Source organism: Paracoccus sp. DMF, from assembly GCF_004407025.1.
In the GTDB taxonomy this organism is placed as follows: domain Bacteria; phylum Pseudomonadota; class Alphaproteobacteria; order Rhodobacterales; family Rhodobacteraceae; genus Paracoccus; species Paracoccus aminovorans_B.
The window spans coordinates 1-54021 of the sequence record NZ_SOKV02000019.1 but is presented as its reverse complement, the minus strand read 5'-3'; the positions used below and the strand labels follow the sequence as shown (position 1 = coordinate 54021).

Here is a 54021-nt window from a genome sequence, read left to right as displayed (position 1 = left end):
CCCGCTGCCCGCGGGCACGATGGACGAGCCCGAATATCCCTCGGACGTGGGGCTGCCCGAAACCCTGCCAGGCAATCCGGCGGGCAGCGTGACGCTCTATGCCCCGACGGCACAGCCCTGAGATGCGCGCCCTGCTGCTGGCGCTGCTGCTCTTGCCCGGGCTGGCGCTGGCACAGGATCCCCCTGCCCCGCGTCCCATGGCTGAAGAGCGCCCCGCCCCGCGTCCCACAGCGGAGCCCGTCGAAAAGCCCGAACCAGCCGAGCCTGCGTCCGAGGCGCCAAGGCCGCAGGAGAAACAAGCCGAACCCGAGGAACCCGCCGGACCGCCGATCCATACCACGCTGCGGGAAAGCGACTTCGACCATTCCGCCTGCCTGCTGGAGCTGACCCTGCTCGGCGCCGACTATGCGCCGCAAGCGCCGCTCACCGACCCGGACCAGCCCGATTGCGGCATCGACCGGCCGATCCTGCTGCATGCGCCCCTGCCCGGCATCGAGATCCCGGGCGGCGCGCCGATGCGCTGCGACACGGCGCGGCAACTCGCGCATTGGCTGCGGGATTTCGTGCGCCCGGCCTCGGCGCTGCTGCCGGGCCAGCCGCGGCTGGTGGCGCTGGAGCCGGGCTCGACCTATCAATGCCGGGCGACGGTCGGCAATGACGGCACCGGCCTGTCCGAGCACGCCTTCGGCAATGCCTTCGACATCGCCGCCTTCCGCTTCGACGACGGCAGCCGCATCGCCGTCGAGCCGCGTGCGGACAAGGGCGATCTGGCCGAGGCCTTCCAGCGCGCCGTGCGCGGCGCGGCCTGCCTTTATTTCACCACCGTGCTGGGGCCGGGCGCCAATGCGGCGCATGACAACCACCTGCATCTGGACATCAAGGCGCGGCGCGGCGGCTGGCGGCTGTGCCAGTGATCAGCGCCGCACCCGGTCCAGCTCCAGATAATCCGGGTTGAACCGCGCCAGGCGCACCAGCCCCTGCCAATCCAGGATCTCGACCTCGCTGCCCTGCCAGCGGATCAACCCGCCCGCGCGCAGGTCGCGCACCGCGCGGTTCACATGGATCGGCGTATAGCCCAGGATATCCGCCAGCTCCTTTTGCAGCAGCGGCAGGGTGAAGCGATAGCCTTGGGCCGCGCCGACGCTGGCCAGCCGGGTATAAAGCTCGCACAGCAGATGCGCCAGATGCGCGCTGGAGCGCAGCGAGGCCGCCGCGACCAGCCATTGCCGGTGGATCGAGGCGTCGATCGCCGTCGACATCCACAGAAGCCGGGTCAGGTGCGGGAAGTTCGCAGTGATCTCGCGCAGCTCGTCATGGTCGACGAACTCGACCTCGGCCTCGCCCACGGCGACCACGTCATGCTCCAGCCCCGCCAGCACGAAGCCGTGCAGATCGACGAAATCGCCGGGGACATGCAGGGCGGTGATCGCCCGCTCGGCCGGGCGCCCGACGATGGAATGCTGGCGCGCCGACATGCCGCGCAGCATCATGCAGCTGCGGCGGGCCAGCCGGCCGCGCGGCACGATGACCTCGCCGGGGCGAAAGGCGACATGGCAGGTACGCACCGCGCGCAGGCGGTCGATGTCGCCGGCGCACAGCAGATCCCGTCGTTGCAGATAGCGGACGAAATACTCGGTGATGGCCATGATGCTCCTCGGGAAGACCGCGGGAGATTGTCAACTCTGCCCGGGGCTTGCAATGACCCGGGAAGCCGGATTAACTTTCATCAATCTTGCCATAAATCCGCAGGATTCCTAGACTTAATGGCGATCAGGCCGCCCGCGCGGGCGCGGCGCCCAAGGCCTCGGCCAGAAGCGCGAAACTTTGCCGGGCATGCGGGCTTTGCCGGGTAAAGAACTGGTCCAGCGCCGGGTAAAGCCGCACCGCCTCGTCCAGTCGCGCGTCCGAACCCTGCGAATACAGCCCGGCGCGAATCATCAGCTCGGATTCGGCATAGGTGCCCAGCAGCGCCCGCGCCCGCGCGATCAGCAGGTTTTCCGGCGCACTGGCCGCCTGCGGCAGCGAGCGCGAGACCGAGCGCAGCACATCGACCGCCGGATAGCGCCCGCGCTCGGCAATGGCGCGGTCCAGCACGACATGGCCGTCGAGCGTGCCGCGCAGGATGTCGGCGACCGGCTCCTCCATGTCCGAACCGGCGACCAGCACGCTGAAGATCGCCGTGATGTCGCCCGCCCCCTGCGGCCCCGGCCCCGAGCGTTCCGCCAGCGCCATGATCAGCTGCGAGACCGAGGGCGGAAAGCCGCGGTAGCTGGGGCTTTCGCCGGCCGCGAGCGCAATCTCGCGATGCGCCTCGGCAAAGCGGGTGATCGAATCGGCCAGGAACAGCACGTGCCTGCCCTGGTCGCGGAAATGCTCGGCCACCGTCATCGCCGCCCAGGCGCAGCGCCGGCGCATTAACGGCGACTGGTCCGAGGTCGCGGCCACCACGACGGAACGCGCCATGCCCTCCTCGCCCAGGGTTTCCTCGACGAATTCGCGCAGCTCGCGGCCGCGCTCGCCCACCAGCGCGATCACCACGACATCGGCCGAAACCCCCTTGGCGAGCGCCGAAAGCAGCGTCGATTTCCCGACGCCCGAGCCCGCGAACAGACCCATGCGTTGCCCGCGCACCAAGGGCAGGAGGGTGTCGAAGACCGCAAGCCCAGTGTCCAGCCGCGCGCCCAGCCGGTTGCGCGAGGCGGCCGGGGGCGGGGCCGGTCGAAAGCCGCGCTCCTCGCCCCCGGCCAGGATGGGGCGGCCGTCCAGCGGCTGGCCGAAGGGGTCGATGATTCGCCCGATCCAGGAATTCGCCGGCGCCAGCGCGGGCGCAAAGACCAACTCGACCCGGGCGCCGATCGACAGCCCGTCCATCGGCCCCTCGGGCAGGATCGCCGCCTGGTCGCTATGTAGCGCCACGATCTCTCCGCTGAGGTTGCCGCCGGAACGCCTTGAAAACACGACGCGATCTCCAAGTGACGCATGGCTGTTCAGCCCGGCCGCCAAGATCACCCCGCCCTGGATGGCGCTGACCTGGCCGTAATGCCGCGTCATGCCCAGCCCGCGCATCCGCGCCGCGATGGCCTGCATTTTATCCATTCCGAGCTCCGCTTTTTTCGCGCAGGGCCTGCGCCTCGAAAGGGTTTCTAAACCTATTGGGGTTAAGACCGAGTTTATCGGAACAGAGGAGATGCCTCGATGTTTGACCGGATCGAAACCCTGCGGATGGCCGGCGCGCTGACCGCACATGCGGCGGAACGGCAGAAGCTGATCGCCCGGAACGTGGCCAATGCGGACACGCCCGGCTTTCGCTCGCGCGATCTGGCCGGATTCGCCGAAACCTATCGCTCGCAGCCCGCGGCCGAGATGCGCGCCTCGCGTCCCGGCCATGTCACCGGGGTCAGCTGGGGCAGCGGCGCCGAGCGCGCGCTGGACGCCGGCGGCGAGCCGGCGCCGAACGGCAACACCGTCTCGATCGAGGACGAGATGTTCCGCAGCGCCGCGGCCAAGCGGGAATTCGACATCTCGCTGGCGGTGACGAAATCCTCGCTGTCGCTCTTGCGCACCAGCATCGGCCGGCGCGGCTAGGGGGACGAGCGATGACCGAACCGCTTTCCGCCGTCGAACTGGCCGTCTCGGGCATGAAATCGCAATCCGTGCGGCTGCGCCACATCTCGGAAAACATCGCCAATGCCGACACGCCCGGCTATCGCCGCAAGACGGTGGCCTTCCAGGAGCAGATGGATTTCGGCCGTCCGACCGGCGCCGTGGCCCCGGGTCCGACGCGGCTGGACCGGCGCGACCTGCCCGAGATCTATGATCCCGCGCATCCGATGGCCGATGACGACGGCTATTACGCCGGCTCGAACGTCGACCTGGTGGTCGAGATCGCCGATTCCAAAGAGGCCAGCCGCAGCTACGAGGCCAACCTCCGTGTCTTTGAACAATCCCGTCAGATGGGCAGCTCGCTGCTGGATCTGATCCGCCGTTAAGGGGTATCGCCATGATTTCTTCGATAATTGCCGCCACTGCCTATGACCGCGCCCGCAATGCCGTGACCCCGGCCGAAGGCCTGCCGCAGGGCGTGACCAATGCCGCCGCGGATTTCGCCAAGGTCATGGACCAGGTGGACATTGCCGCCACCGGCAGCATGGCCGGCAAGACCGACACGCATGAGCTGGTGCAAAGCATCGCCCAGGCCGAGATCGCGCTCGAGACCGTGGTCGCCATCCGCGATAAGGTGGTCGAGGCCTATCAGGAAATCCTGCGGATGCCGGTTTGAGGTCGGGCGATGGACGAGAACCTGATTTTCGACCTGACCCGGCAGGCGCTGTGGATCGCGGTGCGCATGTCGGCGCCGCTGCTGATCGTGGCGCTGGTCGCCGGGGTGGTGATCGGCCTGTTCCAGGCGCTGACCTCGATCCAGGAGATGACGCTGACCTTCGTGCCGAAGATCGGGCTGATGCTGGTGGTGTTCTGGGTCAGCATGAGCTTCATGACGGCAACCCTGGCGAGCTTCTTCACCGACCAGTTGCTGCCGCAGATCGCGGGGTCCTAGGCCATGGACAACGCGATCTATGCCGCCCTGACCCGCCAGTCCGGCCTGATGCGCGAGATGCGCAGCGTGGCCAACAATATCGCCAATGCCAATACCACCGGCTTCCGGCGCGAGGGCGTGGTGTTTTCGGAATACATGGTGCCGCTGGACCGGCGGGGCGAGACGCTGGCCATGGCCAATGGCCGCGGCCGCATGGTCGACCTGCGCCCGGGCGGCATGACCCAGACCAACGGCCAATACGACCTGGCGCTGGAGGGCGACGGCTTCCTGATGGTGCAGACGCCGCAGGGCAACCGCCTGACCCGCGCCGGCGCCTTCATGACCAATGCCGAGGGCGAGCTGGTGAACGGCGACGGCTACCAGCTGCTGGACGACGGCCAGGCGCCGATCGTGATCCCGGCCGGGGTGCGCAGCGTCGGCATCGGCACGGACGGCACCGTCTCGGCCGACGGCAACCCGGTCGGCCGCGTCGGCATCTTCGCCAGCCCCGATCCCGCGAAGCTGCAGCACGAGGCCGGCACGCTCTTCGACCCCGGCGGCACCGTCGAGCCGCTCGAGGAAGCCAGGCTGCGTCAGGGCTTCCTGGAGGATTCCAACGTCGACCCGGTGCTGGAGCTGTCGCGCATGATCGAGGTCCAGCGCGCCTATGAGCTGGGCCAGAGCTTCCTCGACCAGGAAGACCAGCGCATCCGCCTGACCATCACCTCGCTGACCCGCTGAAAGGACAGACCATGAGAGCACTTCAGATCGCGGCAACCGGGATGAGCGCGCAGCAGATGCGCGTCGAGGTCATCTCGAACAACCTCGCGAACATGTCGACGACCGGCTACAACCCGCGCCGGGCGGAATTCGCCGACCTGCAATACCAGCAGGTCACCCGGCCCGGCACCCTGACCGCCACCAATGGCGCCATGGTCCCGGCCGGCGTGCAGCTGGGCCTGGGCGTGCGCCCGGCCAGCGTCACGGTGATGCTGGGCCAAGGCCCGCTGAGCCAGACCAATGGCGACCTCGATGTCGCCGTGGACGGCACCGGCTATCTCGAGGTGACGCTGCCCTCGGGGATTTCGGCCTATACCCGCGACGGCAGCCTGAAACGCTCGGCCGAGGGCCAGGTGGTGACCTCGGAAGGCTATCCGCTGGTCCCCGACATCACCATCCCCGAGGATGCGCGCAGCATCTCGATCAATACCAACGGCGAGGTCTTCGCCTATTTCGACGACCGCGTCGAACCCGAGAACCTGGGCCAGATCACGCTGGCAAGCTTCATCAACGAAAAGGGCCTCGAGGCCAGCGGCTCGAACCTGTTCCTGGAAACCGTCGCCTCGGGTCCGCCGCGTATCGCCACGCCGGGGCAAGAGGGGCTTGGCACGCTGCGCGGCGGCTTCCTGGAGGAAAGCGCCGTGGATCCGGTGCGCGAGATCGCCGAGCTGATCAAGGCGCAGCGCGGCTACGAGCTGAACTCCAAGGTCATCACCGCCGCCGACCAGATGCTGGGCACCACGGTGCAGGTGCGGTGATGCGCTATCTTGCCCTGCTGCTTCTGGCCCTGCCGCAGCCCTGCCTTGCCGACGCGCTGCTCGCGACCCGCACCCTGCCCGTCGGCACGGTGATCTCGGCCGAGGATGTCACGCTGTCGGCCGAGGCCGAGGGCATCGCGCCGGATGTCTCGCAGGTGGTGGGCCTGCAATTGCGGGCGATGGTCTATCAGGGCCGCAGGATCGACCCTTCGCAACTGTCCGCCCCGACCCTGGTCGACCGCAACCAGCTCGTCACCCTTGCCTATGAGCGCTCTGCCCTGCGGATCGAGGCCGAGGGCCGCGCCCTGTCCGCCGGCAGCGCCGGGCAGGTCATCCGCGTCATGAACAGCGCATCGCGCGTCACCGTTTCCGGGCGCGTCGCCCCGGACGGCACCGTGATCGTCATGCAAAACTGAAGGATCCAGCCATGACCACCTCCATGCCATCGCGCCCCGTCCTGTTGCTTGGCGCGGCCAGCATCGCCCTTTCGCTGACCGGCTGCGGCCGGGTCGCGCAGGTCGGCCAAGTGCCGGACATGACCCAGCCCGAAAGCAGCGTCGAATTCCAAGCCATGACCTCGCAAGGCTATGGCGCGCAGGAGCTGCCCGATCGCATGGACAGCACAGCCTCGCTGTGGACGACCGCGCAGAACTCGCTGGTGGCGGACCGGCGCGCCGCCAATCGCGGCGACATCCTGACCGTGGTGATCGAGATCGACGACCGGGCCGAGATCCAGAACAGCTCGGGCCGCAGCCGCAGTTCGGCCGACAAGGTCAGCATTCCCGGCATGGCCGGTCTGCCGCAACGCATCGACAAGATCCTGCCCGAGGGCGCCAGCATGGACGAGCTTGCCGAGGCCAAGGCCTCGTCCAGCTACAAGGGCAGCGGCAATATCTCGCGCCGGGACAAGATGACCCTGCGCGTCGCCGCCACGGTCGTCGAGCGCCTGCCGAACGGTGTCCTGCGCATCCAGGGCACGCAAGAGGTGCGGGTGAACTACGAGATCCGCGAGCTGACGGTCAGCGGCTTCGTGCGCCCCTCGGACATCGGCCGGCGCAACGAGATCTCGTATGACCGGATCGCCGGGGCGCGCATCTCTTATGGCGGGCGCGGCCAGATCAGCGACGTGCAGCAGCCGCGCTATGGCCAGCAGATCGCCGACATCGTGCTTCCCTATTGAGGCTGCCGCTCGTGAAGAAGATCGTTCTTTTGCTTGTTCCCCTGCTGGCTTTCATCGCCGGCGCCTTCGGCGGCGACATGCTGCAGGCCGGCAAGAAACCCGACAGCGCCCAGGCCGCCGGCGACGCGAGCCATGAAACCGCCGAGCCGGCCAAGGCCGAACCCGAGCCCGCCGCAGAGGGCCATGAGGCGCCCGCGGCCGATGCGGGCCATGGCGACGCCGGTCACGGCGAGGCTGCCGAGGGCGAAGGCCAGCTCGACTGGTTCAAATTCCCCAGCCAGTTCTTCGTCCCGATCCTGCGCAACGGCACGCCGACGGCGATCATGGTCCTGACGCTGACGGTCGAGATGCCCTCCTCGGCGCGCCCGCGCATCGAGGCGCAGGAACACCGCCTGCGCGATGCGCTGCTGAATGCCTTGCTGATCGAGGCCAATACCGGCGGCTTCGACGGCAACTTCACCGCCGATCCGGCCCAGCAGCGGCTGCGCAGCGCGCTTCTGGCGGCAGCCCAGGCGGCGGCCGGCAGCGACGTGCAGCGCATCCTGATCGAGGATATCGGCCGGCAAGAGCAATAGCCGGAAGTCGCAAGCCTGTTCACCCAGGGCTTCCCGCGGCACGCCGCCGCCATCACAGGCTGCCTGGCCCTTGGCCGACAGGCGGCAGGTCTTGCACCGACAGTCTAGCGCCGGCCGTCCATGCGGGTGAAATCCATCACGCTGCCCTCGCCCGGGCGCAGTTGCGACCAGTCGTCGATCTGGAAATCCACCACCAGCGTCGCGGCGGTCGGATAGCGGCGAAAGTCCGGGTCCAGCGGCGCCCGCGCCGGCAAGGTGGCGGCGAATTCGGCGATGCCGGGGTTGTGGCCGATCATCATCACCGTCGGCGCCGAAGCCGTGCGCAGGATCGCCAGCATCTTCTCGGGCGTCGCCTGATAAAGCCCCGGCTCGTAGCGGATATGCGGCCGCACCTCCAGCGGCGCCAGCGCGATGCGGGACCAGGTTTCGCGCGTGCGCTCGGCGGTCGAACACAGCACCTCCTCGGGCTCGTAGCCGCGGCTCGCCAGCCAGTCGCCCAGCTCGCGGGCCGAGCGGCAGCCGCGGTCGTTCAGCGGCCGGTCGTGGTCCGGCTGCGCCGGATCATCCCAGGAGGATTTCGCGTGCCGGGTCAGGATCAGGCGACAGTGTCCGAGAGGGGTCATCGAATTGCCTTTTCGGCCATGCGGTTAAGTTTACGCAACGAACCCCGAGCCTGCCACAGCTGCCGGCGCGCCGGCAAGCACTCTCTTGGCCCGCCCGCGCCTAGAGTTCGCTGTCGCCCTGGCGCAGCCCGCGCGGCTTGACCCGCGGTTCGGTCGAGCGGATCAGCGAGCCGGCGCCATGTTCGGTGAAGAGCTCCAGAAGCGAGGCATTGGCCACCCGCCCGTCCAGGATCACCACGGCGCGCACCCCCTCGTCGAGCGCCTTCAGCGCCGTCTCGGTCTTGGGGATCATGCCGCCGGCGATGGTGCCGTCGGCGATCATGGCGCGGACCTGGTCGGGGTGGATCTGGGTCAGAACCTCGCCCGAGGCGTCCTTGACGCCCGAGACATCGGTCAGAAGCAGCAGCCGGTCGGCCTTCAGCGCGCCGGCGATGGCACCGGCGGCGGTGTCGCCATTGACGTTGAAGGTCTCGTTATCCTCCATCCCGGTCGCCACCGGGGCAATGACCGGGATCAGCCCGGCATTGTAGAGGTCGCGGATGATCTGCACGTTCATCTCGACCGGGCGGCCGACGAAGCCCAGCTCGGGGTCGTCGGGCTCGCAGACCATCAGGTCGTCGTCCTTGCCGGAAATGCCGACTGCGCGGCCGCCGGCGTCGTTGATCGCCTGCACGATGCGCTTGTTCACCAGGCCCGACAGCACCATCTCGACCACCTCTACCGTCTCGCGGGTGGTGACGCGCTTGCCGCGCACGAAATGGCTTTCGATGCCCAGCTTCTTCAGCAATTCGTTGATCATCGGGCCGCCGCCGTGACAGACGACCGGATGGATGCCGACCTGCTTCATCAGCACCATGTCGCGGGCGAATTCGGCCATGGCCTCATCGTCGCCCATGGCATTGCCGCCGAATTTCACCACCACCACCGCGCCGGAATAGCGCTGCATATAGGGCAGCGCTTCCGAAAGGGTGCGGGCGGTGGCAATCCAGTCACGGTTCATGTTCTGCGTTCTCATCCAAAGGCCCCTGTTCGTCGGGCGCAGCCTAGGGCGCCGGCGCCGCCCCGTCCAGACCGCCTAGTCCAGGCCGGCGATGATGCTGCGCAGCGTGGCGATGCCCTGCCCCTTGTCCGAGCTTGTGATCACAAGTTCGGGATAGGCGGCGGGATGCTTCTGCAACGCCTCCTGCACCTGGGCGACGGTGGCCTGCATGGCCTGCGGACCGATCTTGTCGCCCTTGGTCAGCACCACCTGGAAGGGCACGGCCGAGCGGTCGAGCAGCTTCATGATCTCGTGATCGACATCCTTCACGCCATGGCGCGAATCGATCAGCGCGAAGGCGCGGCGCAGGGTCGGCCGCCCCGAGAGATAGGCTTTCAGCAGCGCCTGCCATTTCGCCACCACGGCGACCGGCGCCTTGGCGAAACCATAGCCCGGCAGGTCGACCAGATAGGTCTGCTCGCCCAGGGTGAAGTAGTTGATTTCCTGCGTGCGGCCCGGGGTATTCGAGGCGCGAGCGAGCCCGTTCCGCCCGGTCAGGGCGTTGATCAGGCTGGACTTTCCGACATTCGAGCGGCCGGCGAAGCAGACCTCGGGCCGGTCCGCGGGCGGCAATCCGTCCATGGCGACGACGCCCTTGAGGAAATCCACCGGGCCGGCGAACAGCTTGCGGGCGGCCTCGGCGATCTCGGGATCGGGCTCGGGGGCGATGGGAAAGGCGACCTTCATGCGCGCACCTCATTGCCCAGGACGATCTCGCCGCCGGTGACCACCTCGGCATAGATGCCGAAATCGGAATGGCCGAATTGCGCGGCCAGCGCCTCGGGCATGTCCAGGTCGATCTGGCCGGTGGCGGTGTCGGCGCTGGTCGCGGCGCAGCGGCCGATGGTCTCGGTCACCCGCAACTCCAGGCCGCCGATGGTCAGGATATGGCCGATCAGCTCGCGTTCGGCATAGGGCGCCCAGCCGTCCAGCCACAGGTTCGCGCGCCAGCGTTCGACGCCCAGCGGCTGGCCCAGCCGCGATTCCAGATCGGCCAGGCTCGACAGCGACAGGATCGAGATCCAGGGCTGGCTGACATCGGTCCAGCCGGTCGGGCCCTGCACCAGCCGGGTCGGCGCCGGCTTGTCCGCGGGCCAGAGCGGGCGGACCCAGTCCACCAGCCGCGGCCCCTCGGTTTCCGGGTCGAAGGCCAGGTCGGGCAGGTCGGGATGGCGCAGGCGGATCGGTCCGCCCGGCGCGCCCTCGCCCCAGCCGCCCTGCACCGCCTGCAAGCCGGCGGCGGCCGCGCCGCGCAGGAAGCAGGATTTCGGCAGCCAGCGCTCGGGGCGCGCGCCCGCGCCGGCGTGGCGTTCGCCGCCCTCGGTCAGCAGCGCCCAAAGCCGATCGCCCGGCAGGCGCCGCGCCGCATCCAGACGGGTGCGGGCGATGTCCTCGCCGCCGATCGACTTGATCGGGTGGCGCCGGATCCGGGCGATGCGGGCGATCATTTGCCGCCCTTTTCCTTGGGCTTGGCCTCGGCCTTGCCGCGCGCGGGCAGGCTGGAGCGGATGTTGCCGAACAGGTCGGGCCGGTGGCCGTGCATCGACATGATCGTGTACTGCTGGATGATGGTGATGGTGTTGTTGGTGATCCAGTACAGCACCAGCCCCGAGGCGAAGCCGCCCAGCATGAACATGAAGATCCAGGGCATCCAGGCGAAGATCATCTTCTGCGCCGGATCGGCCGGGGCCGGGTTCAGCCGCTGCTGCATCCACATCGAGATGCCCAGCACGATGGCCAGCGCCGGCAGGGTGAAGCTGTGCAGGAAGCTGCCCTGGCCCGGCGTCGCCCAGGACAGCAGGCCGAACAGGTTCCACAGGCTGGACGGATCGGGCGCCGACAGGTCGCGGATCCAGCCGATCCAGGGCGCGTGCCGCAGTTCGATGGTGACGAAGATCACCTTGTAGAGCGAAAAGAAGATCGGGATCTGCAGCAGCACCGGCAAACAGCCCGCGGCGGGGTTCACCTTTTCGCGCTTGTAGAGCTCCATCACCTCTTTCTGGTATTTCATCCGGTCGTCGCCGGTGCGCTCCTTCAGCGCCTCCATCTGCGGCTGCAATTCCTTCATCTTCGCCATCGAGATGTAGGATTTGCGCGCCAGCGGGAAGACCAGCAGCTTCAGGATGAAGGTCAGGCCGATGATCGACCAGCCCATGTTGCCGATGAAGCCATGCAGCCAGTGCAGCAGGCGGAAGATCGGCTTGGTCAGGAAGTAGAACCAGCCCCAGTCGATGGAATCGACGAAACGGTCGATGCCGGGGTTCTGCTGGTAGCCGTTGATCGTCTCCCAGACCTTGGCGCCGGCGAAGAGATAGCTGGACGAGGTGCCGGTCGCGCCCGGGGCCACGGTCTGCATCGGCATCCGGGTCTCGGTCTGGTAGATGTCAGCGCCGGGGGCGTATTTCACCACGGCGGTGAAGGCGTTGCCCGGCGCCGGCGCCAGCGTGGTCATCCAGTATTTGTCGGTGAAGCCGACCCAGCCGTTCTCCTGGACCTCGATCAGCTGCGCCGGGCCTTCGCCGGCCACGGGGGCCAGGTCGGGCAGGTTTTTGTATTTCTCCTCGAGCAGCTTGCCGTCGGTCATGCCGACGACGCCCTCGTGCAGGACGAAGAAGTTCTGGGTGTCCGGCTTGCCGTGGCGCGCAAGAATGCCATAGGGCGCGGCGGCGAAGGGCGCGGTCCCGGTGTTCTCGACCGATTGGGTGACGGTGAACAGGAACTTGTCGTCAAGCTCATAGACCCGGCGGAAGATCTGGCCGGCGCCATTGTCCCAAGCCAGCGTGACCGGCTGGCCCGGCGCCAGGGTGGTGCCGGATTCGACCTGCCACAGCGTCGCCGGTCCGGGCACCAGGGCGGGGTCGGTGCCGGGGCCGGGCATCCAGCCATAGACCGCGTAATAGGGCTTCTGCACCGCCGGTTGCAGGTCGCCGCCGGGGGCGACCGGGCTGCCCCCGGCCTTCAGCGCGGGCATGGTCGTGGGCGACAGCAGCCGGACGAAGGGCGAATTCGGATCCAGCGTCTCATGATAGCCGGTCAGCTCCAGATCGTCGATCCGGCCCCCGGCCAGCGAGATCGAGCCGGCGAGCGAGGGGGATTCGATCTTGAGCCGCTGGGCCTGGGCCGAGGGATCGCTGCTGGCCGCGTCGGCGGTCGCGAGCGCCGGGGCGGCGCCTTGGGTGCTGCCGGCCGGGGCGGCCGGGGCGCCGGGCTGCGCCGCGCCATCCTGGGCCGCGCCGCCCTGGGCCGAGCTTTGCGCCGGCTCCTGCGCCGGGGGCGCGGGCTCGGGGGCGAAAAAGATCGACCAGACGAGCATGACGAGGGCCGAAAGCACCATCGCCAGGATGAGGTTGCGATTGTTGTCTTGCATTCCGGACCAGCCCTTCGTCTTGACCCCAGCCAGAGGGTTCGGGCCGCTTCAACAGAAGCGACCGGCAAAGGTCAAGGGAATTTGCCCGAAACCGCCGGAACGCGGCCCTCGGGCAGAGGCCGCGGGCGGCGCCCGGGCGCAGGCAACAGGGTCGGCCCTGGCCTGGATCGCTTGCGTTGATCGAGCAACGCAGAAGATGGAGCGGCTGGTGGACAAGGCGGCGAGAGCCTTTGCCGCCGGATGCTCCGGGGCGTGGCCTGCGCAAGAAGGATGCACCGGAACGCAGCCCATGGGCAGAACCAGCGGTCGGCACCTGGCCGCATCGCGACAGGGGTCAACTCCGGCCTGGATCGCGTGCATCGGATCGCGACGCCGGATCAGCCGAGCGAGCGCGGCGGCTCGGGAGACGCCTTGGCAGCCATGGCCGCGGAGAGCGCGCTTGTCGACGGCTGGTCCGCAGCGGCCATGCGCAGAAGGGATGCAAGCGAGCATGTCTTTTGGTCAACGAGCACCCTTCATCGAGGCGCGGGGACCTTTCTGCTGCATCCCCTCAAGCAGCGAGATCTGCGCGTCCCGGCTGATCCCCCAGCATGTTCCGAGCGAAAGAGCCGCCCTTGCGCCGGCGGCCGCAGGCGACGCTCGAATCGGCCCGAACGGCCAGACTTCGGGCGGCGCGAGAGGCAAAGCGTTCCGGCTGGCGTGCCGATACCTGAGCTGATCGGAGCATCGCGCCCCGACGAAAAGAGGCTCTCAGCCCCTGCGGCGCAGGTCGTAGGCCAGCGGCAGCGAGCGGCCGTGCTCCAGCAGGAAAGCATCGACCTCGGCCGCCGGCATCGGCGGTGCCACCGCCGGTCCCTGCACGGCGGCAAAGCCGATCTGGGCCAGGAAGGCGTTCTCATCCTGCGTCGCCACCCCGTCGGCCAGGGTCGCCAGCCGCAGATGCTCGGCCAGGGCCAGGATGGCCAGGATCATGCGCTGCTGGTCGGCGCGGCGGTCGCAATCGGCGACGAATTCGCGGCCGATGCGGACGCGGCCGACACCGAAGCGGCGCAGGTCGCCAAGGCCGGCGCTGCCGGTGCCGAAATCCCCCAGCGCCAGCGCGCAGCCCGCCGCTGCCAGCCGGTGCAGACAGGCCGTCACCGGCACCCGGCCGCCGCTGCGGCCGATCGGCTCGCAAAGCTCGATCTCCAGCCGGCCGGGCAGCAGGTCGTGGCGGTCCAGCTCCCACAGGATCGAGTCGGCCAGCAGGGGATCGGCCAGCATCCGGTCCGAAAACGGCAGCGTCAGCCGCGGCACTGCCGCGCCCATGCGGTCCCAGCCCTTCAGGCAATCCAGCGCCTGGCGCAGGACATGGGTCGCGACATGGCTCAGCGTCTCGTCGTCGAGCCGGGGCTCGATCTCGTCGAGGTCGCGGCTTTCCGCATTGTCCATGCGCAGCCGCGTCAGCACGCGCAGCCCCAGCATCGCACCGGTATCGCAGCAGATCTGCGGCTGGAACAGCAGGCCGATGCGGTCCAGCGTCAGCGCCGGCGCGGCGGCCGGCACGGGCTCGGCGCCCGGAACCGGCATCTCGACGAACCGCAGCTGGCCGGCCGGCGACAGCGGGTCGCAGCCCTGCAAGGCCGCGCGGCCATGGGCGTAAAGCGCAGCCGGATCGGCCGCGCCGGTCTCGTCGCCGACGATGACCGCGTTCACCACCGGGCAGATGCGCAGGTCGGGCAGTTCGATCCCCCGGCCGCAGATCGCCTGCAACCGGGCCAGAAGCCCGGGCACGGCCTGCTGGCGACCGATGGCGAACAGGCCCAGCACCTCGGCCGAGCCGGGGCTGCGCAGCTGCGGCAGCAGCCGCATCTCGGCCACCAGCCGGCGGGTCAGCTGGTCCAGCAGCAGCTCCATGACCTGCGGGCCAAGGCCGCCGCGCAGCGTATCGACATTTTCGAGCCGCAGCACCAGGGCCAGCCGCGTCCGATGCGGTGCCCCGCCATCGCCCTTGACCAGCCGTGCCAGACGCGCCGCCGCCGCCCCGATTCCGTAAGCCATTCCCCAGTCCCGAATCTTGTTCTCCAGGGACCAGTCTAGGCCGCGAAGTTTTTCGTTCGGTTAATGTTCGCGCAGCCGCGGCACGTCTTTTTCATTAAAATCCGTCATATCCGGGCTGAGCGCGGTGAAATCGAACAGCGCCGGATCCGGCAGATGCGAGGGGCGCACGTTCATCAGCGCCCGGAACATCACCTGCCGGCGGCCCGGGCTGCGCGTCTCCCATTCGTCCAGCAGCTTCTTCACCTGCATGCGCTGCAAGCCCTCCTGGCTGCCGCAAAGGTCGCAGGGGATCACCGGATAGTGCATCGCCCGGGCAAAGCGGTCGCAATCGGCCTCGGCCACGAAGGCCAGCGGGCGCAGCACGTTCAGGTCGCCCTCTTCGTTCAGCAGCTTCGGCGGCATCGAGGCCAGCCGTCCGCCGTGGAACAGGTTCATGAAGAAGGTTTCCAGGATATCGTCGCGGTGATGGCCCAGCACCACGGCCTGGCAGCCCTCTTCCCGCGCAATCCGATACAGATTGCCGCGCCGCAGCCGCGAGCAGAGGGCGCAATAGGTCCGGCCTGCCGGCACCTTTTCCTTCACGATGGAATAGGTGTCCTGGTATTCGATGCGATGCGCGACCTGCCGGTCGGTCAGGAATTCGGGCAGCACCGTCGCCGGAAAGCCGGGCTGGCCCTGGTCGAGGTTGCAGGCCAGCAGCTCGACCGGCAAGAGCCCGCGCCATTTCAGCTCGTGCAGCACCGCGAGCAGCGTGTAGCTGTCCTTGCCGCCCGAGAGGCAGACCAGCCAGCGGTCGCCGGGGCGGATCATGTCATAGGTCTCGATGGCGGCGCGGGTCTCGCGCACCAGGCGCTTTCTCAGCTTGCGGAACTCGGTCGAGGACGGGGCGCCGCGAAACAGCGGGTGGATGTCCTCGGGGCCGTCGAAGGCCTCGGTCTCGTCGGAGAGCTGGTCCCGCATGATGTCCTCGTCGCGCCTTGGCGCCTTGAATAGCATGAAACCGCCGCGGGGTCAGTCCCGCGGTTGCGCCTTTGCCCCCGGCACCGGGTCGAAGCCGTGCCCGCCCCAGGGATGGCAGCGGCAGATGCGCCGCGCGGCCAGGAAGCCGCCCTTGATGCCGCCGTGCAGCTCCATCGCCTCGAGCGCATAGGCCGAGCAGGTCGGCTGGAAGCGGCAGCCATGCCCGACCCAGGGGCTAGCGACCAGGCGATAGCCGCGCACCGGCAGCGCCAGCAGCCGGGCCAGCGGGGTCATTTGCCGTGCACCCGCACCAGCGCGGATGCCAGGTCGGCGCGCAGCTCGGCGAAATCGCGGCTGACGGTGGCGCCCGGGCGGCCGACCAGCACGTAATCCCAGCCGGGGCGCGCCGCGGCCGGCATGACCTCGCGCGCCAGCGCCCGCAGCCGGCGCTTGGCGCGGTTGCGGGTCACGGCATTGCCGATCTTCTTGGAACAGGTGAAGCCGACGCGGACGCCCTGCCCCGCCTCGTCCGCCTCGCGGTGGCGGGCCTGCAGCAGGAAGCCCGGCATGCCCTGGCGGCGGGCCGAGGCCGCGCGCAGGAAATCCGCCCGCTTGCGCAGCACCTCGAGCGCGAAAACGCCAGAAGCCGCCCTGTCCGGGATCGCATCGGCGACGGTCCGGCCAGCGGCGGCGACTTCGTGGGTGCTGTCCATCAGGGAAAGCCCGCGCCGTGGCGCGCGTCAGGGCTTACGCGCTGAGCGACTTGCGGCCCTTGGCGCGGCGGGCGTTCAGCACGCGGCGGCCGCCTTTGGTCGCCATGCGCGCGCGGAAGCCGTGGCGACGGGCGCGAACCAGGTTCGACGGCTGGTAGGTGCGTTTCGACATCTTTCAACTCCGGGTCAGGGCGTGTCAGGGTATGGGCAGCCGGCCCACGCAAGACGCGCCGGTCATTCGAGGCCCGCTGGATAGTCCCCCCCGCCCGCCAAGTCAACCACAATAGCGGCATTTCCGGCGGGCTCCCGCCGCAGGCACCGGCCGATGGAACCCGGGCAATGTCACGCATGTTTGAACTGCACGGCCTTTGCCATTATGTGAAGCAGCGAGCGCCGAGACGAGGGGAAACGCGAAACCTGCCATGGCCCTGAACACGCTTTCCGGCCGATTCGCCCTGCTGACGGGCATTTTCGTGCTGCTGGCCGAATTGCTGATCCTGCTGCCCTCGCTTGCGAACTACCGGCTGGATTTCCTGGAATCGCGCCTGGAGCGGGCGCAGATCGCCAGCCTCGCGCTGCTGGCGACCGACGAATCGCTGGCCTCGGAGCTGGAATCGGAACTGCTGGAGAACGCCGGCGTCTTCAACGTGGTGCTGCGCCGGAACGACGTGCGCCAGCTGGTGCTGTCCTCGCCGATCCCGGGGCCGATCTCGGCCACCTACGACCTGCGCGAACAGCCGTTCTGGAGCTCGGCGCGCGATGCGCTGGCCCAGCTTTTCGATCCGCAGAACAAGGTGATCCGCATCATCGGCGCCCCGGTCAACCAGGCCGGCCAGCTGATCGAGATCACCATGGACACGGCCCGGCTGCGCACCGAGATGATCGACTACGGGCTGCGGCTGCTGGCGATCTCGGCCGCCTTCTCGATCCTGACGGCGCTGCTTCTGAACATCGCGGCGCAAAGGCTGCTGCTGGTGCCGATCCGGCGCGTCATCAGCCACATGACCGCCTATGCCGGCGCGCCCGAGGACGCCCGCGCCATCATCACCCCCACCGCGCGCTTGGCCGAGCTGAACGAGGCCGAGACGGCGCTGGCCGCCATGCAGCGCACCGTGACCTCGGCCCTGAAGCAGAAGGACCGGCTGGCGCAGCTGGGCCAGGCGGTGGCCCGCATCAGCCACGACCTGCGCAATATCCTGACCACGGCGCAGATCTTTGCCGACCGGCTGGAGACCAGCGCCGACCCCGCCGTGCGCCGCGCCGCGCCCAAGCTGGTCAACTCGATCAGCCGCGCGGTGAACCTGTGCGAGACCACGCTGGCCTTCGGCAAGGCCGAGGAGCCGGCGCCGTCGCTGTCGCGCTTCAACCTTTCCGCGCTGGTGACCGAGGTGACCGAGGGCGAGGCGCTGGCCGCCGACCGGCTGGACGGGGCCGAGCCCATCGAGTTCCTGACCGACGTGCCCCCCGGCCTGTCGGTCAGGGCCGACCGCGACCAGCTGTTCCGGGTGCTGTCGAACCTGGTGCGCAACGCCCGCCAGGCCATCGAGGCCACGCGCCAGCCCGGCACCATCGAGATCGGCGCCGGCGAGGACGAGCAGGAATGGTGGATCCGCATCGGCGACACCGGCCCCGGCCTGCCGAAGAAGGCGCGCGACTTCCTGTTCCAGCCCTTCTCGGGCGGCTCGCGCAAGGGCGGCACCGGGCTGGGCCTGGCCATCGCCGCCGACCTGGTGCGCAACCACGGCGGCCGGCTGGAGCTTCTGCGCAGCGACGAGGACGGCACCCAGTTCATCCTGCACCTGCCGCGCGAGCTGGCGATCCCGGTGTCGCGGGCCGAAATCGCCTGAAACCACGGGCATTCGCGGGGGTGCGGAAAAAGATTTCCGAAAAGGCGATTTTGGCCTTGCACCCCCCCGGAGCTATCTCTAGATAACCGCCTCACAGCGGACCCGTAGCTCAGCTGGATAGAGCACCAGACTACGAATCTGGGGGTCGGGCGTTCGAATCGCTCCGGGTCCGCCATTGAATCAATCACTTACAAGAAAGCGCCGGCGCGATTTAGAAGCCGTGTAGAGATTGTGTAGAGCCAGCCCCCTTTTGGCTGGCCCTTTGGCATTCCGGTTTCAGCCCGAAAGAATCGCGGGGACTACGTCACCGGCCAGCGGCTCACGTGACAAGAACACCTGTTTGAAGCCTGTGGCGTCCCCGCCCGTGCGGGTCATGGCAACCGATACCTCGGGTGTGGGATCGCCGGGAAAGGCCGAATAGCGCCGCACCATGAACGTGTCCCCGAGGTCGGGTAGCGCCAGCGGGTTGAGGCTCACCGGATCGGGCAGGATGGACAGCTTGAAGTCGCCCGAGTACACCCGTAGCCCCCGCCCATTCGTCGTGCTGGCCGAAGTCATAGACGGCATGAGCATGGCAGAGCTTGGCCCACTCATAGGAGCCATTCGGGCCGACGAGACGCGCCGACAGGCCGGGTTCATCTTGGCCGCGCGTTGCAAGTCCTGGAATAGGTGTTTCGGGTTCATCACTCGCCCCCCGCAGCAATGGGCTTGGACGCCCCCTCGGGCAGGCTCACATTGTCTCAGCCCACCAGCGCCATGGCTGTGGCGAGGGGAACACCCGACTGCACCAGAGAGCCGACAGCACGGGCACGGCCCGCCGCGCGTCAGCCGACATGAGGTCCTGTAGCCCCAGCCGTGACACGCCGATCTTGCGCGACAGTTCGGGCGTGATCATGCGGGCGAGGGGATCAAGGGTCGTGAGAGCAAAGGCGCGCATCTGTTCCCGGATCGCGCCCGCATTGCCGGATGCCGTCAGCATACCGGGCGCGATGCCACAAGCGGCAAGCACCCGGTCATGCAATGCGCTTGCCGTCGCGTCCAGCCCCGCCTTGCCCAGATCGGGAGTCAGATCAATCCTGCGCCACTCTGTACGGCTATCGCCAGTATGGTGGCCGTGACTTTCCTTGGACGGGATCGCCGCCAAAGAAACCGTGCGCAGGCCGGTTAGGGTATGGGTTACCTGTTCCTCTGGCATAGTAGAGGGGAAGGGCAGGATCGCTTTCCCGACAAAGCCCAGATTTCCCGAAACCGTGGATTCGATATCCGCCAGCAGCGAAGCCGAGAGGCCAAGAAACGAGAGAGGCCCACGCCCCTGCCATGGGGTTTCTGGCGATGCCCCGATTTGAAGGCTTAGAACCTCATCGCCCAGAGCCTTGAGGGTATCGGTCCCGGTCGGGCGCGGCAGCGTCAGGTTCCAGCGGTCGTGCTCCACCATGTCCCAGAACGCCGCGCGGCGCAGTTCGATAGATGAACCGGACAGGCCGATATGCCAGACGGATTGGCCGCGAAAGAACAGGTCCCAGCCCCACGGCCCCGAGGATATCCGGGGTCAGCTCGGGCACCAGCTTGGCGAATGAACGGACCAGAGGCCAGCCGCCGCGCCAATGGTGGCCGAGAGACTGGCAGAGCCATCCGAGGTCGCGGCCCGCCGCTTGACTTCAATGCAGACATTGATCACGCCTGCCGCGTGGTTCGCGTTTCGGCTCGCTGGAACAGATAGCGCAGGGGGTTTTTTTTATTTGCGAATCTCATTTGCCAACAGAGCGCCCGCGCCAGAGCCATAGAAAATGCCCATAAGCAGCTCACGGCTTAGCGTGGTATCTCCTCGAGTTTTCTAGCGAAATTTGCACCATTGGGGAAGCTGGATCAGTTGATATAGCGCCAGATTGGCAACCGCCTGGACAACATGCGAGGGCAGCGGATCAACGGGGTGTGGTCGGGCTTTGGGTCAGGCGATAGAGATTGCCCGGATAGAGCATCAGCAAGCCTGCGCGATATTCGATGCTCCGCGCCTGCCAGCCCCACGTTTCATCGCTCCATACCTCGGAAAGGGTCGCAGCCGGGTACGGATAGCGCGGCCAGCGCCATTCGGTGATTTCGTCCACCTCTATCAGCACCTCGCCCGCCGTGATGCCGCAATAGCAACTGCCGGTGAACGTCTCGGCTTGCTCATAGGCCGCAGCGATGTAGGAACCGGCCAGCGCCTCGGTACGCCCGCCTCAAGCGCAATCTCGGACGCGGAAGGGGCGGCGGGAACGGGGCCGGTTTGAAAATCCTCCTCAATGCTCTTGATGCTCATGCAGAATGATCCTGTTCCGGGGGCGGGTTTCGGGATTGCGAAGGGATCGCAATTCAGCTTGGCTTTCCCAATATGCGGGCAGCGTCACCAACGAGAGTTCGTAAAGAACAAGCTGGAATAGCTGGCGGATCATCACCGAAGGGTTGCCCGGCTCGGGGATCAGCTTTTCAGCCCCCGGCACCACGTCCTTGGGTGGCACTCGAAAGCCGGGCGACACGCCCTTGATCAGGCCAGCGCCCAGCATGATCAACAGATCGGTGATTTGGGTTGCCCGCTCGGCACCGGGGGGAATCTGGGCAATGAATTCCAGAAAATCCTCGGTATCGTTAAACTCAAGCATACCGGCCTGTTTCGAGGCAGGCGGCTTGTCGTACGAATGGCCGACAAGAAGGTGAACGTCGCGGTGAGGCGCATTGATCGAGAACGAGAACGCCCCCGGTTCGATGCTTTCCTTGCGCACGGTGCCCGTGTCTTGAAGGGTCGCCAGCGCCTTATAGGGGGGAAGCGCCCGACGATGGTCGGACGCTTGTCTTGTGAACGGACTTCCAGCCCCGATACGGGCCAGATCGGGGCTATGTTCATGGCCTTAAACCCGATCAGTGATGCCAAGAGACAGGAGAGGGGGGAACGGGGAATGAGGCCGAGCCACGGGATCGCGTTTGGAGCGGGCGTTTTCGCGGCGCTGTCAGCACAACAGATGTCAACCGAACTGGCGTGGGGCGCTATCGCAATGGCAGGACTGGCCGTCTGGACAGCCGTGTGGGACGCATGACCCTGCCCCGCTGTCAGACAAGAACAGGGAGAGGGTGATGGGAAAGCCTTGGACACCAGACATGCTGGCGGACTGCTGGGGCTGCTCGGGAGAAACCGTACGTCAGCTTATTCGTAGCGGGCAGTTGCCAGCCTTCCGGGTCGGAAGGATGCTGCGGGTGAAACATGAAACCGTCGAGGCGTATGAATGCGGGACCATCAGATCGGAAGGCTCAAAGGACGATACGTCGTCACATGGAACGACGAACGAGGCTCCCGCCGACGTTATATCGCCGCGCGCCGCGAGGCCGGGCGCAAGGATGCAACGATCCGCACAGAGATGGGCTGCCTGCGCACCTGCCTATCGTGGGCAGCGAAATCCACGCTGATCCGGCCGCGCCGCGCATCGTCATGCCGCAGACCCCCCCCCGCGCGAGCGATACTTGACGCGGGCCGAGGCTGGCAAATTGGTCGCCGCTCCTGGCGATCCTCACATCAGGCTGGCGATGCTGCTGATGCTGGGCACGGCAGGCAGGATCGGCGCTCTGCTGGAACTGACATGGGATCGGGTGGACCTCGACCGGCGCATTATCAAGCTGGCGACGAATGACATTGGCCCGCGCAAGGGCCGCGCGACCGTGCCGGTCAACGACGACCTGATGGCGGCCCTGGCCGTCGCCAAAGACGCAGGCGTCTCGGACTATGTGATCGAATGGGGAGGACGGCGGGTCGGGTCGATAAAGGCCGAGTTCAACGCTGCCGTGAAGCGCGCCAAGACCGACCACTGCACGCCGCACGATCTGCGCCGCACGGCTGGACGCTTCATGGCCGATGGCGGGGTGCCGATTGAGGAAATTGCGCAGTTTCTCGGCCACTCGAATCCCAACGTGACCGCTCGACCTACAGCAAGTTCAGTCCTGAGTATCTGCGCAAGGCAGCAAACGCGCTGAACCTCGGTGGCGCGAATCCGGTTCAGCTTGCCAAGAAGCAAACCCCATGAGACAATCCAACATGCTGATTTTTATGGTGACCCCGGCAGGATTTGAACCTGCAACCTGCCCCTTAGGAGGGGGCTGCTCTATCCAGTTGAGCCACGGGGCCGCCGCCGCCTCTTTTGCCCGCAGATCTCGGAAATGGCAAGGTTGCCGTCATGCGCCGGACGCGATAACGGTAACATGATTGCGTTCCGGTAGTTGTCATGAACACGAAAAGACCCCGCCGTCCCTTGACCCTGCGCGACGTTTCGGAAGCCTCGGGCGTGTCCGAGATGACCGTCAGCCGCGTGCTGCGCAACCGCGGCGACGTCTCGGCCGCGACGCGCGAGAAGGTGCTGACCGCCGCCCGCACCCTGGGCTATGTCCCGAACAAGATCGCCGGCGGGCTGGCCAGCCAGCGGGTGAACCTGGTCGCGGTCATCATCCCCTCGCTGTCGAACATGGTGTTCCCCGACGTCCTGGGCGGGATCTCGGCCGAGCTCGACGATACCGGGCTGCAGCCGGTGGTGGGGGTGACGAACTACAGCCCCTCGCGCGAGGATACGGTGCTTTACGACATGCTGAGCTGGCGGCCCTCGGGGGTGATCCTGGCCGGGCTCGAGCATAGCAAGGCGGCGCGGGCGATGCTGGACAATGCCGGCCTGCCGGTGGTTGAGATCATGGACGTGGACGGCGATCCTATCGACACCGCGGTCGGCATCAGCCATCGCCGCGCCGGGGCCGAGATGGCCGAGGAGATCCTCGCCGCCGGCTATCGCCGCATCGGCTTCATCGGCACGCATATGCCCGAGGATCACCGCGCCCGCAAACGCCTGGCCGGCTTCGAGGCCCGGCTGGCCGAGGAGGGCCTGCAGCTGGCGGCGCGGGAATATTACCAGGGCGGCTCGTCACTGCACAAGGGCCGCGAGCTGACCGAGCGCATCCTGGCGCGGGAACCCGACCTGGATTTCCTGTATTTCTCCAATGACATGATCGGGGCCGGCGGGCTTCTGTGGTGCATGGAGAAGGGCTATGACATCCCGGGAAAGCTGGGGCTTGCGGGCTTCAACGGCGTCGAGCTGCTGGACGGGCTGCCGATGCGGCTGACCACCACCGACGCCCGGCGCATCGACATCGGCCGGCGCGCGGCGCGCATCGTCGCGGGCAAGGAGCCGGCGCCCGAGAGCGGCATCGTCGCCCTGGCGCCGACGATCATGCCGGGCGAGACCATCCGCAAACGCTGAGGCTGCTGCCCGCGCGCGGCGTTGCCGGAGTATTTGAAAAACGGTGAAACCGGCGCCGGTTTGGGCGCCCGCGCGATGTGCTGCGCCCTCACCGTTTCCAAAATACTCATGCGACAGCGACGGTTGCACTGCCGCATGGGTATTTGAGGAGCAAAGAAGCCGGGGCCGCGAAACGTCTTCGCTTCGTCTCAGTCGAAGCTGGGGAAGAACAGCTCGCCTGGGGACAGGGTAAAGATCTCGGCCCCGCTGGCGGTGACGCCGATGGAATGCTCGAACTGGGCCGAGAGCGACTTGTCGCGGGTGACCGCGGTCCAGTCGTCGGCCAGGATCTTGGTCTCGGGGCGGCCCAGGTTCACCATGGGCTCGATGGTGAAGAACATGCCCTCTTCCAGCACCGGGCCCTTGCCGGGGCGGCCGAAGTGCAAAACGTTCGGCGGCGCGTGGAAGGTGCGGCCCAGGCCGTGGCCGCAGAAGTCGCGCACCACCGACATGCGGTTCGCCTCGACATAGCTCTGGATCGCCCAGCCGATGTCGCCGAAGGTGGCGCCGGGGCGGACCGCCTCGATGCCCTTCATCAGGCTGTCATGGGTGACCTGGATCAGGCGCTTGGCCTTTACGCTGGGTTTGCCCGCCACATACATGCGCGAGCTGTCGCCATACCAGCCGTCCAGGATCACCGTCACGTCGATGTTGAGGATGTCGCCGTCGGCCAGGATCTTGTCGCCGGGGATGCCATGGCAGACGACATGGTTCACGCTGATGCAGCTGGCGTGCTGGTAGCCGCGATAGCCGATGGTGGCGCTGATCGTGCCAAGCTCGGTCACGCGGTTGCGGATGAAATCGTCCAGCGCCCCGGTGGTGGTGCCGGGTTGGACCAGCGGGCCGACCTCGTCGAGGATCTGCGCCGCGATCCGGCCCGCCGCGCGCATGCCGGCAAAGTCCTGCGGGTCGTGGATGCGGATCCCCTCGCGGGTCTGGCGTGCGTCGTTCATGGCGTCCTCGTGTTCCTGTCCCCCACAGATAGTCCCATGGCGCCACTTGTTCCAGCCCCGTGCGCGGACCTATACATTGGCCGACAGCCGAAAACGCGAGGAGCGCGAGATGCAATCCGACAATCCCACCGCCGCCATCCTGGTCATCGGGGACGAGATCCTGTCCGGCCGCACGCGCGAGGGCAATGCCCATTACCTGTCGCAGGTGCTGAACAGCATCGGCCTCGACCTGCGCGAGGTGCGCATCGTCGGCGACGACCACGACCAGATCGTGGCCTCGATCCGGGCGCTGGACAAGTCCTTGGGCGGGGCCTGGGACATGCTCTTCACCAGTGGCGGCATCGGGCCGACGCATGACGACATCACCGCCGATGCCGTGGCCGACGCTTTTGACGTCGGCATCGAGATCAACGAGGAGGCGCGCCGCGTCATGGTCGAGCGCTGGGAGGCGCGCGGCGTCGAGGTCACCGGCAACCGGCTGCGCATGGCCCGCATCCCGCTGGGCGCGGCGCTGATCCCCAACGCCCATTCCGCCGCGCCCGGCTTCCACATCGGCAATACCTATGTCATGGCCGGCGTGCCCGAGGTGTTCCGCGCCATGGTCGAGGCGATCGTTGACAAGCTGCCGACCGGCCGGCCCTCGGTCAGCGAGGCGCTGGAGGTGCTGCGGCCGGAATCCGACGTGGCCGACGGGCTGCGCGAGGTGGCCGAGTCCTTTCCGGACCTGTCGCTGGGATCGTATCCGTTCCAGCGCGGCCAGCGCTACGGCACCAGCCTGGTGATCCGGGGGCTGGACGGCAAGCGCGTCACAGATGCCATGACCGCGCTGCGCGAAAGGCTCGCGCTGTGATCGCCGATGCCGAGATCGCCCGCGTCTTCGAGACGAGCTGGCCCGCCGCCGAATATGCCGAGGCCGGCGGCTTTCGCGTCGGGCGCGGCCAGGGTGGCGGCGGCCGGGTCAGCTCGGCCCGGGCGCTGGGGCCGGATTGGGACGCGCCCGCCATCGCCGAAATCGCCGATCTCCAGCGCGGCTGGGGCGAGCGGCCGCTGTTTCGCGTCACCGACGGCGACGCGGCGCTGGAGCAGGCGCTGGCGGCCGAGGGCTTTCGCCACGGCAACCCCACCGCGGTCATGGCCGCCGATTGCGCCGTGCTGGCCCAGGCGGCGCGGCCGCGGCTGAGTTCCTTCGACATCTGGCCGCCGCTGGCAATCCAGTCCGACATCTGGGCCGGCGGCGCCATCCCGGAAAGCCGGCAGGCGGCGATGCGGCGCGTTACCCTGCCTCATACCGCGCTGCTGGGCCGGGTGCAGGACCGCGCCGCCGGCGCCGCCTTCGTGGCAGTGGATGGGCCGGTCGGCATGATCCATGCCATCGAGGTGGTGCCGGCGCTGCGCCGCCAGGGCGTCGCGGGCTGGCTGATCGGGCGGGCGGCGGAATGGGCGCAGGCGCAGGGCGCGACCCGGCTGGCCTTGGCGGTCAGCCGCGCGAATACCGCAGCCTGCGCGCTTTACGATCGGCTGGGTTTCGCCGAACTCGGCGGCTATGGCTATTGGAGCCGGGACTGAAGCCTCAGCCCGCCACCGCGGCGGCGAGCCGGCGCAGCTCCTTCTTGACCAGTTCCAGCTCGGCCCGCATCAGGGTCAGCTCGGCGCGCAGGTCGTCGTCCAGCAATTCGCCGGCGATCAGCGTCAGGCTGCCCAGGCGTTGCGCGCCAGGCTGCGGGGCTTCGCCCTCGGCGCCGTGGTCCTCGACCAGCAGAAAGCTCTGCACCCCGTCCGACAGCCGCTCGGGCGGAATGGCGGCGGCGATGCGCCAGCCGCCGCCCGGCTCCTCGGTGGCATGGGCCTCGGCCAGGCGGTTGCCCATATGCACCAGCACCAGCCGTCCGGGGGCCGCGTCGCGGCGCAGCACGCCCTGCCAGATGCCGCTGCGCAGGCCCAGGGATTCGAAATCGCTCATCTTGCTTCCTTGCATCACAGCTCTGCCCGCAGGTGGCGCGACAGGAACAGCTCGCGGATCTGGACCGCGTTCATGCGCGGCTGCTCGAAGATCAGGTCGAGCCAGATCTTTTCCAGCCGCTTCTCGTTCATCTGGGTATAGGCCAGGTCGAATTCGGTCACCTGCTGGCTGGGCTGGCCGGGCTGGAAGCCCTGCAGCGCCAGGGTCATCTCGTCGATGTTCGGGCCATGGCCGATGTTGAGCCGCGCATAGACATTGATCGCGCGCTCGGCCAGGATGCCGGTTTCCAGCCGCAGCACATGGCTGCGGGTCAGGCCGGAAAGCGCGCTGGTCGGCAGGTTGATCGACAGCGACAGGAAGCTGCCGGAAAAGCCGAAGACCTCGAGCCTTATGCCGAAGGGCGACAGGTCGGTCGCGGCGGCATTGCCGACCTGCTCCAGGATCAGCGCCCGCTCGGCGCAATCGTGCCACAGCGCCGCGCCTTCGCCCAGCATGCCGCCCGGCTCGGGGCCGGCGACGCCGCGGGGCGAGATCTGCCCGGCCATGAAGGCGGGACGCCAGCGCCAGTCGGTGCCGCCCGGCAGGTGCAGCGCATCCAGCGCCGCGCGCGAGCGCGCCGCACGCCGGTCGGCGCGGATCAGGAAACGGTCGAGGCTGGCGCGCAGGCCAAGCGCCTCGTCGCGCAGGTTGCGCAGCCGGCTCGGGCCCAGGCCCTCGGCCTGGTCGGCCAGCGCCGTCCATTGCCGCAGGGCACCCTCGCGGGTTTTCCGTTCGATCCACTTGCGAGGACGCATCGCCATGCCGTGTCGCTGTCCCTGTTGCCCGCCTGCGCCCCTTGGCGCCGCAGGAACTGGATAGGGCCGGACCGCGGCGGGGGCAAGGCCGGCTGCGGACGAAACACGCAGCGGTTGCGGATCAGCCCGCCACCGCGTCCAGCCGCGCCGCCATGACCAGGTCGTTCATGGTCACCCCGCCCGCCGAATGGGTCGAGAAGCTGACGCGGGCAAAGCCCCAGCCGAAGGCGATGTCGGGGTGGTGATTGGCCGCCTCGGCCTGCCAGGCGGCCAGGTTGGCAAGCTGCGCCGCCGCCTTGAACGACTTGAAGCGCCATTCGCGGCGAATCGAGCGCCCGTCCTCGGCCAGCACCCAGCCGGGCAGGCCGGCCAGCGCCGCGCGCAGCTCTGGCTCAGGCAGCGCCGGGGCGCCGTCGACGATCTTTCCCTCGGCCAGTCCGGTCATGGCATCCTCCTCACAGGATCGGCGCGGCCAGCGCCAGCAGGTTGTTGCGCAGCCGCCGACGCAGCGACCAGGCGCGGATCTCGGCCAGCGTGATCGGCGTGGCGCGGGCGATATAGCTTTCCTGGCGCTCGTCCAGCACCCCGGTCACCTCGGGGCCGATCAGCAGCATGTTCATCTCATAGTTCAGCTGGAAGCTGCGGCGGTCCATGTTGGCGCTGCCGATCATCGCCATCTCGCCGTCGGCGGTGATGATCTTGGCATGCAGAAGCCCGCCCCGGAACAGCATCAGCTTCACCCCGGCCGACACCAGGCCGTAATAGAACCCCTCGGAGGTGGCCTGCACCACCAGCGAGTCGTTGATCGCCGGCACGATCATGGTCACGTCCACCCCGCGCCGCGCCGCCGTGCGGATCGCCGAATCAAGCGAGGCATCGGGCACGTAATAGGGCGTGGTGATGACCAGCCGCTCGCGCGCGGCATAGATCATCGTCGCCATGCAATCCGACAGCGAGCCCTGGCGGTCGTCCGGCCCGGTCGCCACCACCTGCCCGATCACGCCCGGCGCCATCACCGGCGGCACCATGCGCAGCATGTCGCCCAGGTCCTCGCCGGTGTAGCTCATCCAGTCCTGCAGGAAGACCGCCTGCATCTGGCGCACCACCGGCCCCTCGATGCGCAGGAACACGTCGATCCAGGGCGCGAATCGCGGCTTGATGGCAAAGGCCCTGTCCGAGCAGTTGCGGCTGCCGGTAAAGCCCAGCAGGTGGTCGATGACCACGATCTTGCGGTGGTTGCGCAGGTCCATGCGCTGGAACAGCGCGCCAAGCAGCGGCAGGCCCATGGGCAGCGCCTCGACGCATTCGCAGCCAGCGGCCCGCATCGCCGCCCAGGCCTCGGACCGGCCGAAGGCGCGCGAGCCGAAGGCGTCGATCACCGCGCGCACCTTGACGCCGCGCCCGGCAGCGCGGATCGCCGCCTCGGCCACCGAACGGCCGGCGGCATCGTCGAGCCAGATATAGAACAGCATGTGCAGATGCTCGCGCGCGCCGTCGATGGCCGCGACCAGATCGGCGATGGCGCTGTCGTCCTCGGCCAGCAGCGTGGCGCGGTTGCCGGCGACGGCGCCGAAGCCGGTGGTGGCGCGATTCGCCGCGATCACCGGCGCGGCGAATTTCGGCGGCTGGCGCACCGCCTCGGGGCTGGGCTGCCACAGGCCCGACAGGCGCGAGCGCACGCTGGCCATGGTCTCGACCTCGGCGCCGCGCAGGCGGATCTCGCCGAACAGGATATAGGCGATGATGCCGACCAGGGGCACCAGCTCGATCACCAGGATCCAGCTGAGGCGCACCGTCGGCTCCAGCCGGGGGCGCAGAAGCACCCGCACCGACACCGCCAGCGCGACTGCGTAATGAAGAAACACGGCGATCTGCGTCCACATGCGGCGCATGAAACCCCGGCCCGCGCGGAATTGCAATTCCGCCCGGTTTTGCCTAAGTCAGCCCCAGACCGCAGCACCAAGGGGGCCGCCGATGAACTGGATCACCAATTATGTGCGTCCGCGCATCAATTCGCTGTTCTCGCGCCGCGAAGTGCCCGAGAACCTTTGGACCAAGTGCCCGGAATGCGGCACCATGCTGTTTCACCGCGAACTGGCCGACAACCTGAACGTCTGCACCAATTGCGACCACCACCTGGCGATCAGCCCGCGCGCGCGCTTCGCCGCGCTGTTCGACGGCGGCGTCTTCGTCGAGGTCAAGGTCCCCGAGCCCATCGCCGACCCGCTGCAATTCCGCGACCAGAAGAAATACCCCGAGCGCCTGAAGGCCGCGCAGAAAGCCACCGGCGAGAAAGAGGCGATGCTGGTCGCCGAGGGCGAGATGGGCCGCACCCCGATCGTCGCCGCCGCGCAGGACTTTTCCTTCATGGGCGGCTCGATGGGCATGTATGTCGGCAATGCCATCATCGCCGCCGCCGAACGCGCGGTGAAGCTCAAGCGGCCGCTGGTGCTGTTCTCGGCCGCCGGCGGGGCGCGCATGCAGGAAGGCATCCTGTCGCTGATGCAGATGCCGCGCACCACCGTCGCGGTCGAGATGCTGAAAGAGGCCAGGCTGCCCTATGTCGTGGTGCTGACCCATCCCACGACCGGCGGCGTCACCGCCAGCTATGCCATGCTGGGCGACATCCAGATCGCCGAGCCGAACGCGCTGATCTGCTTCGCCGGCCCGCGCGTGATCGAGCAGACCATCCGCGAAAAGCTGCCCGAGGGCTTCCAGCGCGCCGAATACCTGCTGGAACACGGCATGCTGGACCGGGTGACGCACCGCAAGAAGCTGCGCGAGGAGCTCATCTCGATCCTGCGCATGCTGGGCGGCCTGCCGGCGCCGGTGGTGGGCGACCTGCCCGCCCCGGGCCATATCGCGACCGCGCATGCCGAAAGGCCCGCCCCCGCCGCGACCCCGGCCTGAGCGCGGCGCCATGACCGATTCGAACGCCATTCTCGCGCGGCTGATGCAGCTGCACCCCAAGGTCATCGACCTGTCGCTGGACCGGATGCACCGCATCCTGGAAGCGCTGGGCAACCCGGAACGCCGCATCCCGCCGGCGATCCACATCGCCGGCACCAATGGCAAGGGCTCGACCCAGGCCATGATCCGCGCCGGGCTGGAATCGGCAGGCCTGCGCGTCCACGCCTATACCTCGCCGCATCTGGCGCAGTTCCACGAACGCATCCGCCTGGCGGGCGAGCTGATCCCCGAAGCCGAATTGGCAGCGGTGCTCGAGGAATGCGAGGCCGCGAATGGCGGCGCGCCGATCACCTTCTTCGAGATCACCACCGCGGCGGCCTTCCTGGCCTTCTCGCGCATGCCCGCCGACTATACGCTGCTGGAAGTCGGCCTCGGCGGCCGGCTGGACGCGACCAATGTGATCGACAGCCCGGCCCTGACCGTCATCACGCCCATCAGCATCGACCACACGCAATATCTGGGCGAGACGCTGGAGCTGATCGCCGGCGAAAAGGCCGGCATCCTCAAGCGCCGCGTGCCCTGCATCGTCGCCCCGCAGGAACCCGCCGCCCGCGACGTGATCGAGCAGAAGGCCGAGCGGCTTTTCGCGCCGCTGCGCATCGGCCGCCAGGACTGGGACAGCCGGCGCGAGGGCGATGCGCTGATCTACCAGGACGACCATGGGCTGATGGACCTGCCGCTGCCGGTGCTGCCGGGGCCGCACCAGATCCAGAACGCCGGCACCGCCATTGCCGCGCTGCGCGAACTCGGCTTCGGCCGCATCGAGGCCCGCGCCGCGGTAACCGAGGCGGAATGGCCGGCCCGCATGCAGCGCCTGGCGCACGGCCCGCTGGTCGAGGCGGCCGGGACTTGCGAGCTCTGGCTCGACGGCGGCCACAACCCCGCCGGCGGCGAGGCGGTGGCGGCGACCCTCGCGGCCATGGCGAAGAAGCCCACGCATCTGGTCTGCGGCATGCTGAACACCAAGGACGTGGCCGGCTACATGCGCCCGCTGGCCGGCGTCGCGCAAAGCCTGACCGCCGTGGCGATCCCGGGCGAGCCGAACACCCTGCCGGCCGAGGAAACCGCCGCCGCCGCGCAATCCGTCGGCCTCTCGGCCCGCACCGCCGCCGATGCGCTTACCGCGGTGCGCGACCTCGCCGCCGCCCACCCCGGCGCGCGCATCCTGATCTGCGGCTCGCTCTATCTCGCGGGCCAGGTGCTGCGCGAAAACGGCTGACGGCGCGCTTTCACCGTTTTCCAAATACTCCTGCGACCGCGCCCCCGCGCGCGGCGGCTGGGCCTCCTCCCCGTGCCTGCGGGCGCCCCGTGAAGCGGGATCTGATGGAAAGTCCTGGGACAACAGATTTGGCAGAAAATGCCCCTGGTATTCCCGCACTGCGACTTTGCCGCTGGCCCATGCCGGCCCGGTCGGTCCGCGCCCGGATACCCTCGTCGCGCAGCTCGGCCGCGCGCACGATTGCGATCCCCGCCAAGCCCTTTCGTCGCGCTTTGAAAGGCAATCGCAGGACACTCGCCCCTGCTGGTACACGCCCAAATTGAGAGAGACCGGCCGTTCTGGGGCGCTTTGAAGGGTATGCGGTCGCTTGATTGGACGCAAAGGACGGCGAAGAGCGCATCGCCTGTCCTCCCCACAAGGAAGCATCTGGCCAGCCGCCCATCCGTTTCATGTGCCCGGTCCCGGCGCGATGGCGCTGCGCCGTTTCAGGAGCTTCGCCGACGCCGGGGCGATGCCGTGCCGCTGGCGCTGATTAGGACGCGGGTGGTCTCGGCACCTTGGCCGCGATAGCCGCGGTCCACGACGGCAAGGGTGGGCCTCGGGGTCGGCCAGGATTTCGACCTGCTCCAGCGCCGGTGCCAGGATGCGGCCGTCATGGGATTGCCCGGAGCGCTGCGGGTGCCGACGACGAACCCGCGATCCTGGGGCGTGGCGAGGCTCACCCTGGTGCAAATTTCGCCTCGCATCCGAGCCTTGCCCTTGGAGATGCAATCGACCTCGGGCGCGTGCAGGGAATGGAGCTTGTCGTGGCTCGGCGGCCCTTGTTCCAGAAGGGAGCCGGCCAGCAGGGGGCGTCCAGAACCCTCTCGCGCAGGGGACCCTCCGGGATCTCCTGTAGGTGCCGACGCAGGTCCCGGCGTACCCGGCCGGCATTGCCCGCGAGCTGGCGCAGCGCATGCGCCTGGACTGGCGGGCATGGGCGCAACGGCCGACCTGGACCGCCAGACGCGGCGCGAAGCGGGGTAGCTTTGGCGCAGCTCGATCCCGGCCTTATTCGCCAGGAATGAGGCTTCATCGGCGATCCGAATTGCAGGGTACCGCCGCCAGGAATATGAAGCCTTGCAGGAAAAAAGCCAAAAAAGCCGCCGGTTCATCAGGCGACATCAATGTGTTCCGTATTATGCAGACCGGACTCATGAGCGCCGATAGACTGAGGTCGGCAGAGAGATGGTGGTTGCGCTGCGCATCGCGCCGCCCAAGACGCCGGCGCGGATGTCCCAGATCTGCAGCTTTAAAGGCGTCGCATGCCGACGAGGGACCGCGTGACGTCATGAGCCTTCTCCGATCGAGGCCCCTTTCACGGTATCAGTTTTCAGAGTGCCGTGGTCCAGCCCGAGGATTTGCTCCATCATTTTGTTGAAACCCACGTCCTTATGACGCGGAGCGCTATATATGATGCTGTGTTCAAGTTGCTTGAGAGCCTGATCCTCTACCAGAATGGCAGCCCGGAAGCTGTGATCTCTAAAGGACACGATTCTTGCCATATCGCCCGAAAAGTTGGCGGCTGATATTGGTCTGCGAGTCAAAGAGGCCGTTCAGTCTATGGTTCAGTCTGGCGTGACAGCAGAAGATCTTCTGCTGGGGCCCGAACAGAACCGGCTGATCGAGACAGTGGCTGACCGTCTCGGCCCGATAACGACCGGGGAAAGCTCGCTGCGCAAAACGGGAAACGGGGATTAGACCGTTCCCATTGCGCTCGTCCGTAGCGGCAACCCTTTGATTTCAATTGATGGCGTGGGTTTCCCCACGCAGCATCGCGGCAAAAAACATCAAATCTTTTGACACTGGTCTTCATGACCCGCTGGTTTCACACGCCCAAAAGATTGCAGAACCTCAAGCCTTTTGCCCCCGACACCGGTCTCCTTACTCCCGTCCCCAATCCGCGTCGCGCATCTCGCGCAACCGGCTGGCCGTGCGCTCGAATTCGAAGGCGCCCTCGCCTTCCGCGTAAAGCCGTTCCGGCTCGTCCGCCGCGCTGGCGATCAGCCGCACCCTGGCCTCGTAAAGCGCGTCGATCAGGGTGACGAAGCGCTTGGCCTCGTTGTAGTTCGACTGCGACAGCCGCGGAATCGAGTCGATGAAGAGCACGTCCAGCGCCTCAGCGATGGTCAGGTAGTCGCCCGGGCCCAGCGGCCGGCCGCAGAGCTCCCAGAAGCTGGCGCGGCCGATGCGGCCGACATGCTGCGGGATCTCGACCTGGCGGCCCTTGATCTCCAGCACCAGGGCCGAGGACGGTTGCCCGCCCGTCTCGGCCCGCCACAGCACGTCCATGCGGTCATGCGCCTCGGCATCGGCGGGGACGAACCAGACCTGGCCGCCCTCGTCTCGGTTCTGGCGGTGGTCGGTGGCGCTGACCAGTTCCACCACCTCCAGCCGCTCGCGCAGAAGCGCGATGAAGGGCAGGAAAAGCTGGCGGTTCAGCCCGTTCTTGTAAAGCTCCTCGGGCACCCGGTTCGAGGTGGTGACCACCGCCACCCCCTCCTCGAACAGGATCTGGAACAGCCGGCCGACGATCATCGCATCGGCGATGTCGGTGATCTGCATCTCGTCGAAGCACAGCAGCCGCACCTGCCGCGCCACCTCCAGCGCGACCGGGCGCACCGCATCCTGCTGGCCGGTCTTGCGCACCGCCTCGAGACCGGCCTGGATCTCCTGCATGAACTCGTGGAAATGCACCCGGCGCTTAGCATCGGTCGGCGCCGCCTCCATGACCAGGTCCATCAGCATGGACTTGCCGCGCCCGACGCCGCCCCAAAGGTAGAGCCCCTTGACCGCAGGCGCCGCCGCCGGCGCCGCACCGCGCAGCCGCGACAGCCAGCCGTTTCTTTGCGGCGCCGGGGCCGGAGCGGCGCCCAGCTCGCGCACCAGCCGGTCCAGCACCGGCAACACGCCGCGCTGCGCGGCATCGGGCTGCAATTGCCCCGCGGCCACCCGGGCCTCGTAGAGTTCGGATACGTTTGCCATATTCGCCCCCTGCCAAAGAAAGAACCGGCCCGCAAGGGCCGGCTCCATCATTCCCGACGTTTTTCGGCGGGATCAGCGGCCGAGCCGGCTGAAGCTGCCGCGCGGATCGGCGCCATTGCCCAGCCAGTTCTGCGTGACCGCCGCGATCTGGTTGACGATCTGCACCCGCTGGGTCAGGCCCCTGGCGTCGGCCTCGTCCCCGGCCTTGCCGACCAGGGCGGGGAATTCCGCCTTGATGGTCTGCGGCTCGGTCAAGGCAGCGCCGCTGCGGGCGTCAAAGACCTGCACGGAGTATTGGATATTGTGCACGCCGGCGTTCTGCAGCCTCTCGCGCACCTTGGGGGTGATGGCGTGGAACTGGCCAAGCGTCGCGACGATCCGCACCCGGGTCTTGCCATGCAGCCCGGCCGCGCCCTTCCGGATGCCCTCCTCGACGATGGCCGCGGCCTGGGCGCGGCGGTCGCCGGCCGGCTCGCCGTGCCAGACGATGTCGAAATCGGGGGTGTAGCTGTTTTCCTCGCTGGTGGTCAGCGTCTCGGGCACGGCGACCTCGACCGAGGCGACGCGCCAGGTCGCGGTCTGGGCGCGGTCAAGCTGGTCGTATCGGGTTTCCCAGGTCTGACCGGCGCAGCCGGCCAGGCCAAGCGCCAGACCCAGCGCCAGAAGGGCGGGTTTCAACATGATGGATCCTCGTTAGGAACTGTGGTGAAAGGACAGTGCGCGAACGGCGTGCAGGGCAGGAATGGTCAGGCCTCCCTGATGCGGCCGTGGCATGGAATTGCAACCAAAAGGTGATTCACCCCTTGGTTGCGGCGCAGATTAAGCCATGTTTTCCAATGCGCAACCGCTTTCTTACGGCCGTTTCAGGCGATGGCGCGGTTGCGCGTCTCGGTGCGGATGAAGAGCGTGGCGAGGGCGGCCAGCAGCAGCAGCGCCGCGAAGACCCCGATGGCCAGGCCGAAGCCCCGCGCCACGACATAGCCCATCAGCGAGGGCGCCAGCAGCCCGCCCAGCCGCGCCACCGCGCTGGCGGTGCCCATGCCGGTGCCGCGCAGCCCGGTCGGGTAAAGCTCGGGCGTGAAGGCATAAAGCGCGCCCCAGGTGCCCAGGAGCGCAAAGCTCATCATCAGCAGCGACCCCGCGACCAGCCAGGGGCTGGCAGCGATGGTGAACAGGAAACAGCCGGCGGCGCTGAGCAGCAGGAACACCTGAAGCGTCGGCTTGCGGCCCCAGGCCTCGACGCCATGCGCGGCCAGGGCATAGCCCGGCAGTTGCGCCAGCGCCATCAGCACCAGGAAGCCATAGCCGCGCACGAAGCCGAACCCGCCCTTGGCCAGCTCTGCCGGCAGCCAGACGAAGACGCCGTAATAGGACAGCGAGACCAGGAACCAGGCGGCGAAGATGCCCAGGCTGCGGTCGCGCAACCCGGGACCGAACAGCCCCTGCCCCGCGCCCTCGGCCACGGGCGCGGTCAGCGCCACGTCGGGCGGCAGCGCGCGGGCGCCATTGGCGGTCAGCACGCGGTCCACCACCTTGCGCGCGCCGACCTCGTCACCCTTGCGCAGCAGATACATCGGCGATTCCGGCACCCAGAGCCGCAGCCAGATGCCGATCAGCGCGGGGATCGCCGCAACGGCGAAGATCCAGCGCCAAGGCTCGGCCGCGCCGGCCAGATGCGCGATCCAGGCGGTCAAGGCGATGGCGATGGTGCCAAGCGCCCAGAAGCCCTCCAGCCAGACCAGCCAGCGGCCGCGATTGCGGGGCGGCAGGAACTCGGCCATCATCGCGTAATCGACCGGCAGCGTGCCGCCCACCGCCATGCCGGTCAGGAAACGCAGCGCCAGAAGCGACCAGAAATCCGGCGCAAAGACCGAGGCGATGCCGAAGACCGCATCGCAGCTGACCGTCAGCAGCAGCACGTTGCGCCGCCCGATGCGGTCGGCGATGCGGCCGAACAGCGTCGCGCCGACGAACATGCCCAGGAAGAACAGCGTGCCGGTCTGCAAGGCCTCGGGCACGGTCAGCCCGAAGCTGGCCGCGATCGAGGCGGCGGTGAAGCCGATGGCGATGACCTGCATCGCATCCGCCGCCCAGACCAGACCAAAGATGGACAGCAGTCGCTGCTGGAAGCGTCCGGCGCCGCCCTGGGCCAGGGCCTCGTCGATGGTCAGTTGCATGGCTCGCCTTTCGCTGATGCGTCAGGCGCAGTCTTGCGACCACCGCCGCCATGTCCAGTCCAAACCGCCGTTCCGGCACGAAAAAAGGGCCGCCCCCATGGGCGGCCCCTGCGAGTCAGGCCAGCGCCACCTCGAAGCTGGGCAGCCAGCGTTCCAGGACGAAGACCTGCCCGCCCCATGTCACGCTGCGGGTCAGCGTGCTGCGGATCAGCCCGCGATGCGCGCCATAGCCGCAGCCCGAGGCATCGGTCAGCGTCCGGTAATCGGTGGCGCTGCGCTGCATGGCATAGCGCAGCCCCGTCACCGTGCCCGCCACATCGACGATGATCTCGCCGCCCGACACCGAGGCCGCCGTGATCGCACCGCCGCCGATTGCCTCCAGCCCCAGGTTGGCTGGATCGCCGCCATAGCCGGCGTAAAGGCCGCCGACCGTGGTCAGGCTCTCGTCGCCGCGGACCGAAACCGGGATCGTGATCCGGTCGCCCTCCCGCACCGGCGTGCCGGGCAGCAGGTTCCAGGCCCGGCCGGCAGCGTCCTCGGCCGCGGCCCAGACCCCGACCTCATAGGCGCGGACATATTCCGACCACAGCTTGTGCACGCCTTTGCCGTCGGCATTGTCGATCTTGTAGGGATAGAGCGGCCCGATCAGCACGCCGCCCTGCTCGCGCACAAGGTCCAGCTGGTCCAGCTTGCAATCGTGCAGGTTGCTGTCCGCGCCATGCATATAGCCGCCGGTCTGTTGCAGGAACAGCTTCGGTGCTGCCGCCTGCCCGGTCAGCCGCTGGATCTGGTCGTGCCAATCGGCCAGCGTGCTGCGGGCGGCGGCCAGCCACCAACCGCGCGGCCGGGCGACATCGGCCTCGCCTTGGTTCAGGAACAGGCGCGGCACCCGCACGGCGCTGCCTTGGGCGGCAAAGACCCGTGCGGCCTCGGTCAGCCACCATTCGCCGTTCTGCCAGGGTGCCAGCAGCCCCGAGGTGCCGCTCGCGCCGTCGTCGTCCAGGTTCTCGATCGACTGCCCGCCGGCATCGTGGAACTGGAAGGCAATGCCCTGCGGCGCCAGCCCCTCGCGCAACAGCCCGCAGGCCAGGACCGCGCCCTCGGGGATCGAGGTTTGCACCAGCATCGGCCCGGCGCCGCTGGCCTGGACCGAGGTATCATAGCCGTTCAGCAGGGGGTTGGCGACATTGGCCACCGCCACCCCATCCACGCGCTTGAGCCCGGTCAGCATCAGCGCGCCGGGATTGGCCGCGCCGCCGAAGACGTCGCGCCAGCGCTGCCCGTTCGGCGCCAGCTCGGCGCCGAAATTCGCGCCCAGCGACAGCGACTGGCCACGCGCCATCATCAGATCGACGGTATTGACGGGCGCCGTTACGCCGCCCGAAAATGTGCGATCACCTCCTCGAAGCGCAGCGGGAAGGCGCCGCCGACCGGCTTGGCGCAGACGGCGATCCGCTTGACCGTGCCGCGCACATATTGGCCGGTGCGCACCTGGGCATAGTTCACGCCCGGCGTGCCGGTCGGGGTCTCGGACAGCATCGTGCCGGCCAGCGTGAACGCGCGCACCGTCCGCGCGGCATTGTCGATCTCGATGCCGACGACGAATTCCTGGCCATAGGTCACGGTGCCCAGGGCGATGCTGCGCGCCGCCCCGTCGTGATAGCGCGCCTGCAAGGCGCCGTTGTTGTTCTGGATCGCGATGGTGCCGCCCGCGGGGTTCGCCGCCAGGATCTGCGCCACGCCCGAGCCATAGGCGTCCAGCACCGCCCGCACGACGATGAAGACCCCATCGACGTTCGTGTTGCTCAGATTGGTCGCCTGCAGGCTGCGACCATCGGCAAAGACGATGCCCTCGGCCGCCATGGCAACCGCCGCGCCCGAGGCGGTGGCGGCCAGCGCCCAGCCGCCGTTCCCCTTGTTGGCGAGCCCCGTCACCGCCGCCGCGGTCCCGGTCACGGTCGAACCCGCGTCGAAATAACCCGCGGCCAGCGTCATGTCCGGCACCACCTGCACCGGAGGCGTCACGATCAGCGCGGCGGTCGTGGCCTCGGCCGCACCCGCCTCGTTCACCCAGCGCACACTCAGCGCATATTCGCCGGCCTCGGCCAGTTGCAGCCGCATCTGCGCATCGACCTGCGCCTTGATGCTGCTGCCGTTCAGCGTCACGTCCCATTCCGCCGCCGGCGCCGGCGCTCCCGAACCCGCACCGATGTCCAGCGTCACCGTGGCGCCCAGCACCGCGTCGGCCGGCAGCATCGTCGGCTGGCGCGTCACGACGGGCGCCACGCTCGCCCCCTGCCCCTCGACCAGCGTGGCGCCGCGCGCATCCAGCAGCGGCACCGCGCGGTCGGCCAGATAGATCCGCTGCACGCCGCGGAACAGCGCGCCGTTCAGCCCGTTGTGGATCGCCAGCGGCGTATCGCGAGCATCGACCAGCACCAGGTCGCTGTCACGCTTCTGGCCAAAGGGCAGCGCCTCATAGCCGGCGAAATCCTGCGCGACGATCAGCCGGGTCGCGCCGCCCTCCTTCGCCGCCTTCATGTTCTGCGCGCTGGTCCGCTCCAGATCGCCCAGCGTGATGTCCTGGGCCGAGGCGATGAACAGGCCCTTCACCTCGAACACCTTGGCGACATATTGGTTGTAACCCTCGACCGTCCAGCTGGTGCCGGCGCTGTCGCCCTCGGCATTGACCAGCAGCGCCAGCGACCATTCGCCCTGCGCATTCGTGGTCGCCTCGACCCGCTGGGTGACGATTCGCGTGCCTCCGAACACATCCGATCCGCTCAGCGTGGCGACGATCTTGCCCTGGGAAATCGGGGCAAGGGTGGCATCCATCAGGACACCCCTGACTGTGGCTTTGTTCGGCATGTTGGTCCTCTGCTCATTCCGAAAGGCGCGGCCATTATCCGGGCCTTTCGCGGCAGTTGCCGTGCCGGGCAAAGCAACGGCCCTGCCGCCGCCGAAGCCGGGGCGCAACCCATTGCGCGAGCGATGCAGTCATAATGCAATTATAGATTGCATTTGTATAAATACCCTAGCAGTCTGCCGTTGACACAACCTTAACGCGAGAACGCTGCGAGGGCCGCATGAGCAAGAAGCAGATTCTGGTCGATCACGCCGATTATCGCATCACCCTGCTGCAAGCCGGCGACCGGCCGGCGGATCGGGTGATCGTCAGCTTCGGCGGCCAGCCCTCGGACCTGTCGGATGTGGGTTTCGGCAGCCAGTTCGCGCTGGAGAATGGCTGGGACAATGTCTTCGTCGCGCAAAGGCACGGCACGCAATACCAGGGCCTGTCGCTCGAAGCCTTTCGCGACGCCGTGCGGCCGGTGGTCGCGGGCCGCGATTGCGTGACCTATGGCGCCAGCCTGGGCGGCTATTGCGCGCTCTACTATGGCGGCGCCATCGACGCCCGGATCCTGGCCGCGGCGCCAATGCTGCCGGCCTGGAAGCCCTTGAAGATCCGCCGCTATGCCGACTTGGCCGTCACCCACCGGCCGCTTTCCGAGGCGCCGCGCGCCAGCCGCGCCCCGGTGGTGATCTTCGATCCCGAGCGGGCGCCCGACCAGTTCCTGGTCACGCATATGGTGCAGCCGGCCTATCCGCAGGCCCGGCTGGTGCGCATCCCCTTCGCCGGCCATACCGTGCTGATGACGCTGGCCGAGCTGCGCTGTCTCAAGCCGCTGATCAAGGGCATCGTCGAGCGCGACGAGATCATCGCCTTCGACCCGCCCAGCCCCCGCCACTCGGTCTGGCATGTCGAGAACGCCCGCAAGCAGATGCGCGCCGACCGCGACCGGGCCATCCGCCACCTGCGCGCCAGCCTGGCGATCAAGCCGACGAAACAGGCCTTCAGCATGCTGGCAAGCGCGCTCCTGGGCGAAAGCCGCACCGACGAGTTGCGCCGCCTGTTGGCCGAGGGCAGCGCCTCGGGCAACAAGCTGCTGGTGCCGGTCCCGGCCGTGCAGCGCCAGCTGGCCGCCGCCGGGCTGCTGGCCTAGGCCCGGCGCCTGGTCCTGGTGCGAGGCTGCTGGGCCTCGTCCGCGTCCTGCGCGTCGGGCGTCACGAATTCGGCAAAGTCCGGCGACGTATCGACGAATTTGTCAAAGGTGCACAGCGCCATGCCCTCGGCGCTCAGATAGTCGAAATGCCGTTCGCGCACCCGGCGGACATCGCTCTCCGAGGCCCGCGTCATGCCGCGCTTGCGCAGCGTCTGCGCCTCGTGCCGGGGCGTGTCGTTGTCGCCGCGATGGGTGACGATGCAGGGGAAATGCGGATCCGTCACCGAGACCAGGTGTTGCGGGATCTTGTAATGGCCATAGTCGAAGACCGTGCGCGTGCTGTGCCGCACCGCCGCGCCGGCGCTGAAGAACGGGCTGTACCAGTTGTAGATGCCCTCGGTCGGCCCGTCGGTGACGCAATAATACAGCGACGAGAAACTGACCGCGAAATGCGCGTTGCGCCACAGGCCGGCGGCATGGCGACGCAACCGGCGAATGAAGTCCTTGGACACGCAATCGTCGTCGTCCAGCCGGAACTGCACCGTGTCGGGCAGGTTCAGCGCCAGTTCCGGCGCCAGCATGGTGATCGCCTCCGAGACATGCATCGGCGCGACGAAACGCAACTCGACCTGCGGCGCCACGGCGCAGATCTGCTCGAGTCGGGTCCGATAAGCCGCGGGCATGCGGTCCGAGGACAGCACCAGGAAGCGGAAGTTCGAATCGGACTGCGCCCGCATCGAGGCCAGCGTGAGATGCTCGAAGGTCGCCAGCCGCGCCTCCATCCGCTCGGCGGCGAACAGCTCGGCGGCCTTTTCCTCATAGATCGCCTCGAGCTCGTCGTCGCTCTTGTTGCGATAGGCTTTCCAGTCACCGCGCCCGAGCATGGAAAACCGACACACACCAAGGATCGCGATATCCTGTTCCCGCATCACTCGCTCATCAGTTGAAAATCCCCTTAAGCCTTAACAGAGAGCTTCGCCCCGCGCCACAACCTAAACGATACAGTTTCGTCCGAACGACTAGGCGCGGCATCTCCGCAACGTGTCGCGGACCTGCCATGCAAAAGCCCCGCGACCGGTTCGGGTCGCGGGGCTTTTTCGCTGGATCGTGGTGCCGGTGAAGGGACTCGAACCCCCGACCCCATCATTACGAATGACGTGCTCTACCAGCTGAGCTACACCGGCATCTTCGTGCCGCGCCGGATAGCAGGTTCCGCCGCAGGCGAAAAGGGGGGATCAGAGTTTTTTCCCGACCACCTGCGCGATATTCTCCTCGGGCGGCTCGACATCCGGCCTGACGGGCAGGATGTCGCCCTGGCTCGCGATCACCGGCTTGCGCGGCGCCTCGGGCTCGGGGCGGTGCAAGGGGGCCGGCGGCGCCACGGGCTCGGGTTCCGGTTCGGGATCGGTGACGGTCATCGCGGGCTCGGCCCCGGCCGCGACCAGCGGCGGGCGGCGATAGTCCGATTCGCGCGGCACCATGCCGGGCTGGACATTAGCGACCTCGACCGGCGGGTCGGCCGCGACCGTCCGGCCGGGACCCGACGCGGGCGCAGCATCGACCATGCCCGGCGCGGCGGCCGGCGCGGCCGTCGGCACGATGGCAGGCGTCGGCACCGGCGCCTCGGGTGCCTTGCCGCCGACCAGCAGCGGCAGCATCTCGGCCCCGCCGGCGGCAGGCGCCGTCCAGACCGCGCTGTCCGGCTCGCGCCAGGTCAGCGTGTCGAAACCGCCGCAGCTGTCGCAGGTCGGCGACCATTCCGCCATGACATTGTGGCACTTGTCGCAGACCCATTGCGGCCCGCGGCTGGCGACCAGCGCCCGGGCCAGAATGCCGCGCACCACGGCGTCGTCCGAGCCCTCGCCGCGCTCGACCGCGGCCAGGATCGACAGCGAGCGCACCGTCGGGTGCTTCGTCGCCAGGTCGCCCAGCGCCCGGCGGGCGCCGGGAAAGTCCTCGGCCGCCAGCAGCAGCTCGGCGCGCAAGAGCCGGGTCTCCTCGTGATCCGGGTTCTGCCGCATCAGCTCCTCGAAGCGGCGCAGCCGGGCCGGGGGCTTTTCGTCCGGCACGATCTCGGCATAGGCGGCGGCGATCGAGGGATGCGGCCGCACGCTCCAGGTCTTTTGCAGGACGCGGCTGGCGTTGCGGGCGTCGTTCTGCGCGATATAGCTGCGCGCGGCCAGCACCGCGGCCGGGATCAGGTCGGGGCTGGCGCGGTTGGCCGAGATCGCCGCCTCGCGCGCGCTGATCGAACTGCCCTCGGCCAGCACCTCGGACGCCTCCTTCAGCGCCAGCACCGCGTCGCGGCGCAGATGCACGTCCTTGGGCAGCTGCCCCTGCTGGCGCTTGTCCTTCAGCACGGCGCGGGCGCCCTTCCAGTCGCCCTCGCGGGTCTGAAGCTGCAGCAGCGTGTCCTGCACCTCGGCATGTTTCGGCTTCAGCGCATAGGCCTTCTCGGCCAGCTTCAGCGCGGTGGCGGTGTCGCCCTCGGCCAGCTTCTGCCGCATCAGCCCGCGCACGCCGACGAAACGGGTGCGCTGGTCCGACAGCAGCCGGCGATAGATCTCGGCCGCCCTGGCATTGTCGCCGGCGACCTCGGCCGCCTGCGCGGCCAAAAGGTCGGTGACATGCGGCTGGTCCAGCAGCTTCGCGGCCTTGGCTGCCTTGTCCTGCGCCAGCCGCCCCTCGCCCGAGGCGACGGCCAGCATGCCCTCGGACAGCGCCTCATAGCCCTTGCGTTGGCGCGAGCGGGCGAAATAGCGGTTGATCGCCGTTTCGTCGCCCAGCAGGAAACGCACGAAGGCCAGGAACATGCCCAGGACCTTGACCGCGAGCCAGCCCAGCACGACCACGACCAGCACCGCGATCAAGAGCTGGACCGGGCCCAGCGTGTATTCGGTGCCGCCATAGACCATGCTCAGGCCCTGGCCGCTTTCCGAAAGCTGGATCGCGCCCAGGGTGATCGCCAGGACGATGGCAAAGAAGATCAGTATTTTCAGCGCCGACAGCAGCATGCCAGGGACTCCTTACAAGCTGCCGGCGGCCAGGGCGGCCAGCGCAGCATTGGCTTCGATCCAGACCTGCGCCTTGGCGGTCCAGGCTGACATGGCATCCTGCCCGGCCTGCGGCAGCGCGGCGATCTCGGCCAGCGCGCCCTTGACGTCGCCGGCCTTCACCGCGGCATCGGCACGCGACAGGATGGCGTCGGGATCGTCGCCCGTGCGCGGCTCGACCGAGCGGGCGCCGGTCTGCACCCGCAGGAAGTCGCCGATCGCCCCCAGCGCGCCGCCGTCCTGCGGCGCCTGCTTGATCGAGGCGGCCAGGCCCTCGCGCGCGGCGGCCGGGAAACCGGCGCGCAGCTGTTCCAGCGTCGGCACGTCGCCGGTCAGCACGGCCGGGGCTTCGATGCCCGCGGCTTGCAGATCGGCCAGGGCCTGGTCGCGGGGGCCGCCGGTCTCGATGGCAGCCTGCAAGGCGGCGGCAGCGGTGGCGGCCTGGGCGCGGCGATTGGCGGCGTCGGCGCTTTCCTGCAAGGCGCTGGCCTGGGATTGCGCGGCGCTGATGCGCTTTTCGGCTTCAGCGGCGGCGCTGGCGATCTGGCCTTGCAGCGCCTCGGCCTGGGCGGCAAAGCCCTGCATGCGCTCGGCCAGCGCGGGATCGACCGTGCCGCGCGCGGCCAGTTCGTCGATGCGGGCCTGCTGCGCGGCCAGCCGGCCGTTCACGTCATCAAGCAATTGCTGCAGGCCGGCGCTGTCCTCGCCCGAAACCACCGGGGTCACGGCGGGACGCGCCTCCAGCTCCGAGACGGTCTTTTCCAGCGCCGCGAGCTTCTCGGCCTGCGCCTTCAGCGCCTCGGGATCGGGACCGGCATCGGCCAGGGCCTGGCGGGCGGCATCGGCCCCGGCCTCGCCGGCGCGCTTGGCAAAGGCGTCGCCCTGGGCCTGGATCTCGGTGCGTGCAGCCTCGGTCGCGGCGTCGCGCGCGGCGGCAAGCGCGGCCTCGTTCGGGGCCTGCTCGGCCGGGGGACGCCAGGCCTCGGGCAGATGCGGGATCGCCCACCAGGTCGCGGCGGCGCCCAGCCCGGCGGCGATCACCCCGCCCAGAAGCGTGGGCATGAAGCCAGCCTTGCGCACCTCGACCACGCGGGTCTCGACGCGGGCCGGCTCGGATTTCGCGATTTCGGGCTTGGCGGGCGCGGGCTTGGTCGCCGCAGCGGCGGCAGCGGCAGGCGCGGCCTCGGCCGGGCGGGGCTTCGGCGCCGCACCCCCCGGCCCCTCGCCCGAGCCGACCAGCTTCGATTCGACCGCCGGCTTCGGCTCGGGCTTGGCGGCGGCGGTGGCCTCGCCGGCGCTGACCGGGTGGCTGTCGATCACCGGGCCGGAGACGGCCTTTTTCTTCAAGTCCTTGTCGGGGCTGGCCTTGTTTTCGCTGGAATTGGCTTCTGGCTGTTTCACGATCTTCCCCGTTCCCTTCTGCGCCGGAACACGGGCAAGCGACGCTGCCCGGACCCGCTATCATCACTGGCTCCCGCCACAAGTCTAGTGGGCAGCGCGTGGCGCCTCAACCCGCCCTCACATGCTTTGTTCCGCGCCGAGCAGGGTTTCGATGGCCGCAAGCACGCCCCCGGCATCCGGATCGGGCGCGACCGCGACCCGCGCCGCAGGGCCGCTCCAGGCCGCCGCGGCCGCCGCGCTGATCGGCGCCAGCCACAGCGCCGCCCGTGCCCCGCCCGCCTGCCCCGCCAGCAGCCGCGCCGAGCGGGGCGAGAACAGCGGCAGGATCACCGGCCCCGGTCCCGCCAGCAAAGCCCGCGCCGCCGGGCTCAGCTCCAGCGGCAGCTGGTCATAGACCACGACGCCCGGCACCGGCAAAACCTTGGCCACATGGGCGCCATGCGGATGCAGCCAGCCCGGGCCAAGCTCTTGGAGCAGCGGCAGCATGCGCGCGGCATCGCCCGGCCCCTCGGTCACGGCGAAGCCCGCCTCCCGTGCCGCCTGGGCGGTGGCAGGCCCGACGCAGATCGCCGGCCGCCCGCGCCCGGCCCCCGCCGCCGGCACCGCATGGACCGAGGTGAAGACCAGCCCCTCGGCCGCCGCCAGCCGGCCGGCGTCATGCGTCACCGGAACGATGCGCAGCACCGGCGAAATCAGCACCGGCAAGCCCAGCGGCGCGGCGGCTGCGGCAAAACGCCGCGCCGCCGGCTCGGGCCGGGTCAGAAGCAGCGTGGGCGGCGGTATGGCAGGGACGGCAAGGGACATGGCATTCGGTCGGGCAAGATGTTACGTCCCCCTTGCCTATGCCCGGGGCGGCGCAGGAACAAGGACAAGCATGGCACGGATCTTTCTCGGCATCGAAAGCAGCTGCGACGACACCGCCGCCGCCGTGGTGCGCGACGACCGCACCATCCTGGCCTCGGTGGTTGCCGGCCAGACGGCGCTGCATGCCGATTTCGGCGGCGTCGTGCCCGAGATCGCCGCCCGCGCCCATGCCGAAAAGCTGGACAGCTGCGTCGAGCAGGCGCTGGCCGAGGCCGGGCTGCGGCTGGACCAGCTGGACGGCATCGCCGTCACCGCCGGGCCGGGGCTGATCGGCGGCGTGCTTGCGGGGGTGATGCTGGCCAAGGGGCTGGCGGCGGGCTCGGGCCTGCCGCTGGTCGGGGTGAACCACCTGGCCGGCCATGCCCTGACGCCGCGGCTGACCGACGGGATCGCCTATCCTTACCTGATGCTGCTGGTGTCGGGTGGACATTGCCAGTTCCTGCGCGTGGACGGGCCGCAGGATTTCACCCGGCTTGGCGGCACCATCGACGACGCCCCGGGCGAGGCTTTCGACAAGGTGGCGAAGCTCCTGGGCCTGCCGCAGCCCGGAGGCCCGGCGGTCGAGGCCGCCGCCGCCCAGGGCGACCCGCGCCGCTTTGCCTTTCCGCGGCCGCTGCTGGACCGACCCGGCTGCGACCTCAGCTTCTCGGGGCTGAAGACCGCCGTGCTGCGCCAGCGCGATACCCTGGTTGCAGCCCAGGGCGGGTTGCACGAACAGGACCGCGCCGACATCTGCGCCGGGTTCCAGCAGGCCGTGGCCGATGTGCTGGCCGAAAAGACCCGCCGGGCGCTGGCGGCCTCGCCCGCGCCAGTGCTGGCGGTGGCGGGCGGCGTGGCCGCGAACCAGACCCTGCGGGCGGCGCTGCAAGCCGTGGCCGAGGCGGCGGGCGCGCGCTTCCTGGCCCCGCCCCTGCGGCTTTGCACCGACAATGCCGCGATGATCGCCTGGGCCGGGATCGAGGCGCATGACGCCGGCCAGCGCGACGGCATGGACCTGGCCGCGCGCCCGCGCTGGCCGCTGGACCAAGCCGCCGCGCCGATGCTCGGCACCGGCAAGCGGGGGGCCAAGGCATGAGCGTTGCGGTGATCGGCGCGGGCGCCTTCGGCACGGCGCTGGCGGTGGTGCTGGCCGCGAAAGGGCCGGTCACGCTCTGGGGCCGCGACGTGGCCTGGAGGGCGCGCGAGAATCCGCGCCTGCCCGGCATCGCCCTGCCCGACAGCCTGCACCTGACCGACCGGCTGGCGGATTGCACCGCCGAGACCGTGCTGCTGGCCCTGCCGGCGCAGGTGCTGGGCGGCTTCCTGGCCGCCGAGGCGCCGCACTTCGACGGCCGCCGCCTGGTCAGCTGCGCCAAGGGCATCGACCTGGCCACACTGACCGGCCCCTCGGCCCTGATCGCGCAAGCCTGCCCGCGTGCCACCGTCGCGGTGCTGACCGGACCCAGCTTCGCCGCCGACATCGCCCGCGGCCTGCCGACCGCGCTGACACTCGCCTGCACCGACCCGGACGCGGCCGAGGCGCTGCAACGCCAGCTGTCCACCGCCGCGCTGCGGCTCTACCGGACCACCGACGTCACCGGCGCCGAACTGGGCGGGGCGCTGAAGAACGTCGTCGCCATCGCCGCCGGCGCCGCCATCGGCGCGGGCTATGGCGACAGCGCCCGCGCCAGCGTGGTGACGCGCGGCTTTGCCGAGATGACCCGCCTTGCCGCGGCGCTCGGCGCCCGGCCGGAGACGCTGGCCGGCCTTTCGGGCCTGGGCGATCTGGTGCTGACCTGCACCTCGGAACAGTCGCGCAATTTCCGCTATGGCCTGGCGCTGGGGGCGGGCCGCGAATTCGCCGCCGGCACCACGGTCGAGGGCGCCGCCACTGCCCGCGCCGTCGCCGCGCTGGCCCCGCAGCTGGGGGTCGAGCTGCCGGTCTCGCAACTGGTCGCGGGGCTTGCCGAGGGCCGCGTCGCCATGGAACATGCGCTGGATATCTTGCTGAACCGCCCGCTGAAGGAGGAATGATGCCCCTGTTCGCCCTGATCTGCCGCGATGCCCCCGGCATGCTGGAGACCCGCCTTGCCGTGCGCCCGCAGCACCTGGACTGGCTGGGCCGGCGCCCCGGCGTAGAGCTGGCCGGCCCCTTCATCGAGAACGGCCAGCCCTGCGGCTCGCTGGTCGTGGTCGAGGGCGAAAGCCTCGACGAGGTGCGCGACTGGGCCACGCACGACCCCTATGCCGAGGCCGGCGTCTTCGGCGCGGTCGAGGTGGTGGAATGGCGCAAGGTGATCGGCTGATGGCGCATTGGCTGTTCAAGTCCGAGCCCGACGTCTTCAGCTTCGACGACCTGATCGCCAGGGGCGAGCGGGGCGAGCAATGGGACGGCGTGCGCAACTACCAGGCCCGCAACAACATGCGCGCCATGAAGCTGGGCGAGCGCGGCTTCTTCTATCACTCGAACATCGGCAAGGAGGTCGTGGGCATCTGCGAGGTGGTGGCGCTGGCCCATCCCGATTCGACCGCCGACGACCCGAAATGGGAATGCGTGGACGTGAAGGCGGTGGCCCGCGTCCGGCGGCCGGTGACGCTGGACGAGGCCAAGGCCGAGCCGCGGCTGAAGGACATGATCCTGGTCAACAATTCGCGGCTGTCGGTGCAGCCGGTCTCGGATGCGGAATGGGACGTGATCCTGGAACTGGCGGGCGGACCGCAGCCGCTGTGACCGGCCCGCCCGGCAATCCCGCAACGCACCAAGGCGCAAAAGCCCAGGAGGGGTGACATGGCACGCGGACCGAAAGTCATCGTGGACCGTCCGACCACGAAACGCATCGGCGCGCTCGGCGCGCTCGGCGCGCTCTGGCCCTTCATCCGGCCCTATCGCGGACTGCTCGCGGTGGCGGTGCTGGCGCTGGTGGCGACGGCCGGGATCAGCCTGGTGCTGCCGCTGGCGGTGCGCCGCGTGGTCGACGGCTTCGACGCCGGCGCGCATCTGCTCGACCAGTATTTCGGTGCGGCGCTGGCCATCGTCGGGCTGCTCGCGCTGGGGACCGGGCTGCGCTATTACTTCGTCACGCGGCTCGGCGAGCGCGTCGTGGCCGACATCCGCAAGGCGGTGTTCGACCGCGTCATCGCCATGAGCCCGGCCTTCTACGAGCGCGTGCTGACCGGCGAGATCATCAGCCGCATCACCACCGACACCACGCTGATCCAGTCGGTCATCGGCTCCTCGGTCTCGATCGCACTGCGCAATTTCATGATCCTGATCGGTGGCATGGCGCTTCTGGTCTGGACCTCGCCCAAGCTCTCGGGGCTGGTCCTGCTGCTGGTGCCGCTGGTGGTGGTGCCGATCGTCGTGCTGGGCCGGCGGCTGCGCAAGCTCTCGCGCGAGAACCAGGACTGGATCGCGCTGTCCTCGGGCGCGGCCTCGGAAAGCCTGCTCTCGGCCCAGACGGTGCAGGCCTTCACCCATGAAGGCCCGACCCGGGCGCGCTTCGACGAGGTGACCGAACGCTCCTATGTCTCGGCGCTGGACCGGGTGCGGACCCGCACGGTGATGACGGTGATCGTGATCTTCCTGATCTTCTCGGGCGTGCTCGGCGTCCTGTGGATCGGCGCCCGCGACGTGCGGACGGACGTGATGACCGTGGGCCAGCTGGTGCAATTCGTCATCTACGCGGTGATGGTCGCCGGCGCCGTCGGCGCGCTGTCGGAAATCTGGGGCGAATTGCAGCGCGCCGCCGGTGCGACCGAGCGGCTGACCGAGCTGCTGACGACGCAGGACAGCCTGACCGATCCCGCCGCGCCGGTGTCGCTGCCCCGTCCGGTCAAGGGCGCCATCGGCTTCGACGAAGTGACCTTCCACTACCCCTCGCGCCCGGACCGCTCGGCGCTCGAGGGCATCACGCTCGACATCGCGCCGGGCGAGACGGTGGCGCTGGTCGGCCCCTCGGGCGCCGGCAAGACCACGGTGATCCAGCTGCTGCTGCGCTTCTGGGATCCCGATGCCGGCACGGTCAGCATCGACGGCATCGACCTGCGCAGCATGGCCCGCGCCGATTTCCGCCAGGCCATCGCGCTGGTGCCGCAGGACCCGGTGATCTTTGCCGCCACCGCGCGCGAGAACATCCGTTTCGGCCGCCCCGAGGCCAGCGACGCCGAGGTCGAGGCCGCCGCCCGCGCCGCCCATGCCGACGAATTCCTGACGCTCCTGCCCGAGGGATATGACAGTTATGTCGGCGAACGCGGGGTGATGCTGTCAGGCGGGCAGAAGCAGCGCATCGCCATCGCCCGCGCCATCCTGCGCGACGCGCCGATCCTGCTTCTGGACGAGGCGACCAGCGCGCTCGACGCCGAATCCGAACGGCTGGTGCAGCAGGCGGTGGACGAACTGGCCCGCACCCGCACCACCATCATCATCGCGCACCGGCTGGCGACGGTGAAGAAGGCCGACCGCATCGTCGTCTTCGACCATGGCCGGATCGTGGCGCAGGGCCGGCACGACACGCTGGTCGCGCAGGGCGGGCTTTACGCCCGGCTGGCGCGGCTGCAGTTCACCGAAGGCGCCGAAGAGACGTCCGCGCTGCCGCCGCAGGGCTGAGCGGCCCCGGCGGTCGCGCCGGGTTCAGCGCGGCGCGCTGTAGACCGCCGCCCAGAACACCGTCTTGCCATCGCTGCCGACGGCCTTGCCGATGCCGTAATGGCGCACCTGCGGGATCAGGATATTCGCCAGATGCCCGCTGGAGCGGCTCCATTCCTGCAGCACCCGCTCTTGCGTGAAGGGGCCGGCGGCGATGTTCTCGGCCGCGATGCTGGGCCGATAGCCGTCGTTTTTCAGCCGCTGCATCGGCCCCTTCGTGCTGCTGCCGCGATGCGACATCACCCCGCGCCGCGCCATGTCGCAGGCATGGCGGGCCGCGACCTCGGCCAGCTCGGCATTGGCGCGCAGCGGCGCCAGCCCGCGCGCCTGCCGCGTCGCATTGGTCGCGGCGGCGGCTGCCTTGTTTTCGCGCACCGACGTCTGGTAGCAGGAAACCGCGCCCTGCCGCGCCAGGTTGAAGGCGACGGATTTGGTCGAGACCCGCACCTGGATCTCGGCCAGGGCCGGCGAGGCGAGCAGGCCCATTAAGGCCATGAAAACCAACGAATTGGTCAATTTGTTCAGCATGGAATCCCCTTGTTTCATGGGAAAAATAGGAAAGACGGTTCAGTTTCACAACTTCCGATTGCTGAAAATTGTATGGAACCGCCGCTTGCGCGGATCGTTGCCGTTATGATGCAATCCGAGCCAAAGGAGTGGTCATGGCCATTTGGGATTTCGTGAAGGACGCCGGAAAGTCGCTGTTCGGCAGCGAGGCCGAGGCGAAAGAGGCTCCGGCACAGCCGGCAGGGCAGTCCGCGGCGCAAGCCGCGGAAAGCGACACCGACCGCAAGGTCGCCGCGCTCAAGGCCGAGTTGAAGGCGCTTGGCCTAACCGGCAAGGATGTCCACCTGAAGCTGCGCGGCGATACCGTAGTGATCTCGGGCCAGGCCCGCGACCAGGAGACGCTGGAAAAGCTGATCCTCGCCGTCGGCAACATCAAGGGCATCGCCCATGTCGAGCTGGAGGGCGCCAGCACCGAGACTCCGGCCCCTGCCGGCGCCAAGCCCGTGTTCCACACCGTGCAAAAGGGCGAGACGCTTTCCGCCATTGCGCAGAAATACCTTGGCAAAGCAGGCCGTTATCAAGAGATTTTCGAGGCCAACAAGCCGATGCTGACCGACCCGGACAAGATCTATCCCGGCCAGACGCTGCGCATTCCGCAGGCCTGACGCGGCGTCTCTGACGCTGCGTTTCCACGCGCCGCGGGCGAGGCCCGACTTGCCCCGGCGCCGCTTTTCGGACCATGCTTTCCAAGGCGGGGCCAAGGCGCGCCCCGGGGGAATTTCTGGGAGGATTCAATGGTCAGGTTCGCGAACGTCGCAGACCGCAACGCGGTCGAGGCGGAAATGCCCTATGCGCAACGGCAGTTGCCGGCGACCATTCATCAGGCCCTGACCCTGACCCGCGACCGCCATCCCCAGCGCCCCGCGATCAGCTTCCAGCTTTTCTCGGACCCCAAGGCGCCGGCGCGCAGCCTGACCTGGTCCGACCTGCACGAGCGGGTGACCGAGACCGCGAACCTGTTCCACAGCCTGGGCATCGGCCCGCGTGACGTGGTGGCCTATCTGCTGCCGAACTGCCTCGAGGCGCCGGTCGTGCTGCTGGCGGGTGCCACCGCCGGCATCGTGAACCCGATCAACCCGCTGCTGGACCCCGAGCAGATCGCGGCCATCCTGCGCGAAACCGGCGCCAAGGTTCTGGTGACGCTGAAGAGCTTTCCCAAGACCGACATTGCGCAGAAGGCGGCGCAGGCCGTAGCGCTGGCCCCCGGCCTGCAGACCGTGCTGGAGGTTGACCTGCGCGGCTACCTGACCGGCGTGAAGCGGCTGCTGGTGCCCTTGATGCGGCCCAAGGTGCCGACCCGCCACCACGCCCGGGTGCTGGATTTCGAGGCCGCCGCCAGCGCCCAGCGCCACGACCGGCTGCTGTTCGACCCGGCGCCCGAAGACCGCGTCGCCGCCTATTTCCATACCGGCGGCACCACCGGCACGCCTAAGGTCGCGCAGCACAAGCTGTCGGGCATGATCTACAACGGCTGGCTGGGCGCCGAATTGCTGTTCACCGAACGCGACGTGCTGATGTGCCCGCTGCCGATGTTTCACGTCTTCGCCGCCTATCCGATCCTGATGTCCTGCCTGATGTCCGGGGCGCAGCTAGTCATGCCCACCCCGGCCGGCTATCGCGGCGAGGGCGTCTTCGACAATTTCTGGAAGCTGATCGAGCGCTGGCAGGCCACCTTCCTGATCACCGTCCCGACCGCCATCGCCGCGCTGATGCAGCGGCCGGTCGATGCGGATGTCTCGTCGCTGCGCACGGCGATCTCGGGCTCGGCACCGCTGCCGATGGAGCTTTACAACCGCTTCCGCTCGGCCACCGGCGTCGAGATCGCCGAGGGCTACGGCCTGACCGAGGCGACCTGCCTGGTGTCGGTCAACCCGGTGGACGGGCTGAAGAAGGTCGGCTCGGTCGGCATCCCCCTGCCCTATACCCATGTCCGCATCCTGCGCCGGGTGGACGGCGCCTTCCAGGAATGCGCCGTGGACGAGATCGGCGAGATCTGCGTCGCCAACCCCGGCGTCTTCGAGGGCTCGACCTATACCGAGGCCGACAAGAACCACGACCTGTTCGCCGAGGACCGCTTCCTGCGCACCGGCGACCTGGGCCGGCTGGACGCGGACGGCTATCTGTGGATCACCGGCCGGGCCAAGGACCTGATCATCCGCGGCGGCCACAACATCGACCCGGCGATGATCGAGGACGCGCTGCTGTCGCATCCGGCCGTCGCCTTCGCCGGCGCCATCGGCCAGCCCGACAGTTTCGCGGGCGAGCTGCCCTGCGCCTATGTCGAACTGGTCGCGGGCACCGAGGTCTCGGTCGAGGCGCTGATGGAGCATGCCCGCGAGCACATTCCCGAACGCGCGGCGGTGCCGAAATATATCGAGGTGCTGCCCGAACTGCCCAAGACGGCGGTGGGCAAGATCTTCAAGCCCGACCTGCGCAAGCTGGCGATCAGGCGCGTCTATGACGAGGCCCTGGCCGGAGCCGGGCTGCCGGTCACGGTGGTCGAGGTGGTCGAGGACAAGAAGCGCGGCCTGGTGGCACGGCTGGCCCGGCAGGGCAGCGTGGACGAGCAGGCGCTGGCCGATTGCTTGGGCCGGTTCACCCGGCCCTGGGAGTGGGGCTGAGAAATGAAGCTAGTCCTTAGGCGCGACAGCAGAGGGCTGCTAGGTCATGTTGACAAAACGGGATTCCACTG

The 54021-nt window shown here is 68.6% G+C and carries 58 protein-coding genes, 3 tRNA genes and 1 pseudogene (1 of these 62 only partly in view); 28 read left to right on the top strand and 34 right to left on the bottom strand.

Annotated elements, in window-relative coordinates:
- Window positions 1-121 carry the end of a L,D-transpeptidase gene (locus E3D03_RS11805; protein WP_263567122.1) on the top strand. The gene continues 1325 nt to the left of window position 1, outside the view, so 121 of the gene's 1446 nt are visible here — the last part of the coding sequence; its start codon lies beyond the left edge, outside the window; the stop codon is at window positions 119-121.
- A 1-nt stretch (window position 122) separates the two neighbouring features.
- Entirely contained in the window at window positions 123-914 is a 792-nt protein-coding gene (locus E3D03_RS11800; protein ID WP_263567121.1) for an extensin family protein, read from the top strand.
- Here E3D03_RS11800 and E3D03_RS11795 read toward each other — a convergent pair whose 3' ends face one another.
- Window positions 915-1646, bottom strand: coding sequence for a Crp/Fnr family transcriptional regulator (locus E3D03_RS11795; protein ID WP_263567120.1), 732 nt, complete (start codon window positions 1644-1646; stop codon window positions 915-917).
- Between the two features lie 124 nt (window positions 1647-1770).
- On the bottom strand, window positions 1771-3087 hold the full coding sequence (locus E3D03_RS11790; RefSeq protein ID WP_263567135.1) for a FliI/YscN family ATPase: 1317 nt from the start codon (window positions 3085-3087) through the stop codon (window positions 1771-1773).
- Between the two features lie 108 nt (window positions 3088-3195).
- Here E3D03_RS11790 and E3D03_RS11785 point away from each other — a divergent pair, with 108 nt between their 5' ends.
- From E3D03_RS11785 to E3D03_RS11745, 9 genes are read left to right on the top strand one after another with little or no spacing between them, the layout of a single operon-like run.
- Complete coding sequence (locus tag E3D03_RS11785) at window positions 3196-3585, top strand: FlgB family protein (RefSeq protein WP_017998214.1); 390 nt, start codon at window positions 3196-3198, stop codon at window positions 3583-3585.
- An 11-nt stretch (window positions 3586-3596) separates the two neighbouring features.
- Complete coding sequence (gene flgC / locus E3D03_RS11780) at window positions 3597-3989, top strand: flagellar basal body rod protein FlgC (protein WP_263567119.1); 393 nt, start codon at window positions 3597-3599, stop codon at window positions 3987-3989.
- An 11-nt stretch (window positions 3990-4000) separates the two neighbouring features.
- Window positions 4001-4279, top strand: coding sequence for a flagellar hook-basal body complex protein FliE (locus E3D03_RS11775; protein WP_062561059.1), 279 nt, complete (start codon window positions 4001-4003; stop codon window positions 4277-4279).
- A 9-nt stretch (window positions 4280-4288) separates the two neighbouring features.
- A complete protein-coding gene (locus E3D03_RS11770) occupies window positions 4289-4555 on the top strand; it encodes a flagellar biosynthetic protein FliQ (protein ID WP_062561060.1) in 267 nt (88 codons plus the stop codon).
- A gap of 3 nt (window positions 4556-4558) precedes the next feature.
- Window positions 4559-5275, top strand: a complete 717-nt coding sequence (locus E3D03_RS11765) for a flagellar hook-basal body complex protein (protein WP_263567118.1) — start codon at window positions 4559-4561, stop codon at window positions 5273-5275.
- A gap of 11 nt (window positions 5276-5286) precedes the next feature.
- On the top strand, window positions 5287-6072 hold the full coding sequence (gene flgG / locus E3D03_RS11760) for a flagellar basal-body rod protein FlgG (RefSeq protein WP_062561062.1): 786 nt from the start codon (window positions 5287-5289) through the stop codon (window positions 6070-6072).
- Entirely contained in the window at window positions 6072-6488 is a 417-nt protein-coding gene (flgA, locus tag E3D03_RS11755; RefSeq protein ID WP_062561063.1) for a flagellar basal body P-ring formation chaperone FlgA, read from the top strand. Before flgG ends, flgA begins: the two co-directional genes overlap by 1 nt.
- 11 nt (window positions 6489-6499) lie before the next feature.
- Window positions 6500-7252 (top strand): flagellar basal body L-ring protein FlgH, encoded by a 753-nt coding sequence (flgH, locus tag E3D03_RS11750; protein WP_062561064.1) that lies wholly within the window; start codon window positions 6500-6502, stop codon window positions 7250-7252.
- A gap of 11 nt (window positions 7253-7263) precedes the next feature.
- Complete coding sequence (locus E3D03_RS11745; RefSeq protein ID WP_263567117.1) at window positions 7264-7827, top strand: hypothetical protein; 564 nt, start codon at window positions 7264-7266, stop codon at window positions 7825-7827.
- A 104-nt stretch (window positions 7828-7931) separates the two neighbouring features.
- Here the strand turns inward: E3D03_RS11745 and E3D03_RS11740 are convergent, their stop codons facing one another.
- The 10 genes from E3D03_RS11740 to rpmH form a co-directional block, all read right to left on the bottom strand.
- On the bottom strand, window positions 7932-8450 hold the full coding sequence (locus E3D03_RS11740) for a SixA phosphatase family protein (protein WP_017998223.1): 519 nt from the start codon (window positions 8448-8450) through the stop codon (window positions 7932-7934).
- 100 nt (window positions 8451-8550) lie between these two features.
- Window positions 8551-9450: an acetylglutamate kinase gene (gene argB / locus E3D03_RS11735; RefSeq protein ID WP_062561066.1), complete on the bottom strand. Its 900-nt coding sequence runs from the start codon at window positions 9448-9450 to the stop codon at window positions 8551-8553.
- A 75-nt stretch (window positions 9451-9525) separates the two neighbouring features.
- A complete protein-coding gene (yihA, locus tag E3D03_RS11730) occupies window positions 9526-10176 on the bottom strand; it encodes a ribosome biogenesis GTP-binding protein YihA/YsxC (RefSeq protein ID WP_263567116.1) in 651 nt (216 codons plus the stop codon).
- The gene (locus tag E3D03_RS11725; RefSeq protein ID WP_263567115.1) at window positions 10173-10937 is read right to left on the bottom strand and encodes an MOSC domain-containing protein; all 765 of its coding nucleotides are present in this window, start codon (window positions 10935-10937) and stop codon (window positions 10173-10175) included. The genes yihA and E3D03_RS11725 overlap by 4 nt, the downstream gene beginning before the upstream one ends.
- Entirely contained in the window at window positions 10934-12856 is a 1923-nt protein-coding gene (yidC, locus tag E3D03_RS11720; protein ID WP_263567114.1) for a membrane protein insertase YidC, read from the bottom strand. Before yidC ends, E3D03_RS11725 begins: the two co-directional genes overlap by 4 nt.
- 750 nt (window positions 12857-13606) lie before the next feature.
- Window positions 13607-14896, bottom strand: a complete 1290-nt coding sequence (locus E3D03_RS11715) for an EAL domain-containing protein (protein WP_263567113.1) — start codon at window positions 14894-14896, stop codon at window positions 13607-13609.
- Window positions 14897-14956: 60 nt separating this feature from the next.
- Window positions 14957-15856 carry a tRNA 2-thiocytidine(32) synthetase TtcA gene (ttcA, locus tag E3D03_RS11710; protein ID WP_263567134.1) on the bottom strand — a complete coding sequence of 300 codons (900 nt, stop codon included), beginning with the start codon at window positions 15854-15856 and terminating at the stop codon, window positions 14957-14959.
- A gap of 51 nt (window positions 15857-15907) precedes the next feature.
- Window positions 15908-16150, bottom strand: coding sequence for a membrane protein insertion efficiency factor YidD (yidD, locus tag E3D03_RS11705; protein ID WP_263567112.1), 243 nt, complete (start codon window positions 16148-16150; stop codon window positions 15908-15910).
- Window positions 16147-16569 (bottom strand): ribonuclease P protein component, encoded by a 423-nt coding sequence (rnpA, locus tag E3D03_RS11700; protein ID WP_263567111.1) that lies wholly within the window; start codon window positions 16567-16569, stop codon window positions 16147-16149. The genes yidD and rnpA overlap by 4 nt, the downstream gene beginning before the upstream one ends.
- Before the next feature lie 34 nt (window positions 16570-16603).
- Entirely contained in the window at window positions 16604-16741 is a 138-nt protein-coding gene (gene rpmH, locus E3D03_RS11695) for a 50S ribosomal protein L34 (RefSeq protein ID WP_017998233.1), read from the bottom strand.
- A gap of 250 nt (window positions 16742-16991) precedes the next feature.
- Here rpmH and E3D03_RS11690 point away from each other — a divergent pair, with 250 nt between their 5' ends.
- Window positions 16992-18416: a sensor histidine kinase gene (locus tag E3D03_RS11690; protein ID WP_062561073.1), complete on the top strand. Its 1425-nt coding sequence runs from the start codon at window positions 16992-16994 to the stop codon at window positions 18414-18416.
- A 98-nt stretch (window positions 18417-18514) separates the two neighbouring features.
- Window positions 18515-18591: transfer RNA gene (locus tag E3D03_RS11685), tRNA-Arg, on the top strand.
- Window positions 18592-18692: 101 nt separating this feature from the next.
- Here the strand turns inward: E3D03_RS11685 and E3D03_RS11680 are convergent.
- The 4 genes from E3D03_RS11680 to E3D03_RS11665 form a co-directional block, all read right to left on the bottom strand.
- Window positions 18693-19100: a hypothetical protein gene (locus tag E3D03_RS11680; protein WP_263567110.1), complete on the bottom strand. Its 408-nt coding sequence runs from the start codon at window positions 19098-19100 to the stop codon at window positions 18693-18695.
- 46 nt (window positions 19101-19146) lie between these two features.
- On the bottom strand, window positions 19147-19851 hold the full coding sequence (locus tag E3D03_RS11675) for a hypothetical protein (protein WP_263567109.1): 705 nt from the start codon (window positions 19849-19851) through the stop codon (window positions 19147-19149).
- A 487-nt stretch (window positions 19852-20338) separates the two neighbouring features.
- The gene (locus tag E3D03_RS11670; RefSeq protein WP_263567108.1) at window positions 20339-20533 is read right to left on the bottom strand and encodes a hypothetical protein; all 195 of its coding nucleotides are present in this window, start codon (window positions 20531-20533) and stop codon (window positions 20339-20341) included.
- Between the two features lie 162 nt (window positions 20534-20695).
- Window positions 20696-21175, bottom strand: a complete 480-nt coding sequence (locus tag E3D03_RS11665; protein WP_263567107.1) for an HK97 family phage prohead protease — start codon at window positions 21173-21175, stop codon at window positions 20696-20698.
- Between the two features lie 349 nt (window positions 21176-21524).
- On the opposite strand from E3D03_RS11665, the gene E3D03_RS21400 reads away from it, so the two are divergent.
- Window positions 21525-21854, top strand: a complete 330-nt coding sequence (locus E3D03_RS21400) for a helix-turn-helix domain-containing protein (RefSeq protein ID WP_411969821.1) — start codon at window positions 21525-21527, stop codon at window positions 21852-21854.
- 54 nt (window positions 21855-21908) lie between these two features.
- Complete coding sequence (locus E3D03_RS11660) at window positions 21909-22415, top strand: site-specific integrase (RefSeq protein WP_318013731.1); 507 nt, start codon at window positions 21909-21911, stop codon at window positions 22413-22415.
- Window positions 22416-22489: 74 nt separating this feature from the next.
- On the opposite strand, the gene E3D03_RS11655 is transcribed toward E3D03_RS11660, so the two are convergent.
- Window positions 22490-22566, bottom strand: a tRNA-Arg gene (locus E3D03_RS11655).
- Between the two features lie 97 nt (window positions 22567-22663).
- Here E3D03_RS11655 and E3D03_RS11650 point away from each other — a divergent pair.
- Complete coding sequence (locus tag E3D03_RS11650) at window positions 22664-23683, top strand: LacI family DNA-binding transcriptional regulator (protein WP_062561082.1); 1020 nt, start codon at window positions 22664-22666, stop codon at window positions 23681-23683.
- A 188-nt stretch (window positions 23684-23871) separates the two neighbouring features.
- Here E3D03_RS11650 and map read toward each other — a convergent pair whose 3' ends face one another.
- Window positions 23872-24675 (bottom strand): type I methionyl aminopeptidase, encoded by an 804-nt coding sequence (gene map / locus E3D03_RS11645; protein WP_062561081.1) that lies wholly within the window; start codon window positions 24673-24675, stop codon window positions 23872-23874.
- A gap of 109 nt (window positions 24676-24784) precedes the next feature.
- Here map and E3D03_RS11640 point away from each other — a divergent pair, with 109 nt between their 5' ends.
- Entirely contained in the window at window positions 24785-25525 is a 741-nt protein-coding gene (locus tag E3D03_RS11640) for a competence/damage-inducible protein A (protein WP_263567106.1), read from the top strand.
- On the top strand, window positions 25522-26241 hold the full coding sequence (locus tag E3D03_RS11635) for a GNAT family N-acetyltransferase (protein ID WP_263567105.1): 720 nt from the start codon (window positions 25522-25524) through the stop codon (window positions 26239-26241). The genes E3D03_RS11640 and E3D03_RS11635 overlap by 4 nt, the downstream gene beginning before the upstream one ends.
- A gap of 4 nt (window positions 26242-26245) precedes the next feature.
- Here the strand turns inward: E3D03_RS11635 and E3D03_RS11630 are convergent, their stop codons facing one another.
- From E3D03_RS11630 to cls, 4 genes are all read right to left on the bottom strand, one after another.
- Complete coding sequence (locus tag E3D03_RS11630; RefSeq protein WP_263567104.1) at window positions 26246-26635, bottom strand: hypothetical protein; 390 nt, start codon at window positions 26633-26635, stop codon at window positions 26246-26248.
- Between the two features lie 14 nt (window positions 26636-26649).
- Window positions 26650-27435, bottom strand: a complete 786-nt coding sequence (locus E3D03_RS11625; RefSeq protein WP_263567103.1) for a DUF6478 family protein — start codon at window positions 27433-27435, stop codon at window positions 26650-26652.
- A 115-nt stretch (window positions 27436-27550) separates the two neighbouring features.
- Entirely contained in the window at window positions 27551-27874 is a 324-nt protein-coding gene (locus E3D03_RS11620) for a 4a-hydroxytetrahydrobiopterin dehydratase (protein WP_062561076.1), read from the bottom strand.
- 10 nt (window positions 27875-27884) lie between these two features.
- Entirely contained in the window at window positions 27885-29321 is a 1437-nt protein-coding gene (gene cls, locus E3D03_RS11615) for a cardiolipin synthase (RefSeq protein WP_253879871.1), read from the bottom strand.
- Between the two features lie 82 nt (window positions 29322-29403).
- On the opposite strand from cls, the gene accD reads away from it, so the two are divergent.
- Both accD and E3D03_RS11605 read left to right on the top strand, forming a co-directional pair.
- A complete protein-coding gene (gene accD, locus E3D03_RS11610) occupies window positions 29404-30339 on the top strand; it encodes an acetyl-CoA carboxylase, carboxyltransferase subunit beta (protein WP_263567102.1) in 936 nt (311 codons plus the stop codon).
- A 10-nt stretch (window positions 30340-30349) separates the two neighbouring features.
- On the top strand, window positions 30350-31618 hold the full coding sequence (locus E3D03_RS11605; protein ID WP_263567101.1) for a bifunctional folylpolyglutamate synthase/dihydrofolate synthase: 1269 nt from the start codon (window positions 30350-30352) through the stop codon (window positions 31616-31618).
- Between the two features lie 377 nt (window positions 31619-31995).
- On the opposite strand, the pseudogene E3D03_RS11600 reads toward E3D03_RS11605, so the two are convergent.
- The 6 genes and pseudogenes from E3D03_RS11600 to E3D03_RS11575 form a co-directional block, all read right to left on the bottom strand.
- Window positions 31996-32679, bottom strand: a pseudogene (locus E3D03_RS11600) (IS5/IS1182 family transposase); the annotation flags it as partial.
- Between the two features lie 862 nt (window positions 32680-33541).
- On the bottom strand, window positions 33542-34642 hold the full coding sequence (gene zapE, locus E3D03_RS11595; RefSeq protein WP_263567100.1) for a cell division protein ZapE: 1101 nt from the start codon (window positions 34640-34642) through the stop codon (window positions 33542-33544).
- A gap of 72 nt (window positions 34643-34714) precedes the next feature.
- Window positions 34715-35323: a DUF6778 family protein gene (locus tag E3D03_RS11590; RefSeq protein ID WP_263567099.1), complete on the bottom strand. Its 609-nt coding sequence runs from the start codon at window positions 35321-35323 to the stop codon at window positions 34715-34717.
- Window positions 35324-35505: 182 nt separating this feature from the next.
- Window positions 35506-36819, bottom strand: a complete 1314-nt coding sequence (locus E3D03_RS11585; RefSeq protein WP_263567098.1) for an MFS transporter — start codon at window positions 36817-36819, stop codon at window positions 35506-35508.
- 115 nt (window positions 36820-36934) lie between these two features.
- Window positions 36935-38164, bottom strand: a complete 1230-nt coding sequence (locus tag E3D03_RS11580; protein WP_263567097.1) for a hypothetical protein — start codon at window positions 38162-38164, stop codon at window positions 36935-36937.
- 26 nt (window positions 38165-38190) lie between these two features.
- Window positions 38191-39654 carry a hypothetical protein gene (locus tag E3D03_RS11575; protein WP_263567096.1) on the bottom strand — a complete coding sequence of 488 codons (1464 nt, stop codon included), beginning with the start codon at window positions 39652-39654 and terminating at the stop codon, window positions 38191-38193.
- 251 nt (window positions 39655-39905) lie between these two features.
- Between E3D03_RS11575 and E3D03_RS11570 the strand changes: the two genes are divergently transcribed.
- Window positions 39906-40820 carry a hypothetical protein gene (locus E3D03_RS11570; RefSeq protein ID WP_263567095.1) on the top strand — a complete coding sequence of 305 codons (915 nt, stop codon included), beginning with the start codon at window positions 39906-39908 and terminating at the stop codon, window positions 40818-40820.
- Here E3D03_RS11570 and E3D03_RS11565 read toward each other — a convergent pair.
- The 5 genes from E3D03_RS11565 to E3D03_RS11545 all read right to left on the bottom strand — a co-directional run bounded on the left by E3D03_RS11565 (window position 40817) and on the right by E3D03_RS11545 (window position 46078).
- Window positions 40817-41749, bottom strand: a complete 933-nt coding sequence (locus tag E3D03_RS11565; RefSeq protein ID WP_082724685.1) for a glycosyltransferase — start codon at window positions 41747-41749, stop codon at window positions 40817-40819. The two genes, E3D03_RS11570 and E3D03_RS11565, sit on opposite strands and share 4 nt — an antisense overlap.
- A 179-nt stretch (window positions 41750-41928) precedes the next feature.
- A tRNA-Thr gene (locus tag E3D03_RS11560) sits at window positions 41929-42004 on the bottom strand.
- A gap of 51 nt (window positions 42005-42055) precedes the next feature.
- Window positions 42056-43834: a heme biosynthesis protein HemY gene (locus E3D03_RS11555; RefSeq protein WP_263567094.1), complete on the bottom strand. Its 1779-nt coding sequence runs from the start codon at window positions 43832-43834 to the stop codon at window positions 42056-42058.
- A 12-nt stretch (window positions 43835-43846) separates the two neighbouring features.
- Window positions 43847-45274, bottom strand: coding sequence for a COG4223 family protein (locus E3D03_RS11550; protein ID WP_263567093.1), 1428 nt, complete (start codon window positions 45272-45274; stop codon window positions 43847-43849).
- A 117-nt stretch (window positions 45275-45391) separates the two neighbouring features.
- Window positions 45392-46078 (bottom strand): uroporphyrinogen-III synthase, encoded by a 687-nt coding sequence (locus E3D03_RS11545; protein ID WP_263567092.1) that lies wholly within the window; start codon window positions 46076-46078, stop codon window positions 45392-45394.
- Window positions 46079-46148: 70 nt separating this feature from the next.
- Between E3D03_RS11545 and tsaD the strand changes: the two genes are divergently transcribed.
- The 5 genes from tsaD to E3D03_RS11520 are packed head-to-tail and all read left to right on the top strand — an operon-like array spanning window position 46149 to window position 50723.
- Window positions 46149-47213 carry a tRNA (adenosine(37)-N6)-threonylcarbamoyltransferase complex transferase subunit TsaD gene (gene tsaD, locus E3D03_RS11540; RefSeq protein WP_263567091.1) on the top strand — a complete coding sequence of 355 codons (1065 nt, stop codon included), beginning with the start codon at window positions 46149-46151 and terminating at the stop codon, window positions 47211-47213.
- Window positions 47210-48151, top strand: a complete 942-nt coding sequence (locus E3D03_RS11535) for an NAD(P)H-dependent glycerol-3-phosphate dehydrogenase (protein ID WP_263567090.1) — start codon at window positions 47210-47212, stop codon at window positions 48149-48151. Before tsaD ends, E3D03_RS11535 begins: the two co-directional genes overlap by 4 nt.
- The gene (locus E3D03_RS11530; RefSeq protein ID WP_411969820.1) at window positions 48151-48423 is read left to right on the top strand and encodes a YciI family protein; all 273 of its coding nucleotides are present in this window, start codon (window positions 48151-48153) and stop codon (window positions 48421-48423) included. The genes E3D03_RS11535 and E3D03_RS11530 overlap by 1 nt, the downstream gene beginning before the upstream one ends.
- Window positions 48423-48848, top strand: a complete 426-nt coding sequence (locus tag E3D03_RS11525; protein WP_017998278.1) for an EVE domain-containing protein — start codon at window positions 48423-48425, stop codon at window positions 48846-48848. Before E3D03_RS11530 ends, E3D03_RS11525 begins: the two co-directional genes overlap by 1 nt.
- A gap of 57 nt (window positions 48849-48905) precedes the next feature.
- Entirely contained in the window at window positions 48906-50723 is a 1818-nt protein-coding gene (locus E3D03_RS11520) for an ABC transporter transmembrane domain-containing protein (protein WP_263567088.1), read from the top strand.
- Window positions 50724-50747: 24 nt separating this feature from the next.
- Here E3D03_RS11520 and E3D03_RS11515 read toward each other — a convergent pair whose 3' ends face one another.
- Window positions 50748-51290 (bottom strand): CAP domain-containing protein, encoded by a 543-nt coding sequence (locus E3D03_RS11515; protein WP_263567087.1) that lies wholly within the window; start codon window positions 51288-51290, stop codon window positions 50748-50750.
- Window positions 51291-51424: 134 nt separating this feature from the next.
- On the opposite strand from E3D03_RS11515, the gene lysM reads away from it, so the two are divergent.
- Both lysM and E3D03_RS11505 read left to right on the top strand, forming a co-directional pair.
- A complete protein-coding gene (lysM, locus tag E3D03_RS11510; protein ID WP_263567086.1) occupies window positions 51425-51934 on the top strand; it encodes a peptidoglycan-binding protein LysM in 510 nt (169 codons plus the stop codon).
- A gap of 129 nt (window positions 51935-52063) precedes the next feature.
- Window positions 52064-53950, top strand: coding sequence for an acyl-CoA synthetase (locus E3D03_RS11505; protein ID WP_263567085.1), 1887 nt, complete (start codon window positions 52064-52066; stop codon window positions 53948-53950).
- Window positions 53951-54021: the final 71 nt, after the last annotated feature.

What these genes read in the sequence shown, in the direction of transcription:
- E3D03_RS11800 (WP_263567121.1), top strand. Translation starts at nt 123, where the DNA reads ATGCGCGCCCTGCTGCTGGCGCTGCTGCTCTTGCCCGGGCTGGCGCTG.
- E3D03_RS11795 (WP_263567120.1), bottom strand. Translation starts at nt 1,646, where the DNA reads ATGGCCATCACCGAGTATTTCGTCCGCTATCTGCAACGACGGGATCTG.
- E3D03_RS11790 (WP_263567135.1), bottom strand. Translation starts at nt 3,087, where the DNA reads ATGCAGGCCATCGCGGCGCGGATGCGCGGGCTGGGCATGACGCGGCAT.
- E3D03_RS11785 (WP_017998214.1), top strand. Translation starts at nt 3,196, where the DNA reads ATGTTTGACCGGATCGAAACCCTGCGGATGGCCGGCGCGCTGACCGCA.
- flgC (WP_263567119.1), top strand. Translation starts at nt 3,597, where the DNA reads ATGACCGAACCGCTTTCCGCCGTCGAACTGGCCGTCTCGGGCATGAAA.
- E3D03_RS11775 (WP_062561059.1), top strand. Translation starts at nt 4,001, where the DNA reads ATGATTTCTTCGATAATTGCCGCCACTGCCTATGACCGCGCCCGCAAT.
- E3D03_RS11770 (WP_062561060.1), top strand. Translation starts at nt 4,289, where the DNA reads ATGGACGAGAACCTGATTTTCGACCTGACCCGGCAGGCGCTGTGGATC.
- E3D03_RS11765 (WP_263567118.1), top strand. Translation starts at nt 4,559, where the DNA reads ATGGACAACGCGATCTATGCCGCCCTGACCCGCCAGTCCGGCCTGATG.
- flgG (WP_062561062.1), top strand. Translation starts at nt 5,287, where the DNA reads ATGAGAGCACTTCAGATCGCGGCAACCGGGATGAGCGCGCAGCAGATG.
- flgA (WP_062561063.1), top strand. Translation starts at nt 6,072, where the DNA reads ATGCGCTATCTTGCCCTGCTGCTTCTGGCCCTGCCGCAGCCCTGCCTT.
- flgH (WP_062561064.1), top strand. Translation starts at nt 6,500, where the DNA reads ATGACCACCTCCATGCCATCGCGCCCCGTCCTGTTGCTTGGCGCGGCC.
- E3D03_RS11740 (WP_017998223.1), bottom strand. Translation starts at nt 8,450, where the DNA reads ATGACCCCTCTCGGACACTGTCGCCTGATCCTGACCCGGCACGCGAAA.
- argB (WP_062561066.1), bottom strand. Translation starts at nt 9,450, where the DNA reads ATGAACCGTGACTGGATTGCCACCGCCCGCACCCTTTCGGAAGCGCTG.
- yihA (WP_263567116.1), bottom strand. Translation starts at nt 10,176, where the DNA reads ATGAAGGTCGCCTTTCCCATCGCCCCCGAGCCCGATCCCGAGATCGCC.
- E3D03_RS11725 (WP_263567115.1), bottom strand. Translation starts at nt 10,937, where the DNA reads ATGATCGCCCGCATCGCCCGGATCCGGCGCCACCCGATCAAGTCGATC.
- yidC (WP_263567114.1), bottom strand. Translation starts at nt 12,856, where the DNA reads ATGCAAGACAACAATCGCAACCTCATCCTGGCGATGGTGCTTTCGGCC.
- E3D03_RS11715 (WP_263567113.1), bottom strand. Translation starts at nt 14,896, where the DNA reads ATGGCTTACGGAATCGGGGCGGCGGCGGCGCGTCTGGCACGGCTGGTC.
- ttcA (WP_263567134.1), bottom strand. Translation starts at nt 15,856, where the DNA reads ATGCGGGACCAGCTCTCCGACGAGACCGAGGCCTTCGACGGCCCCGAG.
- yidD (WP_263567112.1), bottom strand. Translation starts at nt 16,150, where the DNA reads ATGACCCCGCTGGCCCGGCTGCTGGCGCTGCCGGTGCGCGGCTATCGC.
- rnpA (WP_263567111.1), bottom strand. Translation starts at nt 16,569, where the DNA reads ATGGACAGCACCCACGAAGTCGCCGCCGCTGGCCGGACCGTCGCCGAT.
- rpmH (WP_017998233.1), bottom strand. Translation starts at nt 16,741, where the DNA reads ATGTCGAAACGCACCTACCAGCCGTCGAACCTGGTTCGCGCCCGTCGC.
- E3D03_RS11690 (WP_062561073.1), top strand. Translation starts at nt 16,992, where the DNA reads ATGGCCCTGAACACGCTTTCCGGCCGATTCGCCCTGCTGACGGGCATT.
- E3D03_RS11680 (WP_263567110.1), bottom strand. Translation starts at nt 19,100, where the DNA reads ATGAACCCGAAACACCTATTCCAGGACTTGCAACGCGCGGCCAAGATG.
- E3D03_RS11675 (WP_263567109.1), bottom strand. Translation starts at nt 19,851, where the DNA reads ATGGTGGAGCACGACCGCTGGAACCTGACGCTGCCGCGCCCGACCGGG.
- E3D03_RS21400 (WP_411969821.1), top strand. Translation starts at nt 21,525, where the DNA reads ATGGGAAAGCCTTGGACACCAGACATGCTGGCGGACTGCTGGGGCTGC.
- E3D03_RS11650 (WP_062561082.1), top strand. Translation starts at nt 22,664, where the DNA reads ATGAACACGAAAAGACCCCGCCGTCCCTTGACCCTGCGCGACGTTTCG.
- map (WP_062561081.1), bottom strand. Translation starts at nt 24,675, where the DNA reads ATGAACGACGCACGCCAGACCCGCGAGGGGATCCGCATCCACGACCCG.
- E3D03_RS11640 (WP_263567106.1), top strand. Translation starts at nt 24,785, where the DNA reads ATGCAATCCGACAATCCCACCGCCGCCATCCTGGTCATCGGGGACGAG.
- E3D03_RS11630 (WP_263567104.1), bottom strand. Translation starts at nt 26,635, where the DNA reads ATGAGCGATTTCGAATCCCTGGGCCTGCGCAGCGGCATCTGGCAGGGC.
- E3D03_RS11625 (WP_263567103.1), bottom strand. Translation starts at nt 27,435, where the DNA reads ATGGCGATGCGTCCTCGCAAGTGGATCGAACGGAAAACCCGCGAGGGT.
- E3D03_RS11620 (WP_062561076.1), bottom strand. Translation starts at nt 27,874, where the DNA reads ATGACCGGACTGGCCGAGGGAAAGATCGTCGACGGCGCCCCGGCGCTG.
- cls (WP_253879871.1), bottom strand. Translation starts at nt 29,321, where the DNA reads ATGCGCCGCATGTGGACGCAGATCGCCGTGTTTCTTCATTACGCAGTC.
- accD (WP_263567102.1), top strand. Translation starts at nt 29,404, where the DNA reads ATGAACTGGATCACCAATTATGTGCGTCCGCGCATCAATTCGCTGTTC.
- E3D03_RS11605 (WP_263567101.1), top strand. Translation starts at nt 30,350, where the DNA reads ATGACCGATTCGAACGCCATTCTCGCGCGGCTGATGCAGCTGCACCCC.
- zapE (WP_263567100.1), bottom strand. Translation starts at nt 34,642, where the DNA reads ATGGCAAACGTATCCGAACTCTACGAGGCCCGGGTGGCCGCGGGGCAA.
- E3D03_RS11590 (WP_263567099.1), bottom strand. Translation starts at nt 35,323, where the DNA reads ATGTTGAAACCCGCCCTTCTGGCGCTGGGTCTGGCGCTTGGCCTGGCC.
- E3D03_RS11585 (WP_263567098.1), bottom strand. Translation starts at nt 36,819, where the DNA reads ATGCAACTGACCATCGACGAGGCCCTGGCCCAGGGCGGCGCCGGACGC.
- E3D03_RS11580 (WP_263567097.1), bottom strand. Translation starts at nt 38,164, where the DNA reads ATGATGGCGCGTGGCCAGTCGCTGTCGCTGGGCGCGAATTTCGGCGCC.
- E3D03_RS11575 (WP_263567096.1), bottom strand. Translation starts at nt 39,654, where the DNA reads ATGGATGCCACCCTTGCCCCGATTTCCCAGGGCAAGATCGTCGCCACG.
- E3D03_RS11570 (WP_263567095.1), top strand. Translation starts at nt 39,906, where the DNA reads ATGAGCAAGAAGCAGATTCTGGTCGATCACGCCGATTATCGCATCACC.
- E3D03_RS11565 (WP_082724685.1), bottom strand. Translation starts at nt 41,749, where the DNA reads ATGCGGGAACAGGATATCGCGATCCTTGGTGTGTGTCGGTTTTCCATG.
- E3D03_RS11555 (WP_263567094.1), bottom strand. Translation starts at nt 43,834, where the DNA reads ATGCTGCTGTCGGCGCTGAAAATACTGATCTTCTTTGCCATCGTCCTG.
- E3D03_RS11545 (WP_263567092.1), bottom strand. Translation starts at nt 46,078, where the DNA reads ATGTCCCTTGCCGTCCCTGCCATACCGCCGCCCACGCTGCTTCTGACC.
- tsaD (WP_263567091.1), top strand. Translation starts at nt 46,149, where the DNA reads ATGGCACGGATCTTTCTCGGCATCGAAAGCAGCTGCGACGACACCGCC.
- E3D03_RS11535 (WP_263567090.1), top strand. Translation starts at nt 47,210, where the DNA reads ATGAGCGTTGCGGTGATCGGCGCGGGCGCCTTCGGCACGGCGCTGGCG.
- E3D03_RS11530 (WP_411969820.1), top strand. Translation starts at nt 48,151, where the DNA reads ATGCCCCTGTTCGCCCTGATCTGCCGCGATGCCCCCGGCATGCTGGAG.
- E3D03_RS11525 (WP_017998278.1), top strand. Translation starts at nt 48,423, where the DNA reads ATGGCGCATTGGCTGTTCAAGTCCGAGCCCGACGTCTTCAGCTTCGAC.
- E3D03_RS11520 (WP_263567088.1), top strand. Translation starts at nt 48,906, where the DNA reads ATGGCACGCGGACCGAAAGTCATCGTGGACCGTCCGACCACGAAACGC.
- E3D03_RS11515 (WP_263567087.1), bottom strand. Translation starts at nt 51,290, where the DNA reads ATGCTGAACAAATTGACCAATTCGTTGGTTTTCATGGCCTTAATGGGC.
- lysM (WP_263567086.1), top strand. Translation starts at nt 51,425, where the DNA reads ATGGCCATTTGGGATTTCGTGAAGGACGCCGGAAAGTCGCTGTTCGGC.
- E3D03_RS11505 (WP_263567085.1), top strand. Translation starts at nt 52,064, where the DNA reads ATGGTCAGGTTCGCGAACGTCGCAGACCGCAACGCGGTCGAGGCGGAA.